Origin of the sequence: Pseudomonas sp. CP-1, from assembly GCF_021213715.1 — a bacterium.
Classification (GTDB): Bacteria; Pseudomonadota; Gammaproteobacteria; order Pseudomonadales; family Pseudomonadaceae; genus Pseudomonas; species Pseudomonas aeruginosa.
On sequence record NZ_JAJQKY010000007.1, the window covers coordinates 211896 to 268562 of the forward strand.

Annotated in this window: 54 protein-coding genes and 7 pseudogenes (2 of these 61 running past the window's edge); 23 read left to right on the forward strand and 38 right to left on the reverse strand. The window is 56.2% G+C overall.

What is annotated here, in order from left to right:
* The 11 genes from LT948_RS16680 to LT948_RS16730 form a co-directional block, all read right to left on the reverse strand.
* A protein-coding gene (locus LT948_RS16680) for a hypothetical protein (protein WP_010792904.1) crosses the window boundary here: on the reverse strand, positions 1–581 show its 5' portion. 46 nt of this gene lie to the left of the window's left edge; 581 of the gene's 627 nt are visible here — the first part of the coding sequence; its start codon is at positions 579–581; its stop codon lies beyond the left edge, outside the window.
* A 1-nt stretch (position 582) separates the two neighbouring features.
* Complete coding sequence (locus LT948_RS16685; RefSeq protein WP_010792905.1) at positions 583–960, reverse strand: hypothetical protein; 378 nt, start codon at positions 958–960, stop codon at positions 583–585.
* A gap of 2 nt (positions 961–962) precedes the next feature.
* Positions 963–1358, reverse strand: a complete 396-nt coding sequence (locus LT948_RS16690) for a hypothetical protein (RefSeq protein WP_010792906.1) — start codon at positions 1356–1358, stop codon at positions 963–965.
* A gap of 3 nt (positions 1359–1361) precedes the next feature.
* A complete protein-coding gene (locus LT948_RS16695; protein WP_010792907.1) occupies positions 1362–1712 on the reverse strand; it encodes a hypothetical protein in 351 nt (116 codons plus the stop codon).
* A gap of 104 nt (positions 1713–1816) precedes the next feature.
* Positions 1817–2158, reverse strand: a complete 342-nt coding sequence (locus tag LT948_RS16700; protein ID WP_010792908.1) for a hypothetical protein — start codon at positions 2156–2158, stop codon at positions 1817–1819.
* Between the two features lie 36 nt (positions 2159–2194).
* The gene (locus LT948_RS16705; protein WP_010792909.1) at positions 2195–4006 is read right to left on the reverse strand and encodes a type IV secretory system conjugative DNA transfer family protein; all 1812 of its coding nucleotides are present in this window, start codon (positions 4004–4006) and stop codon (positions 2195–2197) included.
* Positions 3981–6191, reverse strand: a complete 2211-nt coding sequence (locus LT948_RS16710; protein WP_021018575.1) for a helix-hairpin-helix domain-containing protein — start codon at positions 6189–6191, stop codon at positions 3981–3983. The genes LT948_RS16705 and LT948_RS16710 overlap by 26 nt, the downstream gene beginning before the upstream one ends.
* Before the next feature lie 2 nt (positions 6192–6193).
* Entirely contained in the window at positions 6194–6679 is a 486-nt protein-coding gene (locus LT948_RS16715) for a hypothetical protein (RefSeq protein WP_010792911.1), read from the reverse strand.
* A gap of 106 nt (positions 6680–6785) precedes the next feature.
* Complete coding sequence (locus tag LT948_RS16720) at positions 6786–7076, reverse strand: HU family DNA-binding protein (protein ID WP_255251287.1); 291 nt, start codon at positions 7074–7076, stop codon at positions 6786–6788.
* A 132-nt stretch (positions 7077–7208) separates the two neighbouring features.
* Positions 7209–7529: a hypothetical protein gene (locus tag LT948_RS16725; protein ID WP_010792913.1), complete on the reverse strand. Its 321-nt coding sequence runs from the start codon at positions 7527–7529 to the stop codon at positions 7209–7211.
* Positions 7530–7578: 49 nt separating this feature from the next.
* Positions 7579–7926 (reverse strand): hypothetical protein, encoded by a 348-nt coding sequence (locus LT948_RS16730; protein WP_010792914.1) that lies wholly within the window; start codon positions 7924–7926, stop codon positions 7579–7581.
* 152 nt (positions 7927–8078) lie between these two features.
* Between LT948_RS16730 and LT948_RS16735 the strand changes: the two genes are divergently transcribed.
* The 3 genes from LT948_RS16735 to LT948_RS16745 all read left to right on the forward strand — a co-directional run bounded on the left by LT948_RS16735 (position 8079) and on the right by LT948_RS16745 (position 10292).
* On the forward strand, positions 8079–8501 hold the full coding sequence (locus tag LT948_RS16735) for a TraR/DksA family transcriptional regulator (protein WP_010792915.1): 423 nt from the start codon (positions 8079–8081) through the stop codon (positions 8499–8501).
* Positions 8502–8619: 118 nt separating this feature from the next.
* Positions 8620–9198 carry a hypothetical protein gene (locus LT948_RS16740; protein ID WP_010792916.1) on the forward strand — a complete coding sequence of 193 codons (579 nt, stop codon included), beginning with the start codon at positions 8620–8622 and terminating at the stop codon, positions 9196–9198.
* 17 nt (positions 9199–9215) lie between these two features.
* Positions 9216–10292 (forward strand): hypothetical protein, encoded by a 1077-nt coding sequence (locus LT948_RS16745; protein WP_010792917.1) that lies wholly within the window; start codon positions 9216–9218, stop codon positions 10290–10292.
* A gap of 132 nt (positions 10293–10424) precedes the next feature.
* Here LT948_RS16745 and LT948_RS16750 read toward each other — a convergent pair whose 3' ends face one another.
* Complete coding sequence (locus LT948_RS16750; RefSeq protein WP_223271182.1) at positions 10425–11024, reverse strand: hypothetical protein; 600 nt, start codon at positions 11022–11024, stop codon at positions 10425–10427.
* Between the two features lie 207 nt (positions 11025–11231).
* Between LT948_RS16750 and LT948_RS16755 the strand changes: the two genes are divergently transcribed.
* From LT948_RS16755 to LT948_RS16770, 4 genes and pseudogenes are all read left to right on the forward strand, one after another.
* Positions 11232–12422 (forward strand): hypothetical protein, encoded by a 1191-nt coding sequence (locus tag LT948_RS16755; RefSeq protein WP_010792919.1) that lies wholly within the window; start codon positions 11232–11234, stop codon positions 12420–12422.
* 30 nt (positions 12423–12452) lie between these two features.
* Positions 12453–13526 (forward strand): hypothetical protein, encoded by a 1074-nt coding sequence (locus tag LT948_RS16760; RefSeq protein WP_010792920.1) that lies wholly within the window; start codon positions 12453–12455, stop codon positions 13524–13526.
* Positions 13527–14665: 1139 nt separating this feature from the next.
* Positions 14666–15562 carry a hypothetical protein gene (locus tag LT948_RS16765; protein ID WP_010792921.1) on the forward strand — a complete coding sequence of 299 codons (897 nt, stop codon included), beginning with the start codon at positions 14666–14668 and terminating at the stop codon, positions 15560–15562.
* 53 nt (positions 15563–15615) lie between these two features.
* Positions 15616–15825, forward strand: a pseudogene (locus LT948_RS16770) (hypothetical protein); the annotation flags it as partial.
* A gap of 484 nt (positions 15826–16309) precedes the next feature.
* Here LT948_RS16770 and LT948_RS33345 read toward each other — a convergent pair.
* The 4 genes and pseudogenes from LT948_RS33345 to LT948_RS16790 form a co-directional block, all read right to left on the reverse strand.
* Positions 16310–16505: pseudogene (locus tag LT948_RS33345) on the reverse strand (3'-5' exonuclease); the annotation flags it as partial.
* A 23-nt stretch (positions 16506–16528) separates the two neighbouring features.
* Positions 16529–16960, reverse strand: coding sequence for a hypothetical protein (locus LT948_RS16780; protein ID WP_176492062.1), 432 nt, complete (start codon positions 16958–16960; stop codon positions 16529–16531).
* 71 nt (positions 16961–17031) lie between these two features.
* Complete coding sequence (locus LT948_RS16785) at positions 17032–17553, reverse strand: TniB family NTP-binding protein (RefSeq protein WP_126610436.1); 522 nt, start codon at positions 17551–17553, stop codon at positions 17032–17034.
* Between the two features lie 780 nt (positions 17554–18333).
* Complete coding sequence (locus tag LT948_RS16790) at positions 18334–18693, reverse strand: DUF805 domain-containing protein (RefSeq protein ID WP_010792928.1); 360 nt, start codon at positions 18691–18693, stop codon at positions 18334–18336.
* Positions 18694–19069: 376 nt separating this feature from the next.
* Here LT948_RS16790 and LT948_RS16795 point away from each other — a divergent pair, with 376 nt between their 5' ends.
* Positions 19070–19324: a hypothetical protein gene (locus LT948_RS16795; protein ID WP_010792929.1), complete on the forward strand. Its 255-nt coding sequence runs from the start codon at positions 19070–19072 to the stop codon at positions 19322–19324.
* Positions 19325–19386: 62 nt separating this feature from the next.
* Here the strand turns inward: LT948_RS16795 and LT948_RS16800 are convergent, their stop codons facing one another.
* The gene (locus tag LT948_RS16800; protein WP_232197096.1) at positions 19387–20769 is read right to left on the reverse strand and encodes a hypothetical protein; all 1383 of its coding nucleotides are present in this window, start codon (positions 20767–20769) and stop codon (positions 19387–19389) included.
* 159 nt (positions 20770–20928) lie between these two features.
* Between LT948_RS16800 and LT948_RS16805 the strand changes: the two genes are divergently transcribed.
* Complete coding sequence (locus LT948_RS16805) at positions 20929–21405, forward strand: hypothetical protein (protein WP_021018588.1); 477 nt, start codon at positions 20929–20931, stop codon at positions 21403–21405.
* Between the two features lie 133 nt (positions 21406–21538).
* On the opposite strand, the gene LT948_RS16810 is transcribed toward LT948_RS16805, so the two are convergent.
* On the reverse strand, positions 21539–22156 hold the full coding sequence (locus LT948_RS16810) for a hypothetical protein (protein WP_010792932.1): 618 nt from the start codon (positions 22154–22156) through the stop codon (positions 21539–21541).
* A gap of 545 nt (positions 22157–22701) precedes the next feature.
* On the opposite strand from LT948_RS16810, the gene LT948_RS16815 reads away from it, so the two are divergent.
* Positions 22702–23679 carry a hypothetical protein gene (locus LT948_RS16815; RefSeq protein WP_010792934.1) on the forward strand — a complete coding sequence of 326 codons (978 nt, stop codon included), beginning with the start codon at positions 22702–22704 and terminating at the stop codon, positions 23677–23679.
* Positions 23680–23706: 27 nt separating this feature from the next.
* Here the strand turns inward: LT948_RS16815 and LT948_RS16820 are convergent, their stop codons facing one another.
* Positions 23707–24414 carry a DUF7673 family protein gene (locus LT948_RS16820; RefSeq protein WP_034036499.1) on the reverse strand — a complete coding sequence of 236 codons (708 nt, stop codon included), beginning with the start codon at positions 24412–24414 and terminating at the stop codon, positions 23707–23709.
* Between the two features lie 107 nt (positions 24415–24521).
* Between LT948_RS16820 and LT948_RS33175 the strand changes: the two genes are divergently transcribed.
* Together LT948_RS33175 and LT948_RS16830 are read left to right on the forward strand one after the other, a co-directional pair.
* Positions 24522–25445 carry a prepilin-type N-terminal cleavage/methylation domain-containing protein gene (locus LT948_RS33175; RefSeq protein ID WP_269465862.1) on the forward strand — a complete coding sequence of 308 codons (924 nt, stop codon included), beginning with the start codon at positions 24522–24524 and terminating at the stop codon, positions 25443–25445.
* A 151-nt stretch (positions 25446–25596) separates the two neighbouring features.
* The gene (locus LT948_RS16830; RefSeq protein WP_232197097.1) at positions 25597–26421 is read left to right on the forward strand and encodes an Ig-like domain-containing protein; all 825 of its coding nucleotides are present in this window, start codon (positions 25597–25599) and stop codon (positions 26419–26421) included.
* 998 nt (positions 26422–27419) lie between these two features.
* Here the strand turns inward: LT948_RS16830 and LT948_RS33180 are convergent.
* Positions 27420–27542 (reverse strand): hypothetical protein, encoded by a 123-nt coding sequence (locus tag LT948_RS33180; RefSeq protein WP_255251286.1) that lies wholly within the window; start codon positions 27540–27542, stop codon positions 27420–27422.
* A 104-nt stretch (positions 27543–27646) separates the two neighbouring features.
* Here LT948_RS33180 and LT948_RS16840 point away from each other — a divergent pair.
* The 3 genes and pseudogenes from LT948_RS16840 to LT948_RS16845 form a co-directional block, all read left to right on the forward strand.
* Positions 27647–28668: pseudogene (locus LT948_RS16840) on the forward strand (Y-family DNA polymerase); the annotation flags it as partial.
* Positions 28669–28800: 132 nt separating this feature from the next.
* Positions 28801–28941, forward strand: coding sequence for a DUF4113 domain-containing protein (locus LT948_RS33260; protein WP_225877070.1), 141 nt, complete (start codon positions 28801–28803; stop codon positions 28939–28941).
* Between the two features lie 304 nt (positions 28942–29245).
* Complete coding sequence (locus LT948_RS16845) at positions 29246–29647, forward strand: hypothetical protein (protein WP_172405642.1); 402 nt, start codon at positions 29246–29248, stop codon at positions 29645–29647.
* Between the two features lie 24 nt (positions 29648–29671).
* Here the strand turns inward: LT948_RS16845 and LT948_RS16850 are convergent, their stop codons facing one another.
* The 6 genes from LT948_RS16850 to LT948_RS16875 all read right to left on the reverse strand — a co-directional run bounded on the left by LT948_RS16850 (position 29672) and on the right by LT948_RS16875 (position 37248).
* Positions 29672–31147: a hypothetical protein gene (locus tag LT948_RS16850; RefSeq protein ID WP_069953420.1), complete on the reverse strand. Its 1476-nt coding sequence runs from the start codon at positions 31145–31147 to the stop codon at positions 29672–29674.
* A gap of 231 nt (positions 31148–31378) precedes the next feature.
* The gene (locus tag LT948_RS16855) at positions 31379–34345 is read right to left on the reverse strand and encodes a Tn3 family transposase (protein WP_232197098.1); all 2967 of its coding nucleotides are present in this window, start codon (positions 34343–34345) and stop codon (positions 31379–31381) included.
* A gap of 3 nt (positions 34346–34348) precedes the next feature.
* On the reverse strand, positions 34349–34909 hold the full coding sequence (locus LT948_RS16860; protein WP_065348730.1) for a recombinase family protein: 561 nt from the start codon (positions 34907–34909) through the stop codon (positions 34349–34351).
* Between the two features lie 515 nt (positions 34910–35424).
* Positions 35425–36405, reverse strand: a complete 981-nt coding sequence (locus LT948_RS16865; RefSeq protein ID WP_061203968.1) for an IS5 family transposase — start codon at positions 36403–36405, stop codon at positions 35425–35427.
* An 8-nt stretch (positions 36406–36413) separates the two neighbouring features.
* Positions 36414–36647 carry a hypothetical protein gene (locus tag LT948_RS16870; protein ID WP_232197099.1) on the reverse strand — a complete coding sequence of 78 codons (234 nt, stop codon included), beginning with the start codon at positions 36645–36647 and terminating at the stop codon, positions 36414–36416.
* 82 nt (positions 36648–36729) lie between these two features.
* Entirely contained in the window at positions 36730–37248 is a 519-nt protein-coding gene (locus tag LT948_RS16875) for a GNAT family N-acetyltransferase (protein ID WP_083188299.1), read from the reverse strand.
* Between the two features lie 245 nt (positions 37249–37493).
* Here LT948_RS16875 and LT948_RS16880 point away from each other — a divergent pair, with 245 nt between their 5' ends.
* A complete protein-coding gene (locus tag LT948_RS16880) occupies positions 37494–37766 on the forward strand; it encodes a CopG family ribbon-helix-helix protein (protein WP_015060662.1) in 273 nt (90 codons plus the stop codon).
* Complete coding sequence (locus tag LT948_RS16885) at positions 37766–38041, forward strand: type II toxin-antitoxin system RelE/ParE family toxin (RefSeq protein WP_057425920.1); 276 nt, start codon at positions 37766–37768, stop codon at positions 38039–38041. The genes LT948_RS16880 and LT948_RS16885 overlap by 1 nt, the downstream gene beginning before the upstream one ends.
* A 202-nt stretch (positions 38042–38243) precedes the next feature.
* Here the strand turns inward: LT948_RS16885 and LT948_RS16890 are convergent.
* The 7 genes and pseudogenes from LT948_RS16890 to LT948_RS16920 form a co-directional block, all read right to left on the reverse strand.
* Positions 38244–39008 (reverse strand): annotated as a pseudogene (locus LT948_RS16890) (IS1380-like element ISPa33 family transposase); the annotation flags it as partial.
* 652 nt (positions 39009–39660) lie between these two features.
* Positions 39661–40011, reverse strand: a pseudogene (locus LT948_RS16895) (EAL domain-containing protein); the annotation flags it as partial.
* A gap of 4 nt (positions 40012–40015) precedes the next feature.
* Positions 40016–40525: pseudogene (locus LT948_RS16900) on the reverse strand (transposase); the annotation flags it as partial.
* A gap of 146 nt (positions 40526–40671) precedes the next feature.
* Positions 40672–42045, reverse strand: a pseudogene (locus tag LT948_RS16905) (putative bifunctional diguanylate cyclase/phosphodiesterase); the annotation flags it as partial.
* A 28-nt stretch (positions 42046–42073) separates the two neighbouring features.
* The gene (locus LT948_RS16910; RefSeq protein WP_232197100.1) at positions 42074–43666 is read right to left on the reverse strand and encodes a methyl-accepting chemotaxis protein; all 1593 of its coding nucleotides are present in this window, start codon (positions 43664–43666) and stop codon (positions 42074–42076) included.
* Positions 43667–43764: 98 nt separating this feature from the next.
* Positions 43765–44055 (reverse strand): hypothetical protein, encoded by a 291-nt coding sequence (locus LT948_RS16915; RefSeq protein ID WP_232197101.1) that lies wholly within the window; start codon positions 44053–44055, stop codon positions 43765–43767.
* Between the two features lie 476 nt (positions 44056–44531).
* A complete protein-coding gene (locus LT948_RS16920) occupies positions 44532–45857 on the reverse strand; it encodes a hypothetical protein (protein ID WP_232197102.1) in 1326 nt (441 codons plus the stop codon).
* 539 nt (positions 45858–46396) lie between these two features.
* Between LT948_RS16920 and LT948_RS16925 the strand changes: the two genes are divergently transcribed.
* The 4 genes from LT948_RS16925 (at position 46397) to LT948_RS16940 (ending at position 50792) form a co-directional block, all read left to right on the forward strand.
* Complete coding sequence (locus LT948_RS16925; protein ID WP_021018613.1) at positions 46397–48985, forward strand: autotransporter family protein; 2589 nt, start codon at positions 46397–46399, stop codon at positions 48983–48985.
* A 78-nt stretch (positions 48986–49063) separates the two neighbouring features.
* Positions 49064–49909 (forward strand): alpha/beta hydrolase, encoded by an 846-nt coding sequence (locus LT948_RS16930; protein WP_010792944.1) that lies wholly within the window; start codon positions 49064–49066, stop codon positions 49907–49909.
* Between the two features lie 26 nt (positions 49910–49935).
* Positions 49936–50232, forward strand: coding sequence for a hypothetical protein (locus LT948_RS16935; RefSeq protein WP_021018614.1), 297 nt, complete (start codon positions 49936–49938; stop codon positions 50230–50232).
* 32 nt (positions 50233–50264) lie between these two features.
* Positions 50265–50792: a hypothetical protein gene (locus LT948_RS16940; RefSeq protein ID WP_021018615.1), complete on the forward strand. Its 528-nt coding sequence runs from the start codon at positions 50265–50267 to the stop codon at positions 50790–50792.
* 260 nt (positions 50793–51052) lie between these two features.
* Here the strand turns inward: LT948_RS16940 and LT948_RS16945 are convergent, their stop codons facing one another.
* A complete protein-coding gene (locus tag LT948_RS16945; RefSeq protein WP_010792946.1) occupies positions 51053–52108 on the reverse strand; it encodes a site-specific integrase in 1056 nt (351 codons plus the stop codon).
* Positions 52109–52206: 98 nt separating this feature from the next.
* A complete protein-coding gene (locus tag LT948_RS16950) occupies positions 52207–52590 on the reverse strand; it encodes a hypothetical protein (RefSeq protein WP_010792947.1) in 384 nt (127 codons plus the stop codon).
* Between the two features lie 195 nt (positions 52591–52785).
* Here LT948_RS16950 and LT948_RS16955 point away from each other — a divergent pair, with 195 nt between their 5' ends.
* Both LT948_RS16955 and LT948_RS16960 read left to right on the forward strand, forming a co-directional pair.
* Positions 52786–53211, forward strand: coding sequence for a hypothetical protein (locus tag LT948_RS16955; RefSeq protein ID WP_021018618.1), 426 nt, complete (start codon positions 52786–52788; stop codon positions 53209–53211).
* Between the two features lies 1 nt (position 53212).
* On the forward strand, positions 53213–53506 hold the full coding sequence (locus LT948_RS16960; protein ID WP_010792949.1) for a hypothetical protein: 294 nt from the start codon (positions 53213–53215) through the stop codon (positions 53504–53506).
* Between the two features lie 6 nt (positions 53507–53512).
* On the opposite strand, the gene LT948_RS16965 is transcribed toward LT948_RS16960, so the two are convergent.
* The 3 genes from LT948_RS16965 to LT948_RS16975 form a co-directional block, all read right to left on the reverse strand.
* Positions 53513–55093 (reverse strand): alkaline phosphatase D family protein, encoded by a 1581-nt coding sequence (locus tag LT948_RS16965; protein ID WP_010792950.1) that lies wholly within the window; start codon positions 55091–55093, stop codon positions 53513–53515.
* Positions 55094–55233: 140 nt separating this feature from the next.
* Positions 55234–56502 (reverse strand): phospholipase D family protein, encoded by a 1269-nt coding sequence (locus tag LT948_RS16970; protein WP_010792951.1) that lies wholly within the window; start codon positions 56500–56502, stop codon positions 55234–55236.
* Between the two features lie 55 nt (positions 56503–56557).
* Positions 56558–56667, reverse strand: partial view of a hypothetical protein gene (locus LT948_RS16975; RefSeq protein WP_010792952.1) — the 3' end only. It continues 364 nt past the right edge of the window; only the last 110 of its 474 coding nucleotides appear in the window; its start codon lies off the right edge, out of view — the gene reads right to left on this strand; the stop codon is at positions 56558–56560.

Consider the following 56667-nt stretch of genomic DNA (forward strand, 5'->3'; position numbering starts at 1 on the left):
TAGAACTTCGAAGGCTTGACTGGCTTGATTAGAATTTTCACATTGTACTTAGCCTTGTTGAAAACCCTATTCAAAGTGGCCCTGTGGCGTTCAGCAGTGAAGGACACCACATAACCCTGTGGGGTAACTTCGACTTGATATGGAGAAGATTTTGTGAATACCTGTGTGATCTGCTGCTCAACCGACTGGTTTGCAACGATCTTCAAACTATCTTCCTTCAGCGCGCGGAGACGTGGCGACATCATTCTCAATGCTTCTTCGGCATTGGTTCGAGCAGACAGAGGAGTGAAGTTGTAGTAGTTGTCAAGGAAGACAGCCACGAATGCAATGATGTGTCTCTGTGGAATCTGCCGCTCGCTGATAAAGATCCCCTCAGAGTTTGGGAATCCATACATGATTCGCTCGCTTTGCAATCTCCGGTTTGTTTCCTGCAGTTCCCTATTCATGCCAACCAGCACGGCGATAACGACTGCAAAAACCGCTGAGATGGCGATCAGCGTAATGATGGCTCTGCCCGCACGAAGATCACTTGCGCCGAGCAAATTGAAATACTTCAACGGTGCGCCGTATTGCTCACTCATGTCAGGGCTCGTATCGGTTGCAGTAAGACGGTGAGGGAATCAGCCCGATCTCGAGCCAGATCCGCGCAGTGAAGCGACCGAACTTCCCGACTGCCTTTTGAAGGGCAGGGAACTCGCTCGTCATTACGTAGAGGTCGCCTACGAAAGTTGAGGCCATCAGGGCTAGGAAGCCCTGAGGCTTATTTCTCGTGGAACGCTTGAAGAGCCACAGGCAGAAAAATGCAACGGCAAAGGCCCAAAGGTTTTCGCCTGTGGTTTTGCTGACGATCACCAAGGGAACGATGAAGAACAGAAGGTCCTCTTGGGTGAGGCCTCCGAAGTTCACCGGGCTCGTCGCGAAGGCATAAGTCGGTGCTTCAGTTGTGACTCTCAAGCGCATGGTTACTTGGTCCCCGAAGAACTGGAACCAGTACCACCGGCCATGTTGAAGCCGGCCAGGTTACCGGCCTTGACCACTACGGTTTCACCGAAGAGGGAAATCAGAACCACGAGCACGAATACCCACCAGCCGCGTGCGCCTGCGAAAAGCACCGACAGCAGCAGAAGTGCCAACCCGGCCCAGAGACCGTAACTGGCAATCAGACGCCACCAGTAGAGGAAGCTGTTGTTGGAGTTCTTCGCGATCGTCTCGTCCGGCGCGAAATCGCCGTCGAACGCAGCCATTGCGATATCGGGCATGGCGACGATGAAGATGGTCACCGCCAGTGCGAGAATCCCCAACGCAAAGCGTTTGAGGTCCTCCGTTTTCAGTTGCGGCGCGAGGCCAGTCATTTGCATGGGTCAATCTCCGACTCGAGTTGGGGTGAAAAACAGGCCATCGGGGGTAACGGTCTGGTACCGGAGCCGCTTTTGCTCCGGTTGCAGAACTACGTTGATGGTCTCTTCCACGGGCCGGACCTGTGCGAGCATCCTTACGAGATCCAGCCCTGGAAGTGGGGCGCTGGCTTCGGCCTTCTTGAGTTCGTCCTGAGCCATGCGAAGGTTTTGAGCAGCGAGAGACAGGTGCTCAATGGCACGCTGATACCGGGGATCGCGCTGATCGATTACGTACGGGTCGGATTCAGCAAATGCTGGCTGAACGGCAATGGCCGCCAGATATCCGATCCCTAAAGCCCATGCGTGAAAGTTCATAAAGGGCCCTCCTTTCCCAAATAGTGGAAAGTGAGTGCCCCTTTTTTGAGGGTCGGTAGTGACAGGCCGGCTTTGGGCCGGCCCGAGGGGAGGGGAGCAGAGAGTTAAGAGGTTTTTTTCTCGTCGAACAGCTGGCCAACCCAGCGCCTGGTTCGATGGAATTGTGCAAGCAGCACCTTGCCCAGGAATCCAAACAACTGCACGGTTACCAACGACAGCACGATCTGCACGTAGGTGAAAATCATGCGGACGAAGGCGTTAATCAGCAGAGAGGTCAGGCCGCGAGTAGGCTGGAAAGCAAGCCCGAGGCAGATGATCACGGCAGCGATGGCCAAGTAAGCGGGCCAACCGATTCGCTGCACATGGAACTGGGTAATATCGAGAAACCAGTCCCATACAACCCCGAAGTCCCAATCCCACTGCCGCAGTTTGTCTTGCCAATTCATGGTGTCTCCTCAATGCTCGAGTTTCGCATGCTAAATTCAGCCCTGAGTCAGCTTTTCCAGCATTGCCTTGTTCTTCTCGTGGAATCGTTGCCAGGCGTTGACGCCCGAGCGCGCTCGACGTGGCCTGCGGACCAGTCGCATGTCCTTGAAGTGGACATTCGGGAAGCTGTTCCTCACCAACGGCATGCGGACACGATAGGTTCCCGACTTCGCGACAATGATCCCGTCGCCTTGGTCGAGCGACGCAAAGTCTTCGGGTTGCAGGATGTCCTCCCGCGTCGCCTTGTATCCGGTACTTGAGCTGGCGCCTTCCGAGTCGTTTGTGTAGAGACCTGATTGCTCGGATGCGTAACTCTGTCCCGTGCTGCTGCCAGAGGACTCTTGGACGAACCTTTTGATCATCGTCCCCGCAAGCTTGACGGCGAACTCCCGCGTCTGGGCATCCCGGATGTCGCAGTACAGGTGTGTCCAGCAGTTGCCCAGCACCATCTCGACGAAGGCAGGGGAAATGTTCTGGAGGAAGCCAACGCCCTGGAAAGCAATGATGATGGGCACATTCGCCGATCGCGCCAGCTGGAACAGGGATACCTGGCTCTCGTCCATGAATGATGGGTACTCGTCGAAAATGGCCGGGCACATCATCAGCGGTTTGGCTTTCGAGAGCTGGATTTCGCCGATCGCTCGAGCAAGATCAGAGATGAACAATTTGCCGAATAGCTCCACACCGTCTTTGTCGGCAAGCGACGACATGGACAACACAACAACCTTGTTCTGGAGGATCGCCTCTTTGAGGTCGACATCCGGGCTGTAGGTATTGACGATGCTGGAGTATTCGGAGTGGGCGAACGCCGAAAGTTTTGACACAAGTCCTTGGAGCAACTGCTTGTACCCGCGCAGGTTCCACACCTGTTTTTCTTCGTCGAACCAGAAGCGAAGGTATGAGTGCAGCCACTCGACACCATCGCTGTGATAGATGGAGTCGGATACCCGTATGTTGCGGATAAAGCTCAGCAGCAGGTCGAAGTCGGACAGCACTGCAATGATGTCCTTGATGTGGAACACTGGCTCCCCGGGCTGCAGCTTCAGCGACAGCACCGCGGCAGTCAGGGAGTAGCGAGCAATGTCCGTCCAGAACTCCTCTTTGGAGTTGGCTTGGAGCTTCATTGCAGTGGAAATGGTTGCGCGGACCCCGCCCGAGAAGAACGGATTGTAGGTATGCGACATTTCCGGGAACTCGAAGTTGATGATCAGCAGCTCATCGAGCCGGCCGGCCGCTTCCATCATTCCGTAAATCGAGCCGGAGAAATCAGAGTCTGACTTCGCTTCGATTAACAGAAGGCCGGCCCCTTTTTTTATCTGTTGTTGGATGATTGCCAGAAGCAGTTCGGTCTTGCCGGTCCCGGTTGCAGCGAGCAGCGCTACATGGCGAGTCATGATGTCGTCGGACAGCATGAATGGGATCATTGATGGATAGGTGTCGATCAACTCCCGGCGGATATCGTCAGCGGTGGCGATGCCCTTCGTACTCGTGATCGCGTCAACGCGATCCTTCCACTCTGTCCAAGGAATGGCCTTGCCCAGAAAAGTGGAGCGGCGGAAGTCGCAATCCGGAATCGGGGCTTCGATGTAACCGGCGTCCCAGATATCCGTGGTAGACGCTTCAGCTTCTTTCCGATCAAGCAGCAGGGACCAGATAGCACAGCCTGCAGCGATGGCCACCGTCAAGGGGAGCGGCACAAATGGAATTGCTGCCCCTACCAACGGAAGGCTGATTGCGATATTTCGCTGTCGCTGAATTTCCGCATGCTCGGCGGCAAGCGCCTCAAGGCGCGCTGATTTGATCGACATCTGGATTTATCCGTTTAGGGAGAAGAGACCGGGCAACAGTCGGTTCGCGCAGGGAATATCCCGTCAGCAATCCGTCGAGTGCGCCAACCACCAGCAAGGTGGTCTTCGCACTGTTCAGGAGAGTCGAGATGAGGGTGGTGTTGATGAGGTCCTGCTGGCCCTCGCCGACCACCAAGACGACAACGTCGTAGACTCGCCCCCGGATGAGCTTCGGCGTCATGACAGCGCCCTGGAACACATCGAGGCGCTCTGCCAGGCTGAGCAAGTAATGGTTACCAGCTCGGTCTACAGCGTTCAGGCGCTCTGGATTGATTTCAGCGGCGGTGAACACGGAAAAGGGTGGATGGTTTGTGCTGGCGACGGATTGCCTAACTACGAAAGGCAATCCTTTGAACAGCCCTTTTCCATGGAACTCAACCAGGTGCTCCTCGCCAGTGAACTCCCGAGCGATCGCTGCAGACAGCGGGCCCACCATGTCCTCACCTCGAGGCCCCTTGGCGGCTGGGACTACAACCCTAATATCGAGCAGCGGGTCTACCTGTAGCTGCTGGGCGAACTCCCTAACCACAACAGGTAAGGTCTCGATGAGCAGCTCGGATGGCACCGACAGCCAAGATATCGCTTGGGTTGGGTCGAAGGTTTCGTCGTTCGCTTTGAGCGTCCCGCTCCAGATACGCCGCGATGCTTCGCGTTGCGGTGATCTGGGTGGCAACCAAAAGCTCGCCTGGAAAACTCGCGCCGGCCCGCCTTGGGTGAGCTCCGCGAACGGTTGGCCAATGGAGTGAGCTGGTAGGTCCTTTGCTGCCCCAAGCAGGAAAACCCTGCTCGAATCTGGTACGGCGCGCAGGACGTTCACCATTTCCTCTATCCCAAGCGAGTCCGCCCCGGCAAGAATCAACACATCCGCGTTGATCGGTCTTTTGCCATGCTGTGAAGGCACCCCTGTCTTTGGATCAATGCCTATCAAGGCCGAGTACGTGACGACGACACTGTCGTCATCGAGCAGTCGGTTGACCTCGTCAGCCATCTCGTTTGTATAAGCGGAATAGATGGCGTCTGCGCCGAAGGCTTTCAGGAAGAGTTGAAGGCCCTTGATAACCAGCATTTGGTCTGAGAGGGTTTCGCACTGGATCAGCGCAAAACGTTCTCCCAAGAGCGAGCGGAGTCCTGCTGAGAACGTCTTCGCAGTCCCGTTTTCAAGGCCCAGTGGCTTCAAGAGCTTGGTGGCCATCTTTTCGGTGGGCACCAGGTCCTCGGCGTCTTTGCAGTCCAGTGCTGCCCATTTCCGCACGAGGCCGGCCAGTTTGTTTTCTGCTTCGTGCAGGCTCAGGAGTTGTAGCTGTCCGCCGCTGGCATGGACAACCTTGGCCATGGCGAGGTCGGTTACGGCCTGAGCAATGAGGGGCTTGATCTCATCTTTGGTGAGTCGAAGCATCTTCATGACCGACTCGATGAGCGGCCTCCCTTCAACGTAGCTGTGCCCGAGCCAAGCCTCCCGGCGGAGCACGCCGACCACCGCGCCTTTAACTGCAGAGACTGTGTTGTTGGTCACTCCAAACCTTTTCGCGAGGTTCAGCGCGGAAGTGAAGAGAATGTCCTCGAAATGGACGTAGAGCAGATAAGGGTCTTCTTTCAGAACCTCACTGAGGTTCGCGGCATAGCCTAAGCGACGTTGCAGGGTTGCCAGCTTCGCCGGCGGAATACCCTCGACGTCGATCTGTGCGAGTGCGAGTTGCTCACTTCGTTGATCAGCCCAAACCTGGCCTAAGACCTGGGCTTCTTGCGGGGAGATTCCAGCTTCCACGAGTCTATCTGGTGATTGGTCCAGAATTGGAATCAGACTTTCGCCGAAGTGCTGGACTGCCTTGCTCGTAACGCTGCGTGGGACGCCAGTGAGGACGCTGAGATATCCAACCAGTGACTCAACCTTCGCTGGTGGCATCGAGGTGAACTGGCTGACATCGAAATCAGCGCCGTCGATATCCGGTACGCGCTTGCCGTACAGGATGTAGTCCTCATAGAGGATTGCGTTGCCGAAATTGCCGGTACCGGTGAAGGAGGTGTTGTCTTCCCGCCGGAAGGTACAAACCGACCAAGGACCGGCGGGATCACGGAAAACAATATCGACTAGGGTACCGCGTTCGCGGGTGAGGGCTTCAGCCCCGTCAGGAATTCGATCAGTCATGCTCATCCGCTTGGGTGCGCGCGGCCGCTATTCACGTTCCGTACGCTCTTGTGGACGCCGTTGTAGCTACGGGCAATCTGGTTGGCGAGTTCGGCTCTCACGGCCGCAGCATCGTTCACCAAGGCCGGATACAGACGGGTCAGCCCAACGAAAATGTCGAAGTCCTCAAGCAGATCAACAGCCACCAGGACCTGGTCTGCGACGATCAGCGACTTATCGTATGCAGCAACCGGCTCCATGCCGTTGAACAGCCCTGTCGGGTCGACAAACAGGAATGGGCGGAGCTGGCGTAGTACCAGACTGCGCGCATGCTCAATTTTGGGTAGAACTTGACCTTCAGCCAGGCGGATCTCCTGGCTGCTCTTGCCGCCAAAGAGCATGCCGGATGCCTTGGCGAGGAAATGGGGGAGCGAAGTGTTTATGGTGGCCGGCCAAGTGCTGCCGTCGACCAGGAATGCCTTCGCTTCAGGAGTGTGGATGTATTTCATGTCTTGAAATCCTTGTTCAATCCAATAATGGAAAGGGAGTGCCCCTTTTTTGGGGGATATCAAAAAAAACCCCGCCGAAGGGCGGGGTTGTCTTGCGATGGAGCGATCAGTTGATCGCGTCCTTGAGCGCCTTGCCCGGCTTGAAGCCAGGAATCTTCGCAGCAGCAATCTGGACAGGATTCCCGGTTTGAGGATTGCGACCCTCGCGCGCAGCGCGCTCCTTTACCAAAAATGAGCCAAAGCCCACCAGCGTCACAGTGTCACCGGCCTTCAGCGCGGAAGTCACGGACTCGATCACCGCATCCAGTGCTTTCCCAGCGACAGCCTTGGTGATGTCCGCGGACTCGGCGATTTGGTTGATAAGTTCTTGTTTATTCACGCATTTCTCCATGTAAATCAGGGGGTGAAGTAAGCAGTATAACGGCGGCCTGGTGGCCTCCAAGTGAATCTGGTCTTCTGCAGCGATTGGATTCCATAGACGCGCCGCACAAAAAGAAAACGGCTCGGCAATGCCGAGCCTAAGGGGAAATCAGATCAAGCTTGCGCCCAGCGCGCCGGCCAAGAAGCCTGCTCCAATAAGGGGGAGCATTCCGGCAAGGGCCTTAGAGCCGGCTCTGTGGCACAGGAAACCGCCCACACTGGTGATTGGTACGATCAGGTAGGCAGCGATCATCTGCACTGACAGCATGCGTGTGCCCAAGGTGGCATCGCTCGTGGGGTGACTCCCGAGCATCGATGCCAACGCCAGCGCTCCGATGGCCAGGCAAAGCAAGGTAGCTAGGAAGGCTCGTTCGGTATAGCGGAATGGGCCGACTTCGATTTCTGCAGCGCTTTTGACGGTGGTTTGCATAGCGCGTTCCTCTTGACTCTCACGACAAGGGTAGCAGCCTCTTTCAGCGCTAAACAGCGGAAATCAACTCCTGAATTTGCCCCTCTGCCGCTGTTAGCAAACAGAGCACCTCATCGGAGCAACCATGCGCGCTCAGAGCTTCCATCGCTCTGGAGAAAGCTCTGGCATGCGCGGCACAGAGATCCACTTTGTCGAATGCCTCCTGGATAGCCGTGTCAGTAGCCACTGGCGCCATTGCTACCAGGCCGTTCTCATAGATACGGCTTTCCCAATGGCTCGGCTCGATGCCGGTTGAGCGAAAGTAAATGAAACCGAGCTGATCGCCCAGGGAATAGGCTGCCGCCCCGTAGTGCTCATCGAATGTGGAACGGCCAGTGCCCAACGCTTTGAATTCCATGAATGTCCTCCTGCTGGTGTGGACGGTGACCATAACGGTGCAGTCCTGTGGTTCAAGACTGCGTAGCCGGGGATTTAGCGGAGGCATTTGAGTTGAAGAGGGGAGAGGCCTCGTTAAGCTCGGGCCATCCACCTCTTCACAAGGAATCGCCTATGTCCACCTTACTCACTCAGCAGCAACTGCTTTCCGCGCCGGAGTCGGATTACATGTCCGACCAGCAACTGGCTTTCTTCAAGGAACTTCTTCTCAATCGAAAACTGCACCTACAGGGCCTGCTCGCTCAACGAGCAGAGGCGTTCCGCGATGACTCCGAGGCGCGTCTCCCGGATGCGGCGGATACTGCCTCCGCGGAAGAGCAGCGCGCGATGGAAATGCGGATGCTGAAGCGGGACCAGGCAGAGTTGTTGGACGTGGAGGCTGCACTGAAAAGGATCGAAGAAGGAGATTATGGCTACTGCGCTGAGTTTGGGCAGCCGATTGGGCTCAAGCGCCTTTTGGTCGCGCCGACTGCAAGCCTTTGCATCGATGCTCAAGAGATTCAGGAACGTCGTGCGCAGCGCCAGCGTGTAGCATGACCTCCAGCGAGGGGGCATGCCCCCTCGACTCTCCTTTCGATCTTCCTACTTCCTCACTCCTCAGGTTCTATGATCAGTCAAAATGCAGGCTGAACATCTCTTACCTAGGAGCTGCATCATGGAAGTCGGTCCCCGCATGTACTTTCTCGTTTCAGGGTTGCTTTACCCGGCAGCGCTGGGAGCCGCTCTTGTCTGGACGGTTAGTGCCTTGCATGCCAGGGTATTTCTCGAGAGCGCGTCCCCAAACGGCTGGTCTCTGTGTATGGCTGCCTGGTTCATTGGCTACCACTGCCTGCAATTCAGCAGGCTGATGGTCAGGCACTATGATCTTGGGAAGGGCTACACCAGGCGCGCCTTCGTCTCTGACCTGGTGGACTGCTTGACGCTGCTACTGGGTTTCGCTGGTCTTCGCTTCTTAAACGAGCCGATCCCTTCGGAGCAGGTCTGGGTTGTCTATTTGGCACTGCTTGGAGTTCCCCTCTCTGCTGTTATTGCCCATCCACTTCGCATGATGAAGGGGCCCAGGGGGCTATTGGTCCTTGGCATGCTATTGGTATGCCTTCTTGGAATCGACTACTTCAAACTGGGTTTCCTCTTGCCATTGTTCAAGCCAGAGGTAACCCACTGGGTATTGCTGGTCGCGATGTTTTCCATGCTTTGGGCCTTCTACCACCGCGTATACCGCTTCGAACCTTGACAGCAGGGGTGCCGACCATGCGAGGGCTATCGATCGTACTGGGATTGAGTTTGCTGGTCGGCTGTACTCATGAGCCGCTTTCAGAAGGGTTACCGGTTCAGAATCACCATTGGGGCGATGAGCCGAAGATTCAGTTTCTTGGCGTAGGTGGCTGGCTCATACATTGGCGTGGGGAGGGGCTATTGCTGGCGCCTTCGTACACCAACCCGGCCAGCCTCGGCATTCCTGGGATACCCCCGGCCCGAGTGGTAGCCGACAACGAGAAGGTCGACAGACACATGCCGCCTGCAGCAGACGTGACGATGCTTCTGGTGGGTCATGCGCACTACGATCATCTTCTCGATGTGCCGCGGGTCGTAGATAAGCACTCTCCGAAAGCGGTCGTATACGGGTCTGAAACGGTTAAGCACATTCTTCATGCAGCAAAGAACAGCTCAGGACAGCGGATCTTTGGCGCTGGCGCGGTGGTGGTGCCAAGTCAGCAGCAGATAACCGACCATCGTGATCCCTCCCGACCTGGTACATGGTTTTACTCCGACGGGAAGGTCATCACTGATGGGGACGTAAACGGAGCAAATTCCGTGGGTTCGATCCGTGTGATGCCTATTAGAAGCATGCATGCCGGGCACCTCTTCGGCCATAACTTCATCCCAGGTGAGTACGACTGGGAACTCGACGATTTGCCGACTGGTCTGCTGGACTGGAGACTTGGTGAAGTAACTCTGGCCTGGATGATTGACCTCCTCGGGGAGGATGGTCGGCCGGTTTACCGCATTCACTATCAAGACAGCGCCGCTGAACCTCCATGGGGCTTTCCACCCATAATCTCTGACTCAAAGCGCGTCGACGTCGAGATCCTTTGCGGGGGAGGGTGGAATCAAGTCAGTTACTACCCCACAGGGCTCCTCAGGGTGACCAAACCGCGTCTTGTGCTGTTGGGGCACTGGGAAAACTTCTTTGGCAACGACCTTGGTGAACCTGCTCGAACCATTCCGTTGCTCGGCTACAAAGGGCTCCTCGAACAGCTGAAACCCTACAATGTGGTGGTGCCTGAGCCCTTCTCTGACATCCTGCTCCCCCCGCCGATGGAGTGATTCTGCCCCAGCGGAGGCCTTCAGTTTCATGCGGACTCCTGCAGAGCAGACAGCAAGGGACAAAGCCCCATCGTAGGCCGTGTAAGCAAGGGCACTTTGCACGAAATGTGGGATTTCGCCCTGGTGCCGGCCCTATTTTCCGCCTTCCGCAAGGCGTTGCATCAATGCGCGTGCTTCGCTGTACCCATAAGCCCGCAGGAACCCGTCATAAGTATCAGGAAATGACATGACGCGCCCGGCGTAATACTCCAAGGGCACAGCAATGTCGGCTTCGTGCAGGTAGTCCTGATCAAGGAAGTGCTCGAGCACCAGCATGTGATCGAAGAAGGCCTCAAAGCAGTCACGAATGAACTCCTGCTGCTTGCTGAACCCCATCCCCTTCTCATGCACGACAAGGGCTGGTTTGAGGTCCCTCCAGTGAACGACGTAGGTCTGGCCTTCATGGGTGAAGGTCCGGCCTGACCAGTCCATCATTCGCATCGCAGAGCGGGCGAGTGGATCTGTGAAAATCTCCTTCATCATGTCCCGTGCAGCGGCAAGCTGCTTCTGACGGTGTTCCTTTCGCTTCTCTTGGATCGCATTTCGGGCTGACCTCAAGCCGCTCCAGATACCCCAAATCGCCAGGGCCATGGTGATCAGGGTGCTGATGACTGATACCCAGTCCTTGAGTGTGGTTGGTGAGAATGGGTCGCCCTGGGTAGGGTTCTCTGCCGCCATTGCAGCGGTAGTCATCAGCATCCAAGCCGTAGAGATCAACCAGGCAGCGCTGTGCCTCTTCCTTGTGGCTGTCATCTGGAGGTCCTCTGAGGGATGGTTAACCTCAAAGTAGCTTGATCCGTTTCTACCCGCACGTGACCACTCGGGGAATTCGCCTTTGAATTTGCCCGGCGGTCGTTAGACTGCCTGTTCCCCAAACAGCCGCGACACGAGAGGTAGCTTTTGACCGGCAAGCTTTCCAGTGATCAGTTGCAGCGGATCTACAAACTGCTGACGGAGAAGCGCCCCCGGCTTGATGATCGGATGAGATTAACTCCGGCCGAGCGTGCACTGTTGGAGTGTGGCGGTATTTCGAGATCCGACTTCGATGATTTGATTATCGCGACTGAGTACCGCGGGTTTGCTGCGGCCGGCCGATACGCAGAGGCACTGGCTGCCTACTTCAGAATCCCTAAAGTCAGCTTGTGCCGGAAGCCCAGGCGCCTCGACGACGATGTGTTGTGGTTGGATGGCTATGCCGTTGCCGATGCCGTTGCTCTGCTGATCTTCATGGAACGCCTGGGCTTCGCTGTCTCACCTGGTCAGCTGGTGCAGGCGATAAAGGGCAACCTGGCAGGCAAGCCCATGCTGACGGAGTCGGAGTACCTCATCCTCACCTATGAGGTTTCCCGCGGCTGTACCACGACAGTCCTCCGGTCAGATGTGGAGCGCCAGCCGGCATTTCCAACGACCAAGCGCCACCGGGATGAGTTAGGAAACCGCTTCACATTGGTGCTCCAAGGGGAGGATGTGTTGTCGCTGGAAGTAGCCGGGCCCCGATATCGTGACGTCAACTCGGCACTAAAAACCTGTGCCTACTGCGGTACGACCTACCTGCCCAGCAGTCGTAATGATCGTGAGGCACATCGTCAGGTTCATAGAGAAACACAGCGGTTACTGGACCCGGGCCCGAACAAGCGGTTTGCGGCCAGGCTCAAGTGTGGCGCTGGCGCCGAGCGGGTAGACGCATCGGTGCCCATGTGGATGCATCAGGAGGTATTGAAGCGCGCCCAGCGTTTCCGCTCGGACTTTGCCTACGACTTTGTCCAGTGGCCCGGAACGATGTCGACTAAAGCAACGGCTGACTGGCACGGCTACCTGATTCCAGCTGGTGCTGACGGCACGATCGCAGGCGCTTGTGCATTCCTTTACGAGACGGAAACGAAACCATCAGGCAGCCCCTGGACTTTATCCTGGATCTGGCTGGCGCCTAAATACAGGCGCGGCGGGCTGTTGCGAGAACGGTGGGGGAGATTTCTTGAGGCCTATGGAGACTTCAGGATCGAGAGTCCGCTGTCTCCTGAAATGGAGGCCTTTGTACGAATTCACGGCACGGACTGGCAGAAGAGCTGCTTGTCGAATCATGGCGAGTGAGCAGAGTGCTCACCGCCTCTAGGAGTTTTTGTGATCAAGACCAATACATCTGCCCCCCAGCTGGACAAGCCGATGATCTTCCCTGCGGAGGACTATGCTCGTGCGTGGGTCGGGTGTCTGGCCGGATTCCTTCCAGGCCTGAAAGATCGAAGTCGTGAAGTGTTCCTGAGGCTGTCAGGGTGGCATCACTGGAACGCAATGGTCGAGGCCTGCAACCCAGAACAGAACTGCGTGTTCATGACTGAGGATTTGAGTCCGGAACTTCGGCTTTCGACTCTTGCAGAACATCGCTCAATCCTGATCCACGAGTTCGGTGTGAAGCCGGCGACCGCCAATTTCTTCCTATGGGCAAATCCCCTGGGCTCATTTGAACTCGTGCCGCTTCGCGCGGCCGTCAAAGAGGCCCTTTATCAGGAGGGTGAGTCGCCTTCCTCGAGGTTGGACAAAATCCTCATCGCTCTGGATCAAGAAAATCGAGCGCTTGTTCCTGGTACTGAAGAAAACTACCGCCGCGGCTGCCACTTCACCAATGAGCGGGTGTACATGGCGATGTTCCAGCATCTCGGCTGGAACCTGGAGCTCAGCGACGGGCGTGACTACGACGTACCATTTGGACTACCTGTCGCACGGTTGGGCTATTTCAGCGACTCCGAACTCGGCTCGGTCCCTGTGTTCATGACTGGCTTGGCGCCTGACCCTGAGCTGAACCCTGATCAGACCAGCTATGCGATTTATGAATGGATCACTTCACCGCAGGGAGCGAAGGCACAAACCGCAGTGGTCTTTTTCAGGGAGCCACAGCTTCGAGTGCTCGATGACGTCGAAACCTCGATCTTCGGCAGCTTCCTTGAAGGGCAGAGCGCATGGCATCTCACCTTGTCGTCTAACTCCAAATCGTTGGGGAGTGTGGTGGTCGACATTGTCTCGGGCCAGACTCTTCCTGTGCCCGAGCAGCGCGACAATGGCTTCGAGTTGGCCATGCGATTTGCCCGTGCAATGGAGCGCTACTGCGACTTTCCTGAATTGCACCTTCCCAACATTGACCGGCCAGTGGTCCTCGCCGGCGGCAGTGGGTGGGGAGTAGTGAAGCTGCCCCAGGCCTGAGGCTCTGCAGAACGAGTGTCTCCCATCAGGTCAGAATGGGAGACATGCACCATAAACGTCACATGACAGCTGGTGCTAAGGGGAAGCTCTGCTCGACCTGCAACCATTCGCCTTTCGGCTGAAATGCCTCAAAGATGGTGCAGAGGGTGTCCATTGGCGGTTGAATGAACCCCGGCCATTCTCGGTGCGGATCGAAGACTGCGATTTCAAACTCGGGGTGTCGAAACGCCACAGCCCAGTGCCATCGTTCCCTTTCTCCGGGACGTATGTCGCGCAATTTGACTATCGCCAGGCCGTGAAGATCGGCCCATCCCCGCCACCGGCGAGTCACTGTCAGAAGTCCTGCCGTGGCCACCGCCATCCTCATCTCGCCCGAACTCGTAGAGAAGGGCGGTCGGCCATGCCTCCTTTTGCCAAGCCCCTGGCTTACGAAATGCTCCCGAGCTCGTTGATATGTCCAGCCGGTAACCATCGCTAAACACGCTACCCCGCAACCATAACGGTCGGTTTGCACGCTCTTCTGTACACCGCATCGGGCTTGCCAGTCGTCTTCAGTCGCTGCCGGCGGATGATGTATGTCTAGGTGATCCATGGATTCAGTCCTCATCCAGTTCAGGACTGATCGTACTGTGAAAGGGCGCTGGCCCAGGCTGGTTTCGCGGTCCGCTTTCCAGCCTCTCCTTCACCAAGGTGGGAAGGATTATCAATAGGTTACGTTGCAAACCCTACCTGGGGCGCAGGGGGCCGCAGCCATGAAGCTCTACCTTGCCTCTAGCTCGCTGTAGAAGCTCTCTGACCTGGTCTTCCGTCGCTGAGCGGTCATCGTCTAGCCACCAGCCATCTTCATCCCTTGTAATCCAAACATCCCCGGCCGACCAGGTCACAGGCCCCCAGTAATCAGAAAGCCTGCACCACACGAAGTCTGCATGCAGTTCGGAAAGTGGATCATCCATAGGTGCCTCGCTGGAAATGCACTGGAGTTGGGTTAGTATCGCAGTGGAGCGCTGGCCAGCGCTCGCACGCCCACCTTGGGCGAAGGCCGGATTAGGCCATGGCTTCAATACTTCTCTTCCTCCAAGCATTGCCCTAGGCAATGTGTCTAGTGGGCGTGGCACAAGATTGCCGCCAAGGAGCATGCTTTGACCATTTCTAACCGTTTCCCCTCCGGCGCATCCCTCGACCAGGTGAAGAAGGATGCCAAAAAGCTGGCCAAGTCAGAGGGGCTCAGTCTCCATGAGGCTCTGGACCAAGCTGCCGCCGCGCATGGCGCTCAGGTCCCCTGGCATCGCATCCAGGAGTTCCTCGCCTGCGATGATGACGAGACTTTGCTGGCCAGGTTTGCTCTCCCGCTGTACGCCGGCGGCGTATTCACTGTATCTCTTACTGAGACACGCCCCATGATTTCGGTAACGGGGCGAACTCGAGCAGGAAAGTCCACCTCAGCATTGCTAATTGCTGATCGTTACCTGTCTTCCTGCCGCGGCCGGGTGCACCTGGTAAGCCTTCTTCACCACCAACCGACATCAGTTGTCGGAGAGGTCTCTGAGTGCGGCTGGCAGGATGTCTGGGATCGAATTTCGCTGAAGTATCCTGGACGTTGCGCTCTTGTCGTTTGCCCAGAACGTATGGCTCAAACACACATGGTGGGGCCTCTTGATTTGAGCCCTACGAAACCTGAAAGGGGAGACCTGGTTGTGCTCGATGAGCGCTACCACTGCGCTAAAGGGCAAAGTCTGGTCGACGTGGCAGAGATTGCTCGCATGTGGCGTGTTGGCCTGATCCTATGCAAACAGCCGGGGCCGTGGGAGCACGAGACCATTCCCGATGAACCAGTTGGCGATCCATTTTCCCTGCACATCAAATGCAGCCGCGAACTGCGTTCGGATGATTGCAGACTCCAGCTGGAAGAAATGGTGAATGGACGTCGGGGCGAATGCCTGATCGTGCCAGGCGCTCCCTACGGATCTTCGAAACGGAAGTTCAGGTTCCAACGAAGTGCGCTGGGAGCCCTCAAGAGCCATTTCGCTCGAGAGTGAGGGCGTTAATACGCAAACCCGACATCCACCCTCGCTTGGTTGTCGGGTTTGTTCTGGAGGCTGCCGCCCACACTGGTCAGCTCCGCGTTGAGCTGGCCCGCTTGGGCAAACAAATCGGCCCTTATGACCAGGTGATCGCCGGGCACGCCAACTCTCAGGGGCTGATCGTTGTCACCAACAACCGCCGAGAGTTCGACCGCGTACCCGGCTTGAGGATTGGATCGTCCCAATCGCGTAACAGAGGAACACACGATGGCTACTGACTACACACCGCTTTCTCCTCAAAGCCTAGCGACCCTCCCCGGCGTCCAGGAGGTCGACGTTGTTGGAGGTATCTTGGTGGTGCTCTTCACTGATGACTCTTCTATGGCTGTCACCAGTGCAGCACTAGCCGAAGATCTTGGGCTGGAAAAATGGAGCGCACTTTCCGGCGAGGATCAGGTTTTTTCTCTGTCCACTACCGAGATGCTTGACCTCATCACGCGGACTGCTTCAGCAGCATCCTCAAACTGTAAAAGGAACCCACGACGGAACCCGCCGCTATGAATACCGAGCAGCCCACGAACATGCCCGCGCCGAGCACATGCGTCGGGTGCGCATTGGTGGTCTCGGCATCAAGCACGAGAGGTGCTGTGGCCAGCCATTGCACCGCGACATGAGAGGCCTTGGCCACCTTGCTTTGCATCCGGCCCTTCAGTGCAAGTATGGCCGCCGCCCGGACTTGCTTGGGGGAGGGGGCAGCAGCCTTGCGCTCCCGCATTGGGAGGCAGTCCGCGATTCGGTACACACCGAAGGTCCCACCATAACCGTTCTTGTAATGCGCCACCGGCGTCGCATCAGGTTTCGGCTTCATCCGGAACTCGTCCCGAAGCCGACCTTTGGAAAAGGACCTGTCGGCCGCTATTGCTTCAGCTCTGAGTACCTCGAGCTGGACTTGATCCATGGCCTCACCTCGTCGGATCTGGGTTACCGACCAAGCACATACGGCTCGAGGAAATCTCTCAGGCCAGTGCGCTCAAGCGTCGAATCATTCACCAGGTCCTCATGGTAACCGGCGAGGACAGCCGTTGCTCGTACCTGGTAGAGGTCGACTATGGAATAGGGTTGCTGGGCTCTTAATTTCTCGTAGCCGTAAAGCGCCGATAGCGCCTCAGCTATTCCGCTGGTGCTCACCTGCACTGCGCTACCGAACCACATTTCTGCCTTGAGCTGGCAATACAGCGCGGCTCGTCTTGCCAGACTCTCTCCAGTGATGCTCTGCAGGTACTGTTGCTGCTCACCGACGTCGTACCTGTGACAGATACAAACGATCTCGCGCTCGCTGTCCCCTAGCGGATGAGCCAGTGACTCACTGGAGATTGGCATTTCAAAACCATCAAGGTCGATTGTTCGGATCACTCATAATCTTTGTTGTCGCCAGGCCGCCGTCGAGCAGCCTTTTTCATGCGCGGTTCAGGGACCGTTCTTAGTCATTCTTGTTTAATAGAATCCCCAACAAGCTCGTAAGTTGTCCATGCGGCATTCAACTGGCGGTCAAGTTTAATAATATCCAACGACTCTAGTGATCCCACTCCGATGACAGTTATCGAATATGGTTCTCTGCCAAGCGACCTCAAAAAGGCGAGTGCAAGCTTTACTTCGCGAACAATAAGCAAGCCTATGTCCTGGAAGTTATCCACGACCAAGGAGTCCCCGCAACACTTGGGCGCTAACAATGAAACCTCATACCCTAGCCGCTTTTGATCGTAGTATCGAACGCCATAAATTTGCATTACCATTTCCGAAATATGCTTTCCTTGAGGTTCAGCATTGAAATCTAAATACCTGAAGTAATCTATCCTTTTTAGGTAATTGACTGCTGAATCTCTAACCGCTTCGTCATCACAGACAAGAAGATAACCGCGACTAGACACCCTCGGTCGCAAAACAGAGCCTTTCGAATCTTCATCTACAAAAATTTTACCAAGATCACTTAGCCTTACTTGCTCCATTGTTTGCCTCCGCGCCAGAGTGGCTTCTTCGTATGCTGTAACGATAGACAGGTTGCTGGAATGCGCTCCCCGCCCAAGCATGAACTAATAAAAAGTGTCGCACCCGGCACCGGTACTCGCAGGCGCATGGCTCATTTCCCAGGCCACTGTGCCCTGGCTTAGGCAACGCCCCCCCAATTCTTGCGACAGTTTTTATTGTTTGACAACGGAGTGGTTCCGCAATAGGACTTCTACCTATAACAACATAACGCACGACGCTACAACCGCCATCCTGAACCTCCTCTGTAAAACCTCACCCTTTAAGGCGGCTTCCCTCGATCGAAGGGCGCTACCTGTCCACCTCCTATAACAACATAACCTAGGAGGTTCAGGCCATTTCTGCGTTCCTCCTGCACCATCTCCACCCGCCTGGACCTCCGCATCGCATAACCCACCCCCATACCTGTCTAACCCTTTCCCTTTTTCTTTCCTTTCTTTTCTTTCCTTTTCCCCATTTCTTTCCACGCGCGGCGTAGGCAACCCGGCACCGGCAGGTAGGCCCTTTAAAGGGTTGGACAGGGTAAGGGGGTATCAGGAGGGGCGCCGCCATCAGGCCCACCGCAGGTTATGTTGTTATAGGTCACTCCGGATTCGACCGAGCTGCCAAGGGCGAGGGTAGTAGGCCAGGTTGGGCTTTTGCAGAGGTGACGCCGGCGCGGAAGGAAAAGGGAGCACCGCCGGGCCGGAGAGCGCCGACGGCTATGTTGTTATAAGTTTGCCTCAGTGCGGCCAGCTCAGCGCTCACTTCCCGCCAACATAAGGCGAGGAGGGAGGCGCGACCGGCAGGTCGACCGGCTTACGGCCGGGGAGTAGGAGCAGGATGGCCAGGATTGCCAGGCCAACGAAGGGGATGAACCACAGCAGAAGCATCCAAGGGGTGACGCCGGCGTCTTTCAGACGCTGAATGGCATTGCCGGCGATGACCAGAAGCGCGAGGAGGATCAGAAGTCTGCCGAGCAACCCGAAGGGGCTCAAAGCGACCAAAACGGATACCAGGAATACGTCGGCAAGCAGACAGAGCCAGAAGAAAGTCCGACCCTGTCGGTTCTTGAACTTGAAGGCGCCGGTGAAATGCCGGCAGTAGTGGGAGAGAAGATTCACGCGGGCTCCTTTGGACATGTCGAGCCGCTGCTCTGCAGCTCGGACACTCATCCTATCTCAGAGTCCGCATGCTCCCCCGGCAAAACACAGGATGTAACGCCAGGCACCAACTACCAGGGTTTCTGCCACCTCCTTTGGGATGAGCAGATGCCCTAGCATGATGAGGCTGAAGAACAGAGTGAATTTCAGGAAAAATTGGCGTAGGAACACCTGGTCGACCTCGATGTATTGAGGCGAGGGAGTATACCTCCCCAGACGGCCGCAGCCACTGAGGTACCGTTTGGCTTACCGACATTGGGCGGTGCGGTACCCTATAGGGACATCAGCCGCTGTGTGTGCAAATCAGCGGCGACAACCACTACTAGGAGAAATGAGCATGCTGCAGTTCATTCGCCGGATGCTCGGTATGGAACAACTGAACCTCATGGAGGACAATTCGACTGGCTCCCCCAGAGCGATGAGTGATGCTGAACTGCGCGAGTGGGCACAACAGTTGTACGTGAGGTGTAATACCGAAAGACTTTCCAGTTATGGAATCAACCCCTGGACACTGCTACAGGCACAGCTGGATGATCAAGCACTAGCTGAGGTCCGCCGTTGGTCAGGTAGCCCACGCCCGGATATGTCGTAGCTGCAGGCAACTCGAATCTCAGTCCAGCCGACCTCACCTTCTTTACCTGCTAGGCTTGGGAGTTACCTGCAATCTGCAGGCCGATCGGCTTCACGCCATAGCGCTATGGTCGACAGCATGACCTCCACCATCCCCAGAAGTAGCAAGCTCTGGTTCCACGAGTGGCCCTGGATGAGGTTCTCCAGCCAGAAGTTGATGGCGGCCAGGCCCGGAGGCCCAATATCGATTTCGCCAAGCGTCTGATGAAGGCACTCCGACAGATCTGGTGTGTCTGCCGGTGATCCTCGCGGGATGGCCAAGATGTTCAGCCACACATCGTCGTCCAGGGCAAAGACGCGAAACGATCCGTGGTACGGTCCACCGACCAGCTCAGCACAGCAGCGCTCATCACCACCCCCACCGAGCAGGTTCAGCGAATCACAGAACGCATCCTCGCTTTCCGGAAAAAGCACCAAACCCTTTCGCTCCATGCTGCGCTCCAGCAAGGACTCCAGTCGATCCGCGGTCGCGCCATTGATGGCCAGGCTTCCGTTCAGAAAAGGCGGCCATTTCCCTGGCTCCAGAGCAGAGCCGAACAGTTCTTGAGGCGGGAAGGGCAGCCCCCGGACCACCGACCTAAACCAGAGCAGATCTTCTATGTCGTAGAGCCCTGCAGGTTCACGGTCACCGGTCATCATCACGGTGCGAAATGCCTCACGGAGCATCTCAGTTGCAACGGGTTTCTTGGTCACGGAAACCATCCATCCCGTCTGGTATTTGATTTTGAGCTCCTCATGAGGGGCCATCGGTGGTACCGATCGCGCCTGGCGCTTCATCCAATCGGCAATATCCAGCCCCACCAGGTGCTGCGGCCAGTGCGGAAGGTGCACCGGTCTCAGGCGGTGGTTCTGGAAAGCATCCTCTGCATGTCCAGGCCTCGGCGAGTTTTCCCATACCCGGTGATAACCCTCCAAGCCCTGGTTCAAGCGAGCCAATACCGCCTCTTGACTCTCCAGCCGGTGCTCCGTCAACTCCTCCAGGGAAACCATGCTGTGCTTGACCAGGTTCTGTGATTGCCTCCTGGTTGATCCAAATGGGTGCCCATGGCCGATGGCCACTTTCTTGATGACTTTCTCTTTATCCATCTGCCCCAGGACCCGCCGCAACGGGTAATCGTCCAGCAATTCCGATTCCACAAGAAGGTGGCCAGGCATGCCCCCGAGGGTGTGGAACTCTGTCCATGCCAAGTACAAAAAAGACTCGAGTGGGATGGGTTCATCACCGAAGTACAAGCGCTGCCAGTAGATCCCAAGCCCCTCAACGCTGAGCGTTGCGACCACAAGCGGACGTAGTTCGTGCCGCTCCAGATCTTGCGGATTCAATCCATCGGTGCACCGGTACGCCATGCAGACCTTGCCGATGAATAAATACTTGCTTTGCGCAACTGTTAAGTGTTGGGTAAGCATCGCGATGCTTCCGGCAGTTTTTCGAAAGTGTAGGCCTGTTCCTGGCATGTCGCGGCAATCCGACATCAACAAGGAATCCGCGCCATCAACTTGACTGGGATTTGCTGTTTTCGCTCGATACCGTTGGCCTCGATCGCTCCCCATAGACCCGAGGTAACAATGGTCAAACGCTCATTTGCCACTCTCACTGCCCTGGCGGCTGCACTGACGCTGGCCGGCTGTTCTTCCACCTGCTTCAAAGAATCGCCCGCCCAACAGGTGGCCACGTTCGAGTTCGTGATCAAGGAAATCGATGCCAACAAGCAGGAGCGCGTGCTGCAGCGGCCCCGAATTGCCGCGCAGCTCAATACTCAAGCGGAATGGCGTCAGCTGCATATCGTGAAAGAGGGCGCGCTCGAAAAATCACGCTCGGGATACATCGTGGCCATCCATCCCTATGCCGTCCCAGAGAAGCGGCAGTCCGAAAAGGCGGTGACCTTCGACCTGGTCGTCGACCAGTTCATTCCTGAAATCGGCGCAACTCAACTAGCCACTTCGGGTACTGGGGCGGCCGTAAACGGCGGCGAGTCGACGATCTTCTGGACTGCGGCCGGGAAGAAGTACACCCTCGAAACGCGGCTTGTCAGCCTGGACTAGCAGGCGAACCGCCGGCCCGATCACAGAGTCGCCAGAATGCAAAAAACCGGGTTTCAAGCCCGGTTTCTGCATTTCTTTTGGTTCAAAGTCCGCCAGCGTTTGAATGTCACAGACCTCGCAGTTACCACCTGGGTCAATCGCGAAGTTTGATCCCGTCGCTCCGATGCAGACTATGGCGCCTACGGCGCTCACCCTGCATCTTTTTGGCCATCTTAGGATCGGCCTGGCCGCCCGGCTTAGCACCGGCGTTGACCATCCTGTCGCGCTCCTTGTTGAAGCGGTATCGGTCGATCAGGCGCTGTATCACTGCGCTCTGCTGACGCATGCCGGCGACGGCGCCGTCCAGACTCACCAGACTCATTGCCGCACCTTGGGGCCAGAGGTTGTCGATGAAATCGTCAACCGATCGGCACTTATAGGCAACATGATAGGAGTTATAACCCAAGGCGCGCGCCACCATGCCTTGTACCTCAGTCAGCCTGATCTCAGCCCCATTCCTTCGTGCGAGCTTCAGCAAGCGGGTACTGTAACGCTTGAACTGCCCGATATAGAGGCCGGTTACCTGGGTCAACAGCAAAAGCTGATCGGCCAGGCGGTCGTCCCGTAGGACATACTCCTCCTCGGCTTTCCACCCCTCCAGGTTGTTCGCAGCCAGGAAGGCTTCAAGGTGCTGCCCAAGACTTCGGGTAACATGCCTGGCGGTGATCTGCTTCGGGATCTCCTCAGGAGGGAGTTCCTGGATTTCTGGCATGCTTGTCTCGCTGAACGTGATCAATGGTTTGAACCATGATACCGCCCGCGCGACACTTGACCAGTGTCGGCCACGGCACGACCAGCGAGAGGGCGGTGGCAGTCACCACCAGGCGGCCTGGGTTATCTCCAGAGGTTAAAACGCAAACCCGGCCTGCTGGGGTGTGCTGAGGAAGCGCTCGAGGTCGCCGTTGAATATTTCACTGGCATCGCGGCCGCGGGCTACGATTTGGCCGCGCACTTTCAGGTGCTCGATGTGGACTCGGCCACAGGGATCACACTCCTGGTACGACAACTCGGCTTCCAGCTTATTTACGACAGAGCTTCGGCCTTTGGTGGCGGCCCCGCATCGGCACTGCATCTAAGGACTCCTTCAGGGAGGTTGCTACAGGCCTGATGGTAACGGTTGCACTCCCATTTTCGTGGCCGAAAGTCCTTGCGGGCTCCCAACCTACGGTTTAGGGATTTTCCAAGACCGGTTTCGCTGGTACTCGGGCGATCGGGAAGTAGCATCCAGATTTCGATCCTTGGTATGCGTGCCCTCCGATGTCTGAAAACCTCTTCAAGACCTTTCTAAAACCCTCCCCAGACTCATCGCCTTACAGCCTGACGGAGCTGCAGTCCGGCACGTTCCAAGAGTGGTTTTCTCGGCATGCTTTCGACCTGGTCATCGATTACTCGCAGTTCCTGCTCTACCTGTCCTTCTCGCTCTCGATGATCCTGTTCTTCCGTCGCACGCTTTCGCCCAAACTCATCACTGGCGCCTTCGCTCTTGCTCTTGTGATCTTCCGCTACGGGGAAAACCAAACTCTTGGCCACCTGCTCCTTCCGGAAGGGTCGAATCCGCAGCTCGTTCCAACGTTCCTCGCCGGCATTGCTGCCAGTGGGCTCATCTTGCTGGTCGTCGTGAGACGGTGGCGGACGCTTGATCGGATAATCATGTTGGGAGCCCAGGCCGCCGTGATCGGCACTACGCTGATTTTCCACGTCACCCTAGTCCAAACTGCCCTCCCGGGGTGGAACTGGAACATCGCCTGGCAGCACCGCAACCTGCTCGATCTTCCCAGTGCGGAATTTCAGGACGGGTGCAAGGCAGAGGGGGTGGCGTGTTGGTCAGGCACGTCGTTACGTGCTGAAGACTTTCCGGCGCCGCTCCGGGGCCAGATCTTCGGCACCTATGTCGACCTCTCCACTCGGCCATTTACCGAAATGGGGACCACTGTCGGCATCGACAATGATGAAAAGACAGGAAGCATTGCGGCCGTTCTTCTGTACAGGAAGGCAGGCCTCTACAAGGTAATCGTCGACTACGCCGATGCGGTGGGCGCGCACCGGGTGATCCTGCGACTGTTCTACGTGCTCTGCTCGGTCGCCCACTCGATCTGGATCTACCTGGCCCTTTTCCTGATCGCTTTCCATCACAGACGATTCAGCCGCCGGGGCCATGCGATGCCGTCCGCTGGGAATGTCAGTGCAGCGCAGGTTCCTCCGTTTGAACCAGGCCCTTCCGGCATCCCTAACTGAAGCTGCACCGCGTGGCTTGGCCTACCCTCATCGCACAGCTTCCGCGTCTGCGCTATAGGGTTCGATCGACCAATCCTGAATCAGCCTGTTGAACACGCTCACCCCCTCAAGGATGTTCTTGTCGATCCCATGGCGGGTTTCGTACAGCAGGCGGATTACCGCGATGCACTCCAGGAAGAGGTCATGGTCGATACAACGGAACCTGGTGGGGTCGAAGGGGTATCGGCATCCGTCGTAACACCCCACCAAGAACCGCGCGATATGGCGGCACTGTCCAGAAAAGCCTTGAGCCACAGCGATTAAATGCTGCAGGGACTTCTTCCCGAGGGTCCGAAGGACCTCTGATGTTTCGTCCTCCGACGTCGGTATCTGCATTTGGATGCGGCTCGGTGGCTGCCAACGCTCAGCCATTCCATTGTAAACCGAACTTCCGTTCTCTACGTACTGGTGTACCTCCATCGCGGGGGCGGAGTCCATCAGCAACAGAGCTATGCAGTCTTCCATGACGCTGCGATTAAGCACCCTCAACGAGGCAGGATCGATCGGGAAATCCTGGCCGTTGTAACAGCCCAGCAGCAGCGACCTGACCACCTGGTTCTGGATGCCGTCGCCTTGGGCAATGGGCAAGAGTCGATGCAGGGCTTTCTCTCCTGCATAGCGTATCCGTGTGTATGGACTTTCGAGCTGTTCACCAATATTGGCGGAAGCTTGCTCCGGACCAGGGTCAGTCATCATGAGTCCCTCCTTTTTGCTGACCGGAACAGCCTAATCCAGATCTGAGGTTTGCTCCACGATTTACCGAAACCGCCTACATCGTAGGAATTTCAGCGTGTCGTTTTGACATGGAGTCCAACAAATGTGCTCGTAGCATTGGTGCCTACAACTTCTGCTTAGGAGCAATGAAGATGGGGCGGGAATGCCAGCAGGGCTTCACCTTAATGGAGCTGGCAATAGTGCTTGCGATCACGGCGATGCTCGCCGCCGCAGCAGTGCCAAACTACATGACCAGGGTGAACCAGAAACGCGCGGACACCACAGTCCAAGACACCCAGGCGATCATCGACGCCGCACGGGCCTATCGAAGCGAGAAGGGCACCTGGCCAGGTGATGCTACATGCTCGAATGCTATTCAGGCGCTCGGAGCGACAACCCCGCCAATGCTCGCAGGGGTGTCAAATATCAACCGTTACAACTACCCGATCACAACCTCCTGCACCCAGTACACCTTCAGTGTCGATCAGAACACCACCCAAGACTGGGACGGGGTTGTGGTGAATGGTTTACCGGGTTCTCAAATCATCAACTCATCCACCTACCAGATCCGCACCACTGTTGGGGTTCCAGGGACTGAACCAGCCCTGGACGGGAAGCTCTCGCGCCTGGCCTCGGCGAACGCGGAAATGAACCGCATGCGTACCAACCTGCTGATGGGTAACAACGACATCAACGAGGTCAATGCGGTCAACGCTCAAACCCTCAACGCTGCCGGCGCAGTCAACGCTCAAACGGTCGCTGCTACCGGAAATATCAGCACCGCCGGCTACGTCGAGTTCACCGGCACGGCTGCAGAGGGAGGGGGCTGCGCGAAAGCGGGGCTCGTCGCTACGACATCCACCGGTGCGCAACTCACCTGCCAAGGGGGCAAGTGGGTGAAGTCGGTTATCTGGAGCCCGGCGATCGTAAGCACAGGTCAATCGTGTGCCAGCTTCCCGAAAGGCTCTTTGGCGTTCGACAGTGCGGGGAATCTCTATGTTTGCAAACCTTAAGGCCCTGGCAGTGGCCGGGGCCTTCTTTTTGATGTCCGTAACGACGACTGTCTCAGCGGACTCTTGGAAGCCCATCCGTAGCGGGTCCAGCTCTAGTGGGTGGCAAAAGGTCGTTTGCGATCGATCGGGGAATGGATGGCGGTCCTGCAACATGGGATTGACGATTGTCATCCAGGCAACCCCGGGCTCCCTCGCTGCCCTCGGTGAGAAGGCGACGTTGGTGGCAACAGTCCAGGACTACGATGGGAACAACGCCGGCAGGGGCGTAGTGATCAACTGGACCACCAGCGACGGCGGTCTCAGTGCTGCGACGACGACGACGGATGCGAACGGCCAGACATCGGTCGTTCTCACTTCGTCGAAGACAATTGGCGGGGCCACCGTGAGCGCGACGTCGCCGGCGGAAGGAGGTACAGGGCAGATCTCTGTGCCGTTCACCGATAAGTGGGTATCTACCAGTGCGATGTACTCAGCCTGGCAGGACTCTGGAGCCCCGTACAGTTGCAGCGCCTGGTCACCCGACGCGAGCACGATCAATCAGGGAACATCATTCACTCAGTCTGCCGTTTGCTACCAAAACCAGATCGCGTACCAACAAAACCGGGAAGTGAGCCTGGTGACTGGCCAGGTCCGAAACGTTGGGGGGGTGATCCCGCTATATCAAACTGTCCAGGCAGCACGTTCCCAGCAAGCCGTCGGTACCAAACAGAGCACCCCGAGTTGTGCTTGGTCCTCATTCACAAAGAACGGGGTCTACGCCACCGGCTGGGATCATGGCGTGTCGAACACCGGTGGGCCGAAACAGGGGTACCGGCTTTACCTAGGGCAGTACATCGGAGAGGTTGCCAACGCGACTGATAGCTTCGCCTACAACGGCCGAATCTACACTATAGGAAAATTCCGACAGTCCACCTGCCTCGGCAAAAACTGCGCATCGAGTCGTGAGGAATACGAGGCCTGTTCTGTTCCGCAGTAAAGAGTCGAACTCGTGAGTCGGGCAGGACTCAGTTGCAGTCCTGCCGACTCACCCGAACTGACATGATCAGTTGGCCATCCCTTCCAACATAGTTGTACCGATAGGTTCCCCCCATCTCCATGAACGGGGAGACCATGTTCGGCGTCGCGCAGACTTTCGAAATGATCTCTGGGCCGAGTGCCTTTTTTACCGCTGCAGGGTCCAGGTCTCGAGATGCATACCGACGGAATCGATACCAGTATCCCCATTCCCTACCGCTACCAGTCACGTCATAAAATTCTGTTTCTGCGTCGATCATCTTGGGGAGATCTTGCTTTGCGCGAGGGATGCCTCGAGCGAACAGCATTCGGAAGAAGTCATCCTCGGTCATGCCCTTGGCAGCAAGAGCTTGTCGGGTTGCTTCTGCAGATACGCCTCCAACCGCAGTCCCTCCGACGCTGCCAGCAGCAGAGCCCAGTGCCTGTCCTAGCTTCCCAGCGTATGCGGCTTCAGGCGCAAGTAGCGCCACCCCTGCCAGCAGGATGAGTCCCGACCAGCCTGCCCCGAAAATCCCATTCCTTCCGCCCATCCTGCCCACGCTCCCTGTCCAACACATATTGAGGTTTGCTCCACGTTTCGCAGCAATCGATGCACGCTGACTCGAACTGACCGGCGGTAACCCGCAGTCGCGCCTGGGACATTTACCGGCCATATACTGCACGGTAGAGGCCATGGATGGCCCCCCTTCAGCAAAATCCTCCCCGCTGACAGTGACATACCCAGTGCGCGCAGCTTGACGCCAACCCGGGGCTGATCTCTATACTGTACGCATATACAGTTTTGAGACGACCGCCCAGATGGACTGCTTTACGTCTCCCGGCCGGCGGCTGTCCAGTCTCGCCCTGGCGCAGCAGCGCCTGAAGATCACTGGTTTCCAGAGCCCGGCTGAGGATCACTCGCTATTTCCTCCCTCCCTTGACGCCGCGGTGGGATGGGGTGCACCCAACATTTGGCTTTGGCTAGTCGACACCGACGATCTTGTTGGGATCGGAGTGCACCGGAACGATGTACTCGTGGTCGACCGCGCCCTCGAGCCTAGCGCCGGCAATGTAGTAATAGTGGTGGCGAACCATGAGCATCATTTGGCGCTCGTGGAGCGGGTAGCACTGGAACGACTACATCTTGCACGGGTAGGAGCCGACGGCCGCCATCGCGAAATCCTGGCCGACGAAGAGCAGGTGGAACTATGGGGAGTGATCAGCATGCTGCTCAGGAGCATGCTGTGAGCGTCTTTGCCCTGGTCGATTGCAACAGCTTTTACTGCTCATGTGAGCGGATCTTCCGTCCGGACTTGGCACAGAAGGCAGTCGTGGTCCTTTCGAACAACGACGCCTGCATCATCGCACGAAGTCGGGAGGCTAAAGCGTTGGGCCTAAAGATGGGCGACCCATACTTCAAAGTGAAGCGGTTTCTCGACCAGAGGGGAGTGACAGCCTTTTCGAGCAACTATGCGCTATACGCCGACGTGTCGAATCGTGTGATGCGGACCATTAGCACTCTGGTCGCCAGCATCGAGGTCTACTCGACGAATGTTGGTGTGACCTTACTGGAATGCCCGGCGACCTGGAGCAGTTGGGCCGGGATATTCAGGCACGAGTTCGACAGTGGGTGAATATCCCAGTTGGGGTGGGCATCGGGCCGACAAAGACGTTGGCCAAACTCGCACAGTGGGCAGGGAAGAATTGGCCGGCAACCGGCGGCGTGGTGAACCTGATGGACTCTCAGCGCCAGCAAAAACTCTTGAAACTCGCGCCGGTGGGGGAGGTGTGGGGTGTAGGCCGTAAGCTCTCCAGTCAACTCGAGACTCTAGGGATCAAGACCGCATTCGACCTTGCCAGCGCGGACCCGAGGCACATCGGAAGGATGTTCTCGAAGGTTCTGGAACGAACCGCCCGGGAACTACGCGGGGAGCAGTGGCTGAAAATGCACGATGATCCTGATCCGAAGAAAGAGATCGTGTCGTCCAAGATGTTCGGCCGGCGTGTCTACCTGCTTGAGGAATTGCGCCAGGCAGTGGCCGCGTACACCACTCGCGCAGCGGAAAAGCTTCGGGAGCAGGACTCCGTCTGCAGCGAACTTGTTGTCTCGGTTCAAACCAGCCCGTTTGCCGATCCTGCAGAACGTTACTGGAACGGGGCCAGAATGCTCCTACCAACACCAACTGCAGACACCCGCGACCTAATTCAGGCCGCAAACCAGGGCCTTCACGGGATCTACCGGGACGGATTCGCATATTCGAAATGCACCATACAACTGTGCAGGCTCAGCCAGCTGGAGGGTCTGACTCACGATATGTTCGCCCCGCAACCGCGGCGAAACGTCGACAGCCTCATGGCAACAATGGACCTGGTGAATGAACGATTCGGACGCGGGGCATTGCGGGTAGCATCAATCCCAGTGGAAGCCGGCTGGGCGATGCGGCGCGAGATGCTTTCTCCCTCATACACGACCAGTTGGCGGGAGCTTCCTCGAGCACGATGAAACACCGATCGTCAACGGTATTCCTGCAATTACCCATGAATTGACAATTATCAGCCTAGCTTACGGTGATCCGTAGAATTCTTTACTACGACGCCAGTCAAAGCCGCGCCAAACCTTCTACTCGAGGCGCGAAACCAAATAGGAATGCTCTGATGTTTTTCCCTTCTAGCGCATGACAGAGGGGAAAATCCGATGGCAATCCGATAGTATCCGGTATGAAAAATGCTCAGGAGCCGTCCCCGGTAATGTGGCGCGGCTCTATGCTGCCTGATGAAAACCCAACAATGAGGGCACAAGGATGTGTATGCCCCAACAGACACCAACGCCAATGATTGATCGCTCCCAAGTCGAGCAAAATCGCTACCTCGATTACTGCCTGAAGCACAAGGTAGAGATTTCCATCATTCTGATTTCAGGAACCCACTTCATCGGCTTTGTGCTTGATCATGATCGCAAGGGCCTTCTGCTTGGAGGAAAGCGGGAGGACAAGCCTGCTCGCTACATTTCCAAGGGTTACATCGCATTGATACGGCCCAACAAGGATGAAGAACTTGAGCTGTTCCTGGAATATCGCGGAATGGGAACCTTCCTGCAACGGAAACGGCAAAACCAGGCGCTGAAGAAACTCAAGGCTCGGGGTAGTCAGGGGGGGAAAGCGGGGGGACCAACGCCGAAAAAACTCTCGCTCCGGCCGGCCATCGATTGATGGCCCGCCGGGCGACGTCACCGCTCAATTCGTACTGGCAATCTCCAGGTGCTCTCCGGCGTACGCAATGACGATCTTAGAATCGATGATCTGAAAGTAAATGCGCATGCACACCTGGTTGCCAATGCCAGATCCAACCCGCAGATGACGCTCGAAGTACATCCGCTGGCCTTGGTAGCTGAATTCACGCTGAGCGCGCATCTTGCCGCAATTGCTGGTCGCATCCGACTCCTTGGCGACATAGGCGCCGCCAAGGAGTTCGCGTGACACAGAGTCCGGGTTGCCCGCAGCCAGGGAGTCGAAGTAGGGGTTCACCAGCGTGTCCAGCAGATCCAGCATGCGCTCGGAGTAGGCAAACTTCTCCGACGCCTTCGCCGACTTCCACGCTGACTCCAGAATCTCAACGCGATCACCGGAAGTCACCTGCAGGTACGCAAGGACGTCGACCGGAGTGATGCCCTTGCGAGTTGCAATACGGCGCAGTAGAGATGGCTCGACTTCAGGCGCGAACTGTTGAGTGGGAAGTGGCCGGGCATCCGCAGCCTGGCGAAGGCGATGAGCCTCACTCTTCGCTACCTTCAGCTCCTGCTCGAGATGCTGGTTACGGTCCTCTGCATCAGCGAGCTCACTTCGCAACTCCTTCACCACGTCAGATTCGGGAACAGGCTCCACTACCTGAACGGGCTGCTCTTTGCCTTTAGACTTGGCCTTCTCCTTGAGTTGCTCCGCAGGAGCCGCCAGGCGTTGCCAATCTGCGAAGAACTCTCGCCAGTGCTGAACCTCGGCCGCGTAGGTCTTTATTTCCGATTCGAACCACTCACGACTCGCCAGTATTTGAGTCCGGCCTTGCTCTGCAAGATCAGCCAGCTTGAGCATGTTCGCCGCGGTCAGGTTGTCACCCAGATCCTTGATTTGCGACTGAACCTTCTGGACTGCGTCCATCTGCCTCTCTGCACGCTGTTGGAACGCCAGAGGCTCCTCCTGCAGAAGACTGGTACAGATGGCTTTTCGCAAGATTTGTACTGCCTCCAGGGTTGGAGTCGGCAGTTTCTGAATAGGCTTGTTGAACAGATCACGGGTGAAGACTTTGGCGTCCAACGGAATCTCGGTCGTGGCCGAGTAGGACTCCAGAGAGTCGAGCAAGCTGTTCCAGTTGGGCGAGCCGGTATTACTGACAAAGTCGGAGTAGATTTCGTGTAGCACCTGGGAGTCGGGGCGCGCCGCCAAAAGCGTTCGTTCCAGTTCGAAAACCTTCAGCTCCGAAGACGAAACGCGAGTGAGGCCCGACTCAATTTTGGGAGCCCGCCGTTTGACCTCATTGACACAGGCAATAAAGGTTTCAGTCCCTACCGCCTGCCAAAACTCTCCAGCACCAGCTTCATCAGCCACCTCGACTCCCGCTAGGCCCGCATATCCAATCTGCCGAACCCGTGTCGACGACGTGGCGATCAGACGATCCAGCGGGTCAGGAAGCAGCGACAGAAGTGTCGTGATGGCCATGTCGATGCGGAACCCATCCGTCGACGCGAGATTGGGCCGGTGGAATGCCTTCAGCAGAGCACCAATCGTTAGCAGGGTTACGCAGTTGTGCCGAGAAAAGCCGCCATGGTCATGGAGACGCGATGTCCAAGGCCAGATCGACTCTACGGCCCGGGCAACCTCCGCTGCGCTACCTCCATTACTGAGTGATCGTATCTCGGGGAGCCTACAGAATTCGGAAAAAATCGTACGCTAAGGTTTTCCGATCTGTCGTAACGGCCTGAATTTCCCGTCTTCCAGCTTGCGGCTCTGCCGCCAGACGTAATCGCCGGTCAGGTTGACGTGCTCCCAGCCCAACGGCGACAGATACTGATATAGGTCGTTATCCACCGGCTTCCCGGCATCAGCCAGCCCTTGGGTGGCCCGTTCCAGGTAAACCGTGTTCCACAGCACTATGGCGGCGGTCACCAGGTTGAGGCCGCTGGCCCGGTAGCGCTGCTGCTCGAAGCTCCGATCCCTGATTTCACCGAGGCGATTGAAAAACACCGCCCTGGCCAAGGCATTGCGAGCCTCGCCCTTGTTCAATCCTGCATGCACGCGACGACGCAGCTCGACACTTTGCAACCAGTCCAGGATAAATAGCGTGCGTTCAATCCGGCCCAGCTCCCGCAGGGCCACGGCCAAGCCGTTCTGGCGCGGATAGCTCCCCAGTTTGCGCAGCATCAACGAGGCGGTGACAGTGCCTTGTTTGATCGACGTGGCCAGGCGCAGAATCTCGTCCCAGTGGGCACGGACGTGCTTGATGTTCAGCGTGCCGCCGATCATCGGGCGCAGCGTCGGGTAGTCCTGCAGACTATGTGGGACATACAGCTTGGTTTCGCCTAGGTCGCGGATGCGCGGTGCAAAGCGAAATCCCAGCAGGTGCATCAGAGCGAAGACGTGATCGGTGAAGCCTGCCGTGTCGGTGTAGTGCTCCTCGATCCGCAGATCTGACTCGTGATACAGCAATCCATCGAGCACGTAGGTCGAGTCCCGCACACCGACATTCACCACGCGGGTGCTGAACGGCGCGTACTGATCGGAGATATGGGTGTAGAACAGCCGTCCCGGCTCGTTGCCATACTTCGGGTTTACATGCCCCGTGCTCTGGCCTCGACCGCCTGCACGGAAGCGCTGGCCATCGGAGGATGAGGTGGTGCCGTCTCCCCAGTTGGCCGCAAAGGCATGGTTGAACTGACTGTTGACCAGTTCGGCCAGCGCCGCCGAGTAGGTTTCGTCGCGAATGTGCCAGGCTTGCAGCCAAGAAAGCTTGGCGTAGGTCATGCCGGGGCTCGACTCGGCCATTTTGGTCAACCCAATGTTGATGGCATCACCGAGGATTGCCGACAGCAGCAGCGTTCGATCCTTGGCCTGGCTACCGTCCTTCAAGTGAGTGAAGTGGCGGGTGAAGCCTGTCCACTCATCCACATCCATCAGCAGTTCGGTGATTTTGATGCGCGGCAGTAGCTGACTGGTCTTGTCGATCAGTGCTTGGGCGGTGTCCGGCACTGCCGCATCCAGCGGCGTGATTTTCAGTCCGGACTCGGTGAGGATTGCGTCAGGTAACTCGTTGTCCTTGGCCAGCTTGGCGACGGTCGCCAGTTGCTCGTCCAACAGCTGTAAACGTTCCTCCAGGTACTGGTCGCTGTTGGGGTTGATCGCCAATGGCAGCGCCTGTTCCTTCTTGAGCGCGGCAAACTTTGCGGGTGGTAGCAGGTAATCTTCAAAGTCACGGAACTGCCGAGAACCCTTGACCCAGATGTCGCCGGAGCGCAGCGCGTTTTTTAGCTCGGACAAGGCGCATATCTCGTAAAAGCGCCGGTCAATGCCTTCCGGCGTGATCACCAGCGGCTTCCAGCGCGGCTTGATAAAAGCGGTTGGAGCGTCCGATGGCACCTTGCGCAGGTTGTCAGCGTTCATCTCGCGCAGCTGCTGGACAGCATCCAGCACGCGTTGCGCTGCGGGTGCAGCCCGTAGCTGAAGTACCTCCAGAAAAGCCGGGGTGTAGCGGCGCAGCGTGTTGAAGTTCTCGCTGACCAGGTGCAAGTGGTCAAACGTTTCTGGGCGTGCAAGCTGCTCGGCATCGGTCACGCTCTGGGCGAATTCAGCCCAAGGTAAAACGGCCTCGATGGCGGCGAACGGATCGTCACCCGACGCTTTGGCATCCAGCAAGGCCTGACCTATTTTCGAGTAGAGGCGAACCTTGTCGTTGATCGCCTTGCCCTGCTTCTGGAACTGCTGCTGATGCTTGTTCTTGGCGCTGCTGAACAGCTTGATCAGGATGCGGTCGTGCAGCTCAACCAGTTCATCGATCACCGTCGCGGTGCTCTCCAGCACCATGGCCACCAAGGTGGCGTAGCGCCGTTCATTTTCGAACTTGCCCAGATCCTGCGGCGTCATTTGTCCACCTTCACGGGCAAGCTTGAGCAAGCGATTCTGGTGGATGTGCCGGTCGAGCCCTTCGGGCAGGGCCACCAGTTGGAAAATCTTTAGCCGCTCGATGTGCTCCATCATGTGCCGTGAATTCGCTTTCAATGGTGACTGCCGCAGCCAGGTCAACCAGGTGCTATTGCTGCCCGCCTTGAGGGTCAACAATTCGTCGAGCTTGTTGCGATGCGACTGATTCAGCGGCTTGATCAAGGTACGGTAGATCCTCCGATTGGCTCGTGCCACGGCTTCGGAGCAGGCACGATCAATCACCGTCAGGGAGGGCAAGATTCTCCGTTGTTGACGCAGACTCTCCAGGGCCTGCCCGGCGAGTAACAGGCTTTTGTCGGTCTGCTGGGCCAGGTGGGTCAACTCTTGTACCAGTGCACGAAAGTCGGAAAGCCCGAACGGCAGTAAGCCAAGGTAGGTGCGCAGCTCCTGGGCATGTTCACGGCGGGTGACATCGCGCTCACCGTACTTTGCCCAACTGTCAGGAGCTACCTGAACCTGTCGGGCCACCCACTCAATGACCGGATCGGGCAACACGCTGTCGCTGGCCAGTGCGTATCCGGGGTAGCGCAGCAGGCAAAGCTGAATCGCAAACCCGAGGCGATTGGCATCACCTCGTCGCTGACGGATCAGCGACAGGTCGGACTCGTTGAAGGTGTAGTAGCGGATCAGATCGTCCTGAATGTCCGGCAGTGCAAGCAAGGTGTCGCGTTCACTGGCCGAAAGGATCGAGCGACGAGGCATGTGTCAGTCATCCGTGCGTAGGTACTGGTAGAGGGTTTCCCTACTTATACCGAACTCACGGGCCAACTGGGCCTTCGGCTCACCGGCAGCGGCCCGTTGCCTGACTATGACGGTCTGTTCATCAGATAGGGCTTTCTTGCGGCCTCTGTAAGCGCCGCGCTGCTTGGCCAGGGCGATGCCCTCGCGTTGCCGCTCGCGAATGAGCGCTCGCTCGAACTCGGCGAAGGCTCCCATGACCGACAGCATCAGGTTGGCCATCGGCGAATCTTCACCGGTGAAAACCAAGCCTTCCTTCAAAAACTCGATACGCACGCCGCGCTTGGTCAGCTTTTGCACCAGGCGGCGCAGGTCATCCAGATTGCGGGCCAGGCGATCCATGCTATGCACGACAACGGTGTCACCCTCGCGGACGAAGCCGAGCAAGGCCTCCAGTTGCGGACGCTGGGTGTCTTTGCCAGAGGCCTTGTCGGTGAACAGCTTGTTCACCTCGGCCTGCTCCAGCTGGCGCTCCGGGTTCTGGTCGTAGCTGCTGACCCGGACATAACCGATACGTTGTCCTTGCAAGGGGGTCCCCTCTATTTACGGATGCGAAAGACGCACTGCTCTATTTGCAAATGGCTGATAACGTCACGGAATTAACAATGGGGGGGTAATAAAGTTTCGGGACTAATCACTAACTTTCATACTTGGCAATGTATGAGCTCAAAAATGCCCGCGATGTTAAAATATCAAATTCGCTCCCTGCATCCCGCAAGTACATAAATGCGATCTCAACATTTTCTAGGTTAAGTCGAGGGTCAAAACCGCGTTCTACTACTCGTTGCTGCCACCACTTGACGTTTTTGGGATGCATATTCAACGATATTTGGTAGATAAAAGTGGTTGTGACAGCAGCCTGCATCGTTTGTGTAGGGAAGCTTTTTAGCTGCTTAGGGATGGTCTGAAGTAGCCATATGTTTTTGGCTGACTTCGGCCACCACCGATTTTGAAAGTGACAAGTCGATCAAAAATGCTCAGATCGCTAACTCATTTCTGTCTTTTTAGCCGCTGCGAACACCTCGCGGCGGCTATTCCCCACATTACAGGCGCACCTCTCCTGCATTGCTCAGTAAATGCCGACGGGCCATCCATAGATTCGACAGCGCAAACAGTGTCACCAACTGTGCCGTATTCTTGGCCAGGCCACGGAAGCGAGTTTTCACATAGCCGAATTGACGTTTGATCACCCGGAACGGGTGCTCAACCTTCGCTCTGACTTGAGCCTTGGCTTTTTCGATCTTGCGCTTGGCTTTGTACAGAACGCTACGCTTGCCCAGTTTCTGGTAGGTGCTGCGCCGGGCGGCAATCTGCCAAATGACCTGGCGACCTTCATGCTCGGGGCGTTTCTCCACTCCGGTATAACCAGCATCGGCACAGACCACATTTTCGTCGCCGTGCAGCAGCTTATCGACCTGAGTGACATCGGCCACGTTGGCTGCCGTGCCTACCATGCTATGCACCAGGCCCGACTCATCATCCACCCCGATATGGGCCTTCATGCCGAAGTACCATTGATTACCTTTCTTGGCCTGGTGCATTTCCGGGTCGCGCTTACCGTCCTGGTTCTTGGTCGAACTCGGCGCGTGGATCAGTGTGGCATCGACGATGGTGCCCTGGCGCAGCGACAGGCCGCGATCGCCCAAGTAGCCGTTGATCACGGCCAGAATCCCAGCCGCCAGTTCATGCTTTTCCAGCAGGCGGCGGAAGTTGAGGATGGTGGTTTCGTCGGGGATGCGCTCTAGGCTCAGCCCAGAAAACTGGCGCAGGATGTTGGTTTCGTAAAGCGCTTCCTCCATAGCCGGGTCGCTGTAGCCGAACCAGTTCTGCATCAGGTGCACGCGCAGCATCGCCATCAACGGATACGCCGGACGGCCACCTTCGCCCTTCGGGTAGTGCGGCTCGATCAGAGTAATCAGTCCCTGCCACGGCACCACCTGATCCATCTCGATCAGGAACAACTCCTTGCGGGTCTGCTTACGCTTGCCGGCGTACTCGGCGTCGGCGAAGGTCATCTGCTTCATCGGGAAACTCAGGCAACGGGGTCGGCGTATTTCACCAGATTTGGGAAGTCTTCTTCAGGATTTCCCTTAGCGAGCATTGAAGATCGTTCCTGACCCATTTTTAAGGCCATTTGCTCGATGAGATGAGGCTTGATATTCAGTGCGACACCAATGCTTCGCCCAATAAAACGGACATCGCTCCCACCCCAGCGGACTACGACCAATAATATGGCTATGGCTGCGACTGTAATTAACCACCACATGGATTATCCTCAGGTTTTGAAATTTTTAGATAAGAAATTTATGTGATCAATTCATAAATGTAATTGTGCAACTCTATGAAATCTAAATTCGGTTTACAGACAGGAAATGTACGCGGGACTCTCGTAAAAAAAGTTGCAACTTATAGTTGTCGAGGGTTGAACAATATGTGGATCCTGACGGAGTGAATTCGAGATGGATCAAGATACGATGCATCGCCAAGTTGTCAGTTCTTGATGTAGCAATAATTCCATTTTTGTTTACATGTGTTACTGCGGCTTTTGCGAGAGCGTGCGCGTAACCATTGCCTCTAGCAGCAGGGACGACAAATACCCAACCCAGCTCATAAGGGAATTCCTGCTTCACTAACGGAACCCCAGATGCATTAGCCACCCTCAGACGATACCCATCATGGGGATTCTTCATTGCAGCTACTCCAACCAACTGTCCATCGGTGCGCAGGAAAACTAAGTGTTTGGCAGCCATTACCCTTTTCCGTAGCCCACCAACTGCCACCTCGCACCCTTCCGTAACCAGGCGCATGAAATCATCAATTTCATAGTCCGAGCATTCACAGGGACTCTTCAAATCAATTTGATTCATAAGACTCTCCCCTTGGTACTTCCGCAAGCGCAAAAGTCGAGAATTTTACCGATTGTGTAAGGCTGAAATCTATAACCTTTGCTATCAGGTGTCAACATTATAGTTTCAGGGCCCTAAACTGACGGATTGCTAGAAGGTGCCCTGACGTCAGTTTAGAGTATAGCCCAACCTGACATCACGCTTGACGACACATTATTATTCACTATGATTATATTTAAATCGAAACGAATCAGGACTAACCGCATATGGCAACCACCGCCAAAACCCGATCTGTCACAGCTCACGTTCCGGTTCAGCTGGCGGAAAAAGTCGATTTGATGGCTGAGCGTCTGGAGCGCTCTAAAAACTGGATCGTCAAGCAAGCCCTGTCTGCTTGGATAGACCAGGAAGAAGAGCGTAGTCGCCTGACCCGTGAGGCCTTGGCTGATGTTGACGCTGGACGCGTTATTGATCACCAAGCCGTCCAGGCCTGGGCTGACAGTCTTAGCACCGACACTCCGTTGCCGGTGCCGCGCTGATGGAATTGAAGTGGACAAGCAAGGCGCTTTCCGACATTACCAGGCTATACGAGTTTCTGGCCTTGGCGAATCAACCTGCCGCAGCACGAGTAGTGCAGCAACTCACCACAGCACCTACCACGCTTCTGACTAACCCGCGCATTGGCGAACGCCTAGAGGAGTTCGAGCCAAAGGACGTACGCCGAATTCAGATCGGCCAATACGAGATGCGTTACGAGGTAGCGGATTCAACTATTTACCTGCTGCGCCTGTGGCACACCCGCGAAGACCGATAGAGGAACGGAACACACCAACTGGCGGGCCTACGACTGATCGGAAAACCTTAGCGTACGATTTTTTCCGAATTCTGTAGGCTCNCTCGGTGTATCAACAACCTGCCTTCCACCGCTAAAAATTGATCGTTTTTTATTCAATTCCCGCGTATGGGGCGCACTGCCCCCTTTCCCCCATTGAGCCGGGCCGGGGGCGCCCGCCTGTTCAGGTCGGCTTGAGGCGGGCAACCAGCCCCGCAAAGAGTTCCTGATGCGGATAGGCCTCGCTGATCAGCACGCGGATGCGCCGGCTGTTGCGAATGATCACCGCACCGATCTTGAGCAGTTTCAAGCGCAGGTTATGGATGCTCATGCGCGCCAATGCGGTGCCCTGGAGATGATCGCGTAGCCGTTCGAACAGCACATAGGCAAAGGCCGACAGCATCAGCCGCCACTGGTTGGTCCACCAGCGTGGGCTGGAGGTGCGGTCGGCGAACAGATCCAACTGTTGGTCCTTGATCCGATTCTCCATGTCGCCACGGCCGCAGTAGTCTTCGTAGTACTGCTGGGCAGCATCCTCGGCAAAGCGGGACACGACGATGAAGCGTGGATTGGCACCCTGCTCGCCATGTTCCAGGCGCGACACGACCAGGCGGCGCCTACGCCAACTACCGGCCTGATAGAGGAAGCGATACACGCCGGACATCTTCTGCCCGGTTTCTTGGTAGGCCTCGGCGACAGCTTGCATGGCCGGCGCCGCCATCCGCTGCAGGCGGGTGTTGCGGGCCAGACCCACCACATAATCCACCTGCTTGCGGTCACACCAGTCGAGCATGCGATGTCGGCAAAAACCGCCGTCACCGCGGAACACGATGCGGGTCTCTGGCCAGAAGCGGCGAATGAACTTGACCAGCAGTGCCAGGATGGCCCAACTGTGTCGGGCGCCATCGATGTTGCTCGGGCGCAAATAGCTCACCAGCAGATGGCGACCNTACTTGCGATGTGGATATTTTTTTCAGCATCAGATCTGCTCGAAATAATTGGTTAACGATCAGACTTTTTCGGGTCAGCATCAACCGGATTGAAAGGCAGTGGTAGACGCCTAAGTGAGCGTAGCTGTCCTGCTTCAGCAGGATTTTGGTTAATTACGTCGCGCGCCCACGTATCAGCAAGGTTTTCTAAGAAACTAGCTAGGGTTGACGGTTCAGGCAGGTTCGCGCCCCCAAGCAAGAGCCATCCCTCCAGAGTGTAGAACGTTGCTGGGCGAAGCTTGACAGCTACCGTGACTTTTTTCTTTTGGGTTTCTGGCTTGGCATTTAACATATGATTCCTAGGACGCCGATATCAGCTCGTTAGCTGCGCATCAGTTTGATCGATAATGCCTCAATTTTGACCAAAGTATGGAGGCCCGTGATGCAGAGTATGACGAAGTCAGGAGCGAAAATATTGATGTTGAGCAGTAAATTGGCAGAAAAGCACTGTCGCCAAGTTTATTTCAGTGATGACCAAGTTAGTGATGATAAGTTTTATCATCAAAACAAGAGCGAAGAGGCTCGTACTTACTGCACTTCAACACTCCGGATGTCAACTTATCTATAAACGCTCTGTATCTTAATTGGCTTATTGACTTCAGCCTTTTAAATCTATTCGGAACTCATGGATAGATGAATTGGTACAAACTGTTCAGCCCAGCCGATAACATCTTCCACCGGCATAGGTTTCGCAAAACTATAGCCCTGTGCGGAGTCGCAACCTAGCCGCATCAAAAGTTTAGCTTGCTCCACCGACTCCACGCCTTCGGCAATAACTTCTCTATTAAATGACTTAGCTAAGCCAATAATAGCTATCGTCAATAATAGACTGTTTTTGTCGACAAGTATTCCACGAATAAATGATTGATCAATCTTGATTGATTGCGTCTCGAGCTGTTTGAGATAACTCAGCGAGGAGTACCCAGTCCCAAAATCATCCATTGAAAATGTAACGCCAAGTTTTTTNATGGTCGTAATAGCCATGGAAGAAGCGCCCTTCCTGATCACCATGCACCGGCACATCGGTCGCATCGAAGTCGAGCACGATCTCAGCCGGCGCCTGGTCATGCTGGGCGATGAAGTGCTCCCACAGCAGGCGATGGGCTTGCACCACCGTTTCGCGATCGGCTTGCTGTTCCAGGCGCCCCAGAGTGGATTTGCCGGCCAGCGGTTGCAGGCGGTTGACCGCAGTCTGCAGCGCGTAGTCATGGCGCAGGCCGTCATGATCGTTGAGATCCTCGTAGCCGGCGGCCAGTGCATAGATACGCTGGGCGAGCAGTGTCTGCAGTCCGTGCTGGACACGCCCAGGATCACGCCGATCGGGAACGATTTTGGCCAGGCGGCGGGTCAAGCCATGTTGCTGGTCGACCTCGCGCAGCAGCAACAAGCCCGCATCCGAGGTGATGTGACCACCGGTGAAAGAGGCCTCGACGAGGCGGCGAGAGAGGGGTGAAAAGTGGAGTTTTTCTGGTAGCATTTTGTGCGCGGCTGAAGACTTATGGGGCTTTGTTTGGCGACAAGAATCATAAGGCTTTCAGCCGTTTTTGTTTATGCGGTCATGAGAAATCCGGGCTAACAAGTACCACGGTCTCGAAAGCTGTTCTGGCTTCATTATCCNAACATTACTGATTCGACAATCTCTATATCTAACAACTGCGGTGCGGAATTTGGAAAACGGGATAATAAATCTTTCAAGTTCTCGACAAAATCTTCTCGTTGAAAATGTAAGGCTGCAATATTCACGGCCACACCCCAAGTCTGACCAACCTCCGCCCAGCGACTGATTTGAGTTAATGCCTGCTCAATAACCCAGTTGCCAATATCTACAATCAGATTAGTTTGTTCAACAAACGGGATGAAGTTTTGCGGATAGATTATACCCTCTTGCGGATGCTGCCAGCGCAGCAAGGCTTCATAACCAGTAACTGTCCCGCTGCTCAGATTTATTTTTGGCTGGTAATGCAAGCATAACTCTTCATTACGTAAAGCTTTGCTAACAAGTACCACGGTCTCGAAAGCTGTTCTGGCTTCATTATCCAGCAGCATATTGAACAAATGAAAGCAGTTACGACCTCTCAGTTTAGCTCTATACATAGCCTGATCTGCATGACGTAGGAGCGAGTNCAGCAGCATATTGAACAAATGAAAGCAGTTACGACCTCTCAGTTTAGCTCTATACATAGCCTGATCTGCATGACGTAGGAGCGAGTCTATATCGGCGTCATCTTTTGGGTAGAGGGTGACGCCGATACTTGCAGAAATATTAAGCTCTATACCGTCGATTGTATATGCAAGGGAAATAGACGTTAAAATCCTCTCCATCGCCATTTCTAATTCATTCGTATTCAATAAGCCCAAAAGAATTACGAACTCATCTCCACCTAACCGTGCGACAGTATCTTCACCCCGAATGTTTTTTTTCAGACGTTCGCTCACCTCTACCAACAAACGATCACCTATCGCGTGGCCGTATCGATCATTGATCAATTTAAAGCCATCGAGGTCGAGGATACACACAGCAAGCGAACTGTGATTCCTATGTGTTGCGGCGACAGACTGTTTAAACCGGTCGTTTAGCAAAGAACGATTAGGCAAACCGGTTAATACATCATGATCTGCGCGCCACTGCAATACTTCCATCAGCTTTCGCTTTTCTGTTACGTCGAAGCGGATAGAAACGTATTTACGTACGTTGGCTTTGCCATCGTAGGTGGCCACGATGGTGCTTTCTACCCAATACAGAGTACCGTCCTTACGAATATTACAAATTTCACCTTTCCAAACTTTTCCGCACGATATTGTTTTCCACAATTCCGCAAAGAACTCAGGTGGATGCAGAGATGAATTCAGGATACGATGATTTTGCCCGATCAACTCGTGCGCGCTATATCCAGAAATAGCACAGAATTGTTCGTTGACATAAGTAATGTTTCCCGCCATGTCTGTTTCTGAAAAAATAGCAGCCGCATCTACTGCCGCACGGTATCCTTGACTCATTTCTGAACCTCACTCACACCACAAGACACTATCTGTTGAAGCGCTCGACCAATGCGTGCAGCCCACGGGATGTGTTTTCAAGTTCACCGCCTCGAATCACTGCGGAGTGGGCATTGTTCGCTGTTTTCTCAACCGTCCCGGCGACATTGTTTATCTGGCGAGCAATATCCTCGGCGACATGGGCTTGTTCTTCTGCGGCCGCTGCCATTTGCTGGCTCATTCCAGTGATCCGTTCAACAGCCTCACGAATCCCTTGAAGAGCACTTTGGGCTTCAATAACTTGTCGTACGCCGTGGTCTGCCTCGCGAATACCCAATTTTGCAATATCAACAGCTTCATCTGCACCTTTTTTGAGGCTTTCGATGACGCTTTGGATTTGCTGAGTTGACACGCGGGTTTTACTGGCCAAGGCTCGAACTTCGTCGGCAACCACCGCGAAACCGCGCCCCTGCTCACCAGCTCTAGCAGCTTCAATGGCTGCGTTGAGTGCAAGTAAGTTCGTTTGATCTGCGATCGATTGAATCACCTCTGCGGCAGACATAATTTGCTGCGTTTCGCTGGCAAGGTTATCTACGGCAGTACTGATATTCGTTACTGTAGTCGCAAGAAGCTGTATCGCCTCACGGGAAGTCCCCGCGACTCTATCCCCTTGTTCAGCCAGTTCATTTGCGGTTTGCGCTTCATTGGCCGTTTGTTGCACATGTCCGGCTACTTCGTTGATTGATGCTGACATCTCTGTCATGGCAGCTGCCGTCATGTCCGTTTCAGCTCGCTGTTCCAGTAAGGCATGTTCAGTTTGGTTAGAGAGCAAGGACGAGTCAGCAGCGGCTTCGGCCACCTGGCTAGCTAGATCACCTAATCGAGTGAGGGCAGTTTTAAGGCGCGCATCCTCGCTTAGCAATATCATTTCTAATCTTGCTGAAGCGCCGTATCTGTCACTATATGTAAGAGCGCTTACCGGATCTGAAAATGCATTAGGGACACTTTGAATAATCTGGTTAATTAAGTTTCCCTCTCTCTTATACAACCACCATCCCATACCAAGAAAAAGCCCGGCTGTTACTGCTTGATCTAGCGCGCCTGGGAGTAGTGTTGATGCGCAAACCGAAAGTGTTGCCGCAATAATCGGTAAAGCCAGTTTTGCGAGGAACACTGCGCAGTGATGGTTCAGTGGGACGGCGTCTTTACCTGTTCGCAAGCGAGCATAAATCGTTTGTGCGCGCTCTATTTGTTCTCGACTTGGCTTGACTCGAACAGACTCATAACCCGTTAATGAGCCGTTTTCGATGATTGGCGTGACATAAGCGCTGACCCAATAATAGTCACCATTTTTGCAGCGATTTTTTACAATACCCATCCAGCTTTTGCCAGCCTTCAGATAACTCCACATAATCCCAAAAACAGCGGGAGGCATATCGGGATGTCGAACCAAATTATGCGGGCTGCCCACCAACTCTTCACGGGTGTAGCCACTTATGCTTGCAAATTCATCATTGCAGTAAATGATTTTCCCACTCGGATCAGTCGCTGAAATCAAACGTTCTGAAGCGGGGAATACCTGTTCAACAGATGTGACCGACCGACTGACTGACCGACCGACTGACCGACTGACCGACTTCATTAATTAAATTCTCTAGGCGCGCATGATGGCATAATAACATCATGCAGCAGGTTGCAGTCTACGCCAAAATCCCTATTGACAATTATGTTTATATATGGTTAATGCTTTTCATTCGAGGCGCTCATACCCCCCCCCCCAGGACTAGCGTTGTTACCAAGCTGATCCATGACTTCCTGATCCATGGCTTCATAAATCTGTTCAATCACGAGCATAAGCTTGTCAAATTCCAACAAAATCGAATTGGCCAGATCGTTGTATCCGCAGTTTTCGAGTAGAGTGGCTTGCTCCCTCATTTGATTAGCTACGCCTAGAAGCCTAGAAGCCTCGCGATTGAGAACCGCCTGACTGAAGCTATAGATCAACGTCATCACCCTCTGCAATTCCCGCATTTTTAGCTCATCCTGGATGACGGCATCGCCGTACCAAGATGCGGACGGTTCATCACTGATGACTCGAAGCTACCAGTGATATTAAGTATATCGTCCTTCAATTGTTATTCTTGAGACAGGAAATGCTGGGGATACGGTATCCGCGCCATAGGATCACCCTTCATTCATCGGCAGCCGGGTGCGGGAGTTCGCGCCCGGCCACAGTGCTTCCCAGCAGCCTGAACCACTGTGACCGATGCACTATGGCAGTGGTCGAGAGTGATTGATCTAGCCACGCTCACTCCCTATAAAGTGGAGTCGGTACTGGCCGACGATACCTACGACGACTGCCCGGCTGGTGCGCTCGACTTTGGGTTGGGATGAAGGCGAACGCGTGCCCGTGCTTAACTCGGAGGGTCGTCGTGATTCCAAGAGGTTCGGCTAAACCACTGCGCAGTGCGATCTGGCCACAGGCTAGAGGACAGGCGTTTCGACTACTATGGTTGTCCACAATATCTTAGCGTACGATTTTTTCCGAATCCTGTGGGCTCCCCTATCTCTCCCACTTCAGCACCGAGCAAATGCTTGAGGTTGGCCTCCAAGCGGCTAGCGGGGAAAAGATTGGCTGCTTCATCGGCCGGAAATGCGTCCACGATCGCGGTGAAGCACTGCGGAGAAATGAACAACGAGGTCAGCGCGGCGTGGGGCGGTACACGCATCAGCATCCGCGTATCGCCGAGGGCGGAGATCTTCGCTTTGCATATCTGTTCAAATACGCTGGCCACCGCTTTTGCTGAACCATACCAGGCCGTCCAGGCTGCGCCCTGGCTCCTCTGATTCACAAATGTCGCTGGCAGTGGAAGGTTGCCCAGTAAACGCTCACCGTTGATGCCTGGAGAGGCTCCGGCGGCGGTTAGTTGGTCAACGGAAGCTGATGTCGATATTGTCTCATCAGCCCGATTGTGGGGGAGGGTAAGGATGTTCAAGTCGGTATCACTCCGGAGTGCAGGAGCTTTCGGACTATAACGATCGAACTCTGAATTCCCACCCACACTCTGGTCCTGAACGACCTCCACCTGAGCTTCAGTGGGTGCTGTGCACTCGCTCGATTCGGGGGCGGTGACGGCCTCTACAATCGCGAGGCTGTCGACCTGCTCGGTGTTCAGGACTTCTTCGCTCTCGGTGATCTCGTCCTCGTAGATGTCGGTTGCCCGAGGCATGGGGCGGGACAGGAACTGGATCAGTTTGGGGCAAGGCGGCTCTTCAGCGATGAAGACAGGGGACAGCGCCTCATTAACCGGCCGGGCTTTGGAACCCACGAACTCAATGTCGTGTTCGTAGGAGAAGTTCTTGAGGAAACGAAGGCTGACACCAACCAGTTTGCTGACCTCTTTCATGGTCATGGTCTGGGCCAGCTCTTGGACGCGCTCCAGGAACTTGTTCTGGCGCTCCCAGTGCGCTTTCTTGGAAAGCAGGTCGAGTTGCGGCGGTAACTGGAGTTCGTCTGGCTTGAGCAACGGCTTTCGCGGCTCAACGCGCTTGGGTTCCTTAGACAAGCGGATCTCCTCGTACTGCTTGAAGATCGACTTGCTCTCCTCTTTGGTTCGGAGCTCAGGATCTGAGAACTCGATGTTGTTCCGGGCGGCATAATTGCGAAGGAACCCGGCACTAACTCCTAACAGGCGGCTGGCTTCTTTCAGCGCGAATCTGAAGTCGTTCGCATACGAGAGAACCTTGTTCCGAAACTCCTGCTTTGCAGCCTCATCCGCGGCCAGCGCCCTGGCCTGAAGATCATCGACAGAAATCGTCGCACTCGACAGCATGGTACCCCCCTCCAATGGATCAGGGGGGAACACCCAAAAAGGTGCGCTCTACTAAAGCAGAAACCGTCCCTTCGCTCTCGGCGAATGGAGGCGAAGGAACCGAGCCACAGGCTGGTACCGGCTTTAGTAGAGAGCACTGCTCCCCCCTCATTTCAACGGACCCCACGGTTGCGTAATCGCATACGCGCGGAGCTTTATGTGTCTGCTCTGAGACATCGGGCAGTGATATTACTAGGCCATGCCATCTGTGAAAAGCTTCACATCCAAATATCGGGCGCCAATTTTCCGCCGAAAATCGGCCTTTGAAGCCCTGGAGGTTTGATAAACCACTGATTTTTCTTGACCATAACGCCAGATTCATTCCCGAATATGAGAAATGAAAATGCTGGCAAAATGGCGCCAAAAAAAGCGCGTCTTGGCTTGAATCCACAGCTTGCCTCGTTATGCTGGCCATTCACCTCCACTGCTACGATGCCCGAAGTAGAGACTTCGTCAGGTGCAAGGAGGCTGAAAACCATCAGACAAGGAATGAAGTACCTGTGAACAAGAGCACCCTGCGCAAGACTCTGCTGGCGGCATCGATCGCAGCAAGCACTCACGTATACGCTGTCTCGGGCGTAACCGACCTGACCCAGGATGTCAGCGGTGATACCGAAGTCGCCCTGTCGCTCAGCGAACACGGAAACGTCACCCTGACTGGCAATGCTCAGCGCATCGAAGGCGAGGATGGGGTTGGCTTCGAAGGCGTGAAGATCAACGGCAATCTGGTCAACAACGCCAACATCACCGCCCGCGGCTCGGCTGTCGACGGGTTGGACCTGGACATCAGCGACGACCAGAACGCCACTCGAACCGAAGTCACCGGCGACATCATCAACAACGGCAACATCGACCTGACCGGGGCCGGCGCGGTCGGTATCGTGATGGACGGCGTCCGTGCCAACAGCCTGATCAACAACGGCAATATCGACGTCCTGGATGATCCGGACGGCGTAGAAACCGACAAAGCCCGTGGTATCGAGATCGGCAACACGAAGCTGGAAGGCGATGTCATCAACAGCGGCAACATCGTCGCCACTGGTGAAGGCGCGAAGGGTATTACCGCCTTCTCCAACGGCGCTGACCTGAACAACCAGACCAAGATCGGCGCCGATGTTGAAAACAAGGGCAACATCTCGGTGTCCGGCGACAACTCCATCGGCATCGAACTGGACGACGTGCAGTTTGGCCACGACATCCTGAACAACGGCGGCATTTCCGCTGCGGGCGACAATGCGATCGGCATTTCCGTCGACGACACCCACTACAACGCCATCGTCAACACCGGCCTCATCATCGCTCGCGGTGCCGACTCTCGCGGCATCCTGGTGATGGACTCCACCGGCCCCAACTCCGACCTGGGCAACAACGGCATCGTGAACAGCGGCAACATCGTTGCCGACGGCATCGCCATCCAGATCGGCAATCGCCCGGGCAATGGCAGCGGTACGGACCACTTCATCATCACCCAGAACGGCGGCCTGATTCAGGGTGGCGAGAAATCCATCGATGGCAACATGCAGACCATCCTTCGCTTCAACGGCGGTACCATCGCCGGCGACATCGAAGGCCTGGACTCCATGCAGGTCAATGGCAACGCCAACTTCATCGGTGGCGAAATCGAAGCCGATGACGTTCAGATCAAGGGCGGCCAACTGAACCTGTCGAACCTTCACACCGACCTGACCGGCAACCTGAGCATCGCCTCCGGAGCAGCTCTGCAGGTCCGCCTGAGCGACAGCACCAACGTGAACACTCCGGTGGTCAGCGTCGACGGCACCGCCAGTTTCGCTGCCGGCAGCAAGCTAAATGTCACCGCCAACCCGGGCGACTTCACCGGTACCCGCCAGGGCACTGCGTATACCCTGGTATCAGCGGACGACATTCAGAACTCTGGGCTCGAAGTAAAGAGCAGCTCCGCTCTGCTGCAGGTCAAGTCCTACGAAATCGGCGAGCAGCTGGTCACCGCCGTGGTTACCGGCAAAACCGGTGACGCCGCTCAGGACATCCTGAAAGGCCAGGGCTCCAGCCGTAACGCGCTGAACGCCATCACTCCTTTCGTGGACTCGGTCATGGGCAACATGAGCAGCGACGACCAGGTCTTCCAGGCCTTCGCCAACGCTTCTGAAGCTGAACTCGCCAAGCTGGCCGAGCAACTGGCACCCCAGGTGAACGGCGGCGCTACCCAAGCTGCGATGGGTACCCAATCGCTGGTTTCCAACGCCATCAACTCCCGTCTGGGCTCCTCGTCTGGCATGTCCTCCGGCGACGTTCTGCAAGAAACCGGTGTATGGATCAAGGCCCTGCATAGCGATGCCGACCAAAACCGTCGCAATCAGATCGAAGGCTTCAGCGCCGATACTGATGGCATCATCATCGGCGCCGACGGCAAGCTGAACGAGCAGACCACCCTCGGTCTGGCCTACAGCTACGCCACCAGCGATGTCGACTCCGACGACGGCAACAGCACCGATGTGAAGAGCCAGGCTCTGATCGCCTACGGCAGCTGGAAGCAAGGTCCGGTCTTCGTCGACGCCAGCCTGACCTTCGGCAAGAACGACAACGAATCCAAGCGTCACATCGCTGGCACCACCGCGAAGGGCGACTACGATTCCGACCTGTTCGGCCTGAACGTCCTGGGCGGCTACGGCTTCAACGTGGGTGACGGCTACATCGTCGAACCTCGTGCAGCCCTGCGCTACAGCAACCTGAAGATCGACGGCTACACCGAGAAGGGCTCCTCCGCGGCACTGTCGGTAGATGGCCAGCGCATCGAAGTTGCCGAGCTGGGCGCCGGTGTGCGCTTCGCCAAGGACTTCAACGTCGGCAACGGCACTCTGAAGCCGGAAGTCACCCTGATGACCTACCACGACTTCGCCGCCGACCAGGCTGACACCACCAGCGCATTCGTACTGGGTGGCAACGCCTTCGTCAGCAACGCCGCCAAGCCGACTCGCAACAGCTACGAGGCTGGCGTAGGCGCGGAGTACAGCGTCGGTGCCATGACCTTCGGTGCCTCGTACAACTACCTGCGCAAAGCCGACTTCAACGCCGACACCTTCTCGCTGAAAGCTCGCTACGACTTCTAGGACATACCAGGAAGTCGTTCCGCAAATCACAATGGCCCGCCTCGTGCGGGCCATTGTCCATGTGACCGAGGAAAGCCGATGTACATCGCCCTTAACCGCATTATCCTCGCCGCCGGCGCGCTCCTAGCCCTCTCAGGCTGCGCCAACAACGTCAACCTCAAGGAAATCTCGAGCGGGTCCAGTCTGCACCCTGAGGTATTGCTTTCATCCCCCTACAATATCCAGGCCTTAGTGCCCGCCGGTACCAGATACCGCACACTTCGGGTGTACATCGAGGGCGATGGCCATGCCTGGGCCACCCGAACACAACCGAGCACAGATCCTACACCTCACACGTCTCTGATGGCTCAATTCGCGGCTGAAGATCCCGCGCCAGCAGCGTACTTGGCCCGGCCTTGCCAGTTCGTCATCACTGGTGCATGCAAACCAGCGCTCTGGACGTCCGAACGCTTTGGGCGGGCGTCTGTTGATGCCATGAACTCCGCCTTGAACAACCTGAAATCCCGGTACCGGACTGAGTCCTTCGAACTGGTGGGATATTCCGGCGGCGCTGCCATAGCTTTGATCCTAGCCGGCGAGCGTGATGACGTTGGACAAGTTCAAACCATCGCAGGGAATGTCGATCCTGTGACCTGGACGAAGCTCAAGAACATCACCCCTCTGCTCGGATCGCTCTCGCCACTGGAATACTCGGCTCGCCTCGCCGGCATCCCCCAGAGGCACTTGATCGGCCAAAACGACGAGGTGGTGCCTGCTGAAGTCGTACGAGCGTATAGCCTGCAGGTCCAGGCAAAATGCCTGTCCACCGTCGTGGTGCCAAGTGCGTCTCACGACCGCGGCTACGCCGACGCATGGCGTGCGGTAAGGGATCTGCCTTTCAACTGCGACATGAGCGGCAGCCCCCAATCATCCCAGGCTGAATAGCCCTAATTTCTTTGAAGGACGCGGTCATGCAACAGCAGATCATCATCCAGCCAGAAGGCAGCGAACTGATCTACGAGGTTCTCGTCAGCCATGACGGCGGTACCGTCTGGGTCAACTGTTCGGACGGCAACAGCGTTGGTCGCTTTTCCAAGCATGCCGGCATTGACCTTCATCGGACGATCGCAGAGCAGATGGCGGGGGAGGGCCAATGCCTGGACTGCACTCACGAACCGGCCGGGCCCGAAGAATGGGAGCGATTCTGTGGTGGGTTGACACAACACTTCAACGTCACCCTTCCGCCGGATCTCATTCGATTCCCATAACTCCATCGTTCTCAGAAAGGACATTCCTACTGATGTTGAAGAAATTGAAGGATCAAATCGCCGTCCAGTGGGGACGGTTCACCGGTTGGCTCGACGTACTCGAGCGCCGTTGGAAATCGTACTGGTTGAAGAGGGTCGCATCCGCAACAGCATTCGCTATGGTCGCAGGCTTCACCTTGCTGGCCCTATACGGCCCGGCTGTATCCGTGAGCTACCTGGTGACTGCGGCCGGCCTATTACTGGTAGCGCTAAGCCTTCTCGTGCGGTTCAAGTTCTTGCAGGACCTGGCGACATTGTCAGGCGTTGCCCTAGCCGCCTGGTGGTATGTTCAATCCCTGCCTGGCGTCTTCAACCCGGTCCAGCACGTGAGGTTCGACGCAGAACCTCAGACGTCTGGATTTTTCGTCTTGCCGAAGACCAGGCCGCAAGGAAAGTCGCAAATCGATGACTGTGATTTCGACTCAGCAAGCTCCACGCTTACATGCTCGGTGAGGGTTGTGCCAGTTCCACCTGAGAAGACGGTGGAAGCTCCGGATGACAGGTTGTCACTGCAACCGTGAAAGAGAAAACCGCCACAAGGGCGGTTTTTTTACGCAACCTGATCTTCAAGCCAGGGATTACCAGTTTCCAACCAACGGTCACCACATAAGCCATCCGCCGGCACGGGCCACGGCGCCTTTTTCTCCAGATCAGATGGGGATTGCGGCGAGCGGAACAGATCCAGCTGGTCTTCCCCGGCAGTAGTGGCTTGGTGGGCTGCGTTCATCTGATGTGCCTGAAAAATCTTGGTTGAAGCGAGGTGTAGCAGGTTATCACGACGTTACTCGTCGTCTTCCAGACGCTCCGCGATGCCTGGGAAGACCTCACCATGGCCAGGCTCCCACCGCGGCGCACTGAGCGAGGCCGGCTGACCGATGGCGAGCTTGCCAAAATTGAACTTGGGCTGAACGTACCCTTGGGCATTCTGAACACTCTTCCAACCCACATATCTCATCATGCTGATGAGGTCCCAGCCCTCGTCGATCGCCCAGTTGGCAAAGCCATGTCGGAAGGAGTGGCTGGTGTAGCGCTGCTCTACGCCGGCGGCTTCGGCTACTCGCCGCAGGATGGGACCGATAGCGGAACTCGAGAGCCCCTCATCCGCCATCCGCCCCCAGCGAGTGATAGGTCGGAAGACGGGCCCATAGTGAATACCAGAGTCTTCGAGCCAATGCGTGTATGCCCTGACGGGGCAAAGCTCGATGAGGGCCGGCACGATGAATTCCTGGCCAAGCGCATCACGGTCATGCTTGGTTTTTCTAAGGAAAATCCGCATATCCCGGTCTGGAATCACCGTGATGTTGTGTGCTTCGATCCGGCTCAATTCGTCGCTTCGGAAGGCACGCCAGAAGCCGATTAGCACCAGCGCGCGATTGCGTGAAGCGGCCAGCTGCTTGGCGAGATCGCCGGCAGAAATTGCGGCGCGCTCAGCGGTGTCTAGGTAGTCGATCATCTTGCGCAGATTCTCGATCGCGATGGGGAGGGCCTTCTTGGGCGCTTTGTTGAACAACGCCCGGATGCCCTTCATGGTCCGCTTCACCTTACTCTTGGTTGGGTCAGGGAAACCGAACTCTTGGTGCCACTTCGCAATGGCTGCAACTCGCAACTGCAGGGTGTTGACAGAGAGCTCTCCAGCAAAAGTGCGGACGTAGCGATCCACCATCTCCTCGGTGGCAGGAAGCAGCCCCCCATTGCTTTTGAAATGCTCACGAGCCTGCCGGTAGGCCTTGTCGGTGTTCGGGCTACCTGCGGCGCTATCGATGAGGGCTGACTTCAACTCGAAGTCCATGGCCATCACCTTGTTGCCGGCATTGTCGTTGTCGGGTCGCTTACTCATAGTCAAGGTCGCTGAAAGGGTCTAAGCATCCTAACGCAGACCTGTGCGATTTGAACGCTGCCAGTGGTCCCGGCAGCGCCCTCGCGTGTCGAATGTGATTATTGCTTGCTCTGGCCCCACATCCGCTCAACTACATCGTCTTCAAGCTTGTAGCGCCCCTTCGGGCACTCAACGATCCATGGCGACTTTCTGGCCCGGGAGTTGAAACCCACCAGCTTGCAGGGGCCCAGGCTGGTATGCGGTTTAGTTTGGGACACGTCGTATCCGTAGAGGTTGGCTGCTTGTTCGAGTTCAGTTTGGGCTTTGGACTTTGCGCCCTTTACCGTGGCCTCGACCTTGATCGTGCAGGTCCCCTGCGGGTCGTAGGTGATTTTTCCAGCCTCAATGCTGATTTCGGGATGGAGGTTGGCCAGTGCGCTGTTGATCAAGCCACGAAGAACCTTGAGGTTGGTGGTGTTGAAGCCGGAGGTGAAGTCGGTCATTTGGAGCTCCTTCTGAGGTGCTGTTGAAAGGTGACGACCATTCTCCGGCCCCCTCACTGTGCCAGAAGCCAAACCTGGAAGAATCCCAACATCAGTCCTCGTACTCCTGTAGCAAATCACCCAGGCCGTCACTATCCCGAGAAATCTTCACCTCGGCCGTTATCATCACCAGTACCACCAATACTGAGTTCGCCTATGAAACGTGCCATCGTTTTGTCACTCGTACTTACATCGGTAGCCGGCTGTGATGCCCTAACCGAAATGGCTGCCAATGTCAGCCAGGCGTTTATTGCCCAATACCCCGACCTGCAGAAGCCGATCAGCCTGGTGTTCGTTCCGGGTTACAAGGTCATGATCGGCGGCAAGGCCACACCGATCACCGGGGAAGACACTTGCCCACCGCAGGACGGCGTTATGGCCAAATTGTTCGGGCCCAATCCCTATGAGGGCAGCAACAAATGTGTTGAGGTTTCGCCGACAGCGACCGAGGTGCACGTGAAGTTTCCCGACGTAGCTGCAGGCGGGAGCCTGAAGGAGGAGAAGTGGAGCGTCCTGCGCGATGGGGGTCGTGTGGCGCTTCGCCGGCCGAATGGTGACTTTGTGACTCCGGAGAAGTCCTGAAGTGCAGCGTGGCGACAAGCTGAAAAGCTTCAAGACCGAGGTGGTGATTCCGCTGTTGATCCTGGGCTTGATCGCCATCTGGAACATGGATCGGCTTGCGGCAACATTCTTCGAAGCCGAACACGCCACGGTCAGATTGAAAAACTGCGCCAGCGCCGAGTGCGAGTTGCACGGCACTCTCCGGATTGAACCAATGTCCGGTGACTACCTCCTGACCAGCGTTGAGGGAAGGGTCACCCGCTTCCCTCAATCCTCTCTGGCCAGCGCTCGCTGGCCGGCCAAGATTGCCAAGTAGGCAAGCCTACTGATTCATAACGACAGGCTGAAGCATCGTCGGAAGGACGACCGGATCGATCACCTGGGTCAGTAGGTGATCATGCCCCTCCACGTGCCAGTTGGCCCAGATCCGCCCCTTCCCATCAGGCTCCAGGCTGAGCCAGTTTCGTTCTGGTACCAGGTAGTGGCCCTTGAAGCCGATCGGCAGCATGCGGGCGTGAACACCGTACTCAATGACCTCTTCACCTGCCCCGAACTTCTCCATGAAGTAGACGGCAACTGCCGGCGGCGGTGTGTGCACAATCCCCGTAGATACCAGCTGGAAGATGGCTCCAGCACCATTTCCATGCTGTGGCAGCATCGATTCGATTACAGCGGCGGCAGCGACGTGGACATCACCGCTGACGATAGTCACCCGAGTGCCTTTTGCCGAGAAGTTCAGCAAGCGCTTGATCAGTCGCTGCCTTTCGTCACGGTGGGGTTTGCTACGCCAATGATCGCGGAGATCGTCCTCGAGCTCCCACTGCCCGGGCAAAGCATTGAGAGCCACCTCCGCGGCATTCAGGTCAAGGTAGGCGACCGGTAGGCTGGAGTACACGATCAAATGCTTGTGCTTGGAGGTATCGAGCTGATCCAGCCAGGCGAAGATAGCTTCCCAGGTGTACTCCGAGACAATCTGTGTCGGGCTAAGGCCGTCAGGACGTTTTAGGTCAGGGTGACGTTCGCTGCGCAAATCCGGAACCAGAAAAGCGACCTCGCCGAGACCGGAGTAGGCAAGGCTGAAGCCTTTGGCCTGCGGACTCTGGTTAGGTACCGCAGAGGGGTGGACTTCATCCTCAGCCAGCTGCTGCTGAAAGAGCCTGTAGTACCGCGTCGCCAGCCGGAAGAGGTTCTGGTAGACGTCGCACTCATGCAGGTCCTGAGGATATGAGCCCCACCCATCGGTGATGTCGTGGTCGTCCCACATGGCCACGTAGGGGATCGACTGCAGCATCTCGCGCGGGCCGGCCTGATTCCAGCGCTGGACATAGAGTTGGGTGAAGTATTCGTCGACCTGCTTTTCCAGCTTTCGTGACCATTTCGCAGCTACCTGCTTGCTATGCCACAGATCTGCCCAGTCCTTCATCTCTCCGGGTATCACCATCAAGTCATCGGTGTAGACCTGGTCTCCCCCCATGACCAGGACATGGAATTCTTTACCCTTGATCTTGTGACGAGCAGCCATGTCGAACCAGCGTTCGTTCTGCCTATCCTTCACCTTCTTGCGGTACTTGTCAGCAGAGAACCCGTTGCACGAGCCATAGGCAACCCTCGGAGACTCCCCAAGGGCAGGAACGAAGAAGCTCGCCTTGCCTCCTGACACACTGCAGGAGCACTGCTGCGACTTAGCAGCTTTCTGAGACGTTGATAGGTCTACCCTCCAGACATCCTGGGTTGGACTTCCGAATGGGATCGAAGCGATACGGGTGACCTTGTCGACCACGCAGTTTGTGGGCTCAGGCTTCGGTTTGGGGTCACCTTTATCCAGGACAACAAGAGCAGAGACTTGGTACAGATCGTTGTGGATACCGCGGAAATGAAGGATGGGACCGAGTAACAGGCTCATGCGCTGTCCTCCTTGACGTAAAGGTATGAGCCCCGTCCTCGCTGACTTTCAGTCACCCCACAGCGCCGGCCGCAGCTTTCTCGATGGTTGCAATGTGATACTAGCCGGTGCCTGAGAAAATGCTCGATCGCCCGAAGTCTCTATGTGGCGCGGACGTCAAACCCGAGAAACCGCAGAGCCTTGGCCATGCGTCCGTTGATTGGGGGCACCTGTTCTGGCTTCAGCGTTCCGACCAGCTCCAATGCACAGAATCGGCCGAAGGAAGCGAGTTTGTACTTCGGATCGTAAAGTACGGAGCCAATGCGTGCGGCAAACTCCTCGTGGCCATGAATCAGGTAAATCAGGGTGTCCTGAACACGACCGAGGTCCTCCCGGTTCCCTTCCCAAAACTTGGCCGGCAGAGCCTCGGCGCCACCCAATGTGAAACGGAGCTGCTCGGAGAATGCGTGGACACACATCAGTGCTGCAGCGATCTGCTCCTTGCTGCTGGCACGAATCGACTCCGGGCTCTCCATCACCGCGTGCAGTGTTTCCAGCAGTTCGAAGTAGTCCTCTGGAATCCGAGGAGTAGCGGTGGAAAGCCATTCCATTACCAAGGTTTGGATTTGGGTCCTTCGATCTTGAGGCCTGCGGATGGGGGCATCCTGCCACGCAGCATCTCCTGGGGCGTGCTCGAGTCGCACCCAGTTCAAGTAGCGGTTCACCTCCGGTCCCCATGCAAGGCCGTTGAATTCAGGTCGGCGAGTGCCTTGCTCACGAAGGATTGCGGCGACCTCCTCAAACGCCGGCAGGTATTGCTCATAGATAGTCTTCCTCAGATCACTGAGGTAATGCTGCTGAGCGGTCTTATGTCCGCTGCCGGCAAGGACAGTTGGAGGCTCTACATCAGCGAGGCTTTGGAATGGGGTATCCCGACTGTCCATCCGACTGGCCTTCTCCCAGGCATCCTTGAATTTCAGATAGACCTGCCTGGTTAATACCTCGGCACTGTCCCAAAGCACAGCGAACAGCGCCTCGAGGTCTCTGATCCGCTCTTCATCGCCAGGCTGGTCGAGCAGAACGACTGCTTCTCGGTTGCTGACCAGGCCGCCATCCGTGAGGTTTGCTGAGCCCAACATGGCCACGCCATCGAAGAGGAAGATCTTGGCATGGAAGCCATCCGTGAAGTACCGGATGGAGCAGTTGTCGGCTTCGAGTGCTTGGCGCAGGGCGGCGGGATTCGTCGCTGGATTGAGCCCCACCAGGAGATCTATCTTCGCGCCACGTTCCGCAGCCTCCAATATCTCGCCCGGGCGAGTGAAGTAGGGCGCTGCAAGCCGGATATGCGACGCTGTAGAGATAAGCCGCTGGAAAGGCCTGAGGACTTGGTCCTGGCCGGGGCTGTTGGTGAAGATGCTGCTGTCCGCCATGCTGACAACCTGTTCCGTGATCTTCAGGACAGGCTGGCAGCAAGGAGCGGGGACTTCAACTGAGTCGGCGCGCGATTGAGAAGAGGGCGGCCCGTTCCGCATCGAGGTCGGGGCGGTGGAGGAAGGGGAGCCACTCAGCCGCCAGGTCCTCCTCGAGCGCGTTAC

Excerpts from the sequence above, each read along its gene's own strand:
- LT948_RS16715 (WP_010792911.1), bottom strand. The coding sequence starts at position 6,679 with ATGAAATACATCCACACTCCTGAAGCGAAGGCATTCCTGGTCGACGGC.
- LT948_RS16705 (WP_010792909.1), bottom strand. The coding sequence starts at position 4,006 with ATGTCGATCAAATCAGCGCGCCTTGAGGCGCTTGCCGCCGAGCATGCG.
- LT948_RS16795 (WP_010792929.1), top strand. The coding sequence starts at position 19,070 with ATGCTGCAGTTCATTCGCCGGATGCTCGGTATGGAACAACTGAACCTC.
- LT948_RS16810 (WP_010792932.1), bottom strand. The coding sequence starts at position 22,156 with ATGCCAGAAATCCAGGAACTCCCTCCTGAGGAGATCCCGAAGCAGATC.
- LT948_RS16730 (WP_010792914.1), bottom strand. The coding sequence starts at position 7,926 with ATGGAATTCAAAGCGTTGGGCACTGGCCGTTCCACATTCGATGAGCAC.
- LT948_RS16870 (WP_232197099.1), bottom strand. The coding sequence starts at position 36,647 with ATGTGGTGGTTAATTACAGTCGCAGCCATAGCCATATTATTGGTCGTA.
- LT948_RS16700 (WP_010792908.1), bottom strand. The coding sequence starts at position 2,158 with ATGAATTGGCAAGACAAACTGCGGCAGTGGGATTGGGACTTCGGGGTT.
- LT948_RS16800 (WP_232197096.1), bottom strand. The coding sequence starts at position 20,769 with ATGCTTACCCAACACTTAACAGTTGCGCAAAGCAAGTATTTATTCATC.
- LT948_RS16950 (WP_010792947.1), bottom strand. The coding sequence starts at position 52,590 with ATGACCGACTTCACCTCCGGCTTCAACACCACCAACCTCAAGGTTCTT.
- LT948_RS16695 (WP_010792907.1), bottom strand. The coding sequence starts at position 1,712 with ATGAACTTTCACGCATGGGCTTTAGGGATCGGATATCTGGCGGCCATT.
- LT948_RS16855 (WP_232197098.1), bottom strand. The coding sequence starts at position 34,345 with ATGCCTCGTCGCTCGATCCTTTCGGCCAGTGAACGCGACACCTTGCTT.
- LT948_RS16740 (WP_010792916.1), top strand. The coding sequence starts at position 8,620 with ATGGAAGTCGGTCCCCGCATGTACTTTCTCGTTTCAGGGTTGCTTTAC.
- LT948_RS16865 (WP_061203968.1), bottom strand. The coding sequence starts at position 36,405 with ATGAAGCAGATGACCTTCGCCGACGCCGAGTACGCCGGCAAGCGTAAG.
- LT948_RS16690 (WP_010792906.1), bottom strand. The coding sequence starts at position 1,358 with ATGCAAATGACTGGCCTCGCGCCGCAACTGAAAACGGAGGACCTCAAA.
- LT948_RS33175 (WP_269465862.1), top strand. The coding sequence starts at position 24,522 with ATGGAGTCCAACAAATGTGCTCGTAGCATTGGTGCCTACAACTTCTGC.
- LT948_RS16750 (WP_223271182.1), bottom strand. The coding sequence starts at position 11,024 with ATGACTACCGCTGCAATGGCGGCAGAGAACCCTACCCAGGGCGACCCA.
- LT948_RS16945 (WP_010792946.1), bottom strand. The coding sequence starts at position 52,108 with ATGAGTAAGCGACCCGACAACGACAATGCCGGCAACAAGGTGATGGCC.
- LT948_RS16935 (WP_021018614.1), top strand. The coding sequence starts at position 49,936 with ATGCAACAGCAGATCATCATCCAGCCAGAAGGCAGCGAACTGATCTAC.
- LT948_RS16910 (WP_232197100.1), bottom strand. The coding sequence starts at position 43,666 with ATGAAGTCGGTCAGTCGGTCAGTCGGTCGGTCAGTCAGTCGGTCGGTC.
- LT948_RS33260 (WP_225877070.1), top strand. The coding sequence starts at position 28,801 with ATGGACCTGGTGAATGAACGATTCGGACGCGGGGCATTGCGGGTAGCA.
- LT948_RS16965 (WP_010792950.1), bottom strand. The coding sequence starts at position 55,093 with ATGAGCCTGTTACTCGGTCCCATCCTTCATTTCCGCGGTATCCACAAC.
- LT948_RS16745 (WP_010792917.1), top strand. The coding sequence starts at position 9,216 with ATGCGAGGGCTATCGATCGTACTGGGATTGAGTTTGCTGGTCGGCTGT.
- LT948_RS16940 (WP_021018615.1), top strand. The coding sequence starts at position 50,265 with ATGTTGAAGAAATTGAAGGATCAAATCGCCGTCCAGTGGGGACGGTTC.
- LT948_RS16735 (WP_010792915.1), top strand. The coding sequence starts at position 8,079 with ATGTCCACCTTACTCACTCAGCAGCAACTGCTTTCCGCGCCGGAGTCG.
- LT948_RS16820 (WP_034036499.1), bottom strand. The coding sequence starts at position 24,414 with ATGATGACTGACCCTGGTCCGGAGCAAGCTTCCGCCAATATTGGTGAA.
- LT948_RS16805 (WP_021018588.1), top strand. The coding sequence starts at position 20,929 with ATGGTCAAACGCTCATTTGCCACTCTCACTGCCCTGGCGGCTGCACTG.
- LT948_RS16815 (WP_010792934.1), top strand. The coding sequence starts at position 22,702 with ATGTCTGAAAACCTCTTCAAGACCTTTCTAAAACCCTCCCCAGACTCA.
- LT948_RS16725 (WP_010792913.1), bottom strand. The coding sequence starts at position 7,529 with ATGCAAACCACCGTCAAAAGCGCTGCAGAAATCGAAGTCGGCCCATTC.
- LT948_RS16885 (WP_057425920.1), top strand. The coding sequence starts at position 37,766 with ATGGAATTGAAGTGGACAAGCAAGGCGCTTTCCGACATTACCAGGCTA.
- LT948_RS16970 (WP_010792951.1), bottom strand. The coding sequence starts at position 56,502 with ATGGCGGACAGCAGCATCTTCACCAACAGCCCCGGCCAGGACCAAGTC.
- LT948_RS16710 (WP_021018575.1), bottom strand. The coding sequence starts at position 6,191 with ATGACTGATCGAATTCCTGACGGGGCTGAAGCCCTCACCCGCGAACGC.
- LT948_RS16685 (WP_010792905.1), bottom strand. The coding sequence starts at position 960 with ATGCGCTTGAGAGTCACAACTGAAGCACCGACTTATGCCTTCGCGACG.
- LT948_RS16850 (WP_069953420.1), bottom strand. The coding sequence starts at position 31,147 with ATGGCCATCACGACACTTCTGTCGCTGCTTCCTGACCCGCTGGATCGT.
- LT948_RS16930 (WP_010792944.1), top strand. The coding sequence starts at position 49,064 with ATGTACATCGCCCTTAACCGCATTATCCTCGCCGCCGGCGCGCTCCTA.
- LT948_RS16880 (WP_015060662.1), top strand. The coding sequence starts at position 37,494 with ATGGCAACCACCGCCAAAACCCGATCTGTCACAGCTCACGTTCCGGTT.
- LT948_RS16785 (WP_126610436.1), bottom strand. The coding sequence starts at position 17,553 with ATGGAGCAAGTAAGGCTAAGTGATCTTGGTAAAATTTTTGTAGATGAA.
- LT948_RS16875 (WP_083188299.1), bottom strand. The coding sequence starts at position 37,248 with ATGAATCAAATTGATTTGAAGAGTCCCTGTGAATGCTCGGACTATGAA.
- LT948_RS16845 (WP_172405642.1), top strand. The coding sequence starts at position 29,246 with ATGCCCCAACAGACACCAACGCCAATGATTGATCGCTCCCAAGTCGAG.
- LT948_RS16955 (WP_021018618.1), top strand. The coding sequence starts at position 52,786 with ATGAAACGTGCCATCGTTTTGTCACTCGTACTTACATCGGTAGCCGGC.
- LT948_RS16830 (WP_232197097.1), top strand. The coding sequence starts at position 25,597 with ATGGGATTGACGATTGTCATCCAGGCAACCCCGGGCTCCCTCGCTGCC.
- LT948_RS33180 (WP_255251286.1), bottom strand. The coding sequence starts at position 27,542 with ATGATGCTCATGGTTCGCCACCACTATTACTACATTGCCGGCGCTAGG.
- LT948_RS16915 (WP_232197101.1), bottom strand. The coding sequence starts at position 44,055 with ATGCGGGAATTGCAGAGGGTGATGACGTTGATCTATAGCTTCAGTCAG.
- LT948_RS16920 (WP_232197102.1), bottom strand. The coding sequence starts at position 45,857 with ATGCTGTCGAGTGCGACGATTTCTGTCGATGATCTTCAGGCCAGGGCG.